The sequence below is a fragment of the Staphylococcus auricularis genome (assembly GCF_001500315.1).
GTDB classification, from domain to species: domain Bacteria; phylum Bacillota; class Bacilli; order Staphylococcales; family Staphylococcaceae; genus Staphylococcus; species Staphylococcus auricularis.
In genome coordinates this window covers 173014-230684 of record NZ_LLER01000009.1, presented here as the reverse complement: position 1 = coordinate 230684, position 57671 = coordinate 173014, and the positions used below count along the sequence as shown (strand labels likewise).

The following is a 57671-nucleotide window of genomic DNA, read 5'->3' as shown; positions in this document are numbered from 1 at the left end:
ATCCTTCATTTGTAAGTTCTGAATTTCATCAACGATATGGTCACGTAATGTATGTGCGACTTTACGTCGTGATTTTGAAAGTGCTTGGCCTTTTTCTAATACCGCTTTATGCAATCGGTCAATATCCTGACGTAATTCAGCTGTGCTTTCTTCATAATTTTCGATTTTATTGATTTCATTTTCCAATTTGCTTTGATAACTAATTAAGTCAGAGATATCTTTACCATATTTTCGTTTGAGATTATTAAGTAAATTCATTCTTGATTCAAGTTCATTGAGGTATTGTTCATCAAATTCTGTATTCGTTAATTCATCGTATAGTTGATGTTTCGCATCTTCTAATGTGTAGTAGAATTGATCAACTTGTTCCATCAAACCTTGATATTTTTCTGGGAGTATTTCATTGATTGTTTGTAATTCTTTACTCAATTCATATAATCTATCCGTAATCGCATGTTCATCTGTTAAAGTGAGATGCGCATTATTTAATGCTTGATTGAGATTTTCCGAATTCTGAATACGCTTGATATCGGTTTCTAATTGTTCAACTTCGCCTTCTTTTAATTGTGCTTCATTAATTTCTTCATATTGGAATTTCAACAAATCTAAACGTTGTAACAGGGCTTGGTCTGCATTTTCTAATTCGGCAAGCTCTGTTTTCTTACTTTGATATTGCTCAAATGTTTCTTTATAGTCATCTAAAAGTGATTGATACTGGCCTTCAGCATAATTATCTAATAGTTGTAAATGATATTTTTGCTTTAATAACGTTTGAGTTTCATGTTGACCATGGATATCTAACAGTTCTTGCATCACTCGACGTAAATCTTGCAGTGTCACAATTTGATTGTTGATACGACAAATGCTTTTACCTGAACTGAAGATTTCACGTTTTACGAGTAAGAAGTCTTCATCAATATCGATAGAAAGTTCCTCAAGTATTTCAATCGCGTCTTTACTGTCATCAATATCAAAGACACCCTCAATGACAGCTTTTTTCTCCCCATGGCGCACATAATCTGAAGAAGCGCGTACGCCGATTAATTGACCAATCGCATCGATAATAATAGATTTACCCGCACCTGTTTCACCACTTAAAACAGTTAATCCATCACCAAAATGAATTTCTAATTCTGCTATAATCGCAAACTGTCTAATAGATAAAGTTTGTAACATCAGTATCACTTCCTAATGGCTATAATAAATTAAATATACGTGCTTTAATTTGCTCTCCAGATTCTTTATCTCGACAAATAATAAGGCAAGTATCATCACCACAGATTGTACCTAAGACTTCTTCCCAATCTATTTGATCCAGGATCGCACCGATCGATTGCGCATTCCCTGGTAACGTTTTTAATACTAATAAATTATCAGTACCGTCAATATTTACAAATGAGTCCATTAAATAACGACCTAATTTTTCTAAAGGATGATATTTTCTATCATTAGGTAAACTATAAACATATTGTCCTGTTGGTGTGGGCACTTTGATGAGTTGTAACTCTTTAATATCTCGTGATACCGTTGCTTGAGTGACATTCAACTCATAATCATTTAAGCGCTTAACCAATTCATCTTGTGTTTCTATTTTTTCGTTGGAGATAATTTCTCTAATTTTAATGTGCCTTACTGATTTTTTTGCCATATTAACCCCTCCCAAAACAAGCGAATATTTATACAATGATTTTAGCATATCAATCATCATTCCACTACTAAAGCTGCTCGATAAAATAATGAACCAACTGCAGCACACCAACGCCATGGAACAATCAAATTCGTATAAAAGCACATTTTTAACATTTATATCTATACATCGTTGAATTCATTAATTTAAAATAAATACATACATCGATTGCCTAACTAAATGAGGGTGAACGACACCATGCGCATCATTCACCCATATTGTTAATGATTTCTTTGATTAAATATTTCTATGATTATTTCCAAATGCGTTGTATCATATTGCGAGTCGATTTGTCGCAGTGCTCCATACGCTTGTTCCATTTCTTCATTGAGTTTGTCTTTAGCACCCTGTTCTCCTAATAATGAAACATACGTACTCTTATTATTCTCTATGTCGCTACCTACTTTTTTACCTAGTTTTGCTTCGTCACCAAATACATCTAATAAATCATCTTTAATTTGAAACATCAGCCCGAGATGTTGCCCGTATTTTTCAAGTGCTTTCGCAGTAGCTTCACTAGGTTTAGCAATGTCGACTGCAGCCATTATAGCAAATTCGAGTAATGCACCTGTCTTCGCACGGTGAATCTGTTGCAATGTCGCTAAATCGATTTGTGTATTCTCACTTTCCATATCAAGCACTTGGCCGCCAACCATTCCAAGATGGCCACTGGCTTGAGATAAACGCTGAATGAGTTGTACTTTGATATCACTCGTTAATTGTTCATCAAAGCTTATCATTTCGAAAGCTTTTGTAAGTAATGCATCACCTGCAAGAATCGCTTTCCAATCACCATAAACCTTGTGATTGGTCAATTTACCTCTGCGGTAATCATCATTGTCCATAGCAGGTAAATCATCATGTATCAGTGAATATGTATGAATCATTTCTAAAGCGATTGCTGTGCGCATGCCTTGCTCACTGTTATGAGTGAGCATATCTAAAGTGACGAGAAGCAATAGAGGTCGTATACGCTTACCACCAGCTTCAAGGGAATAACGCATACTTTCTTCGAGGTTAGTATTGAGCGGTGAAGCAGGTACAGCGTTTGTTAAATCTGCTTCAATCTTTTGAACAAAATCATTCATCTGCTGATTCATCATTAGAAACTTCCTCTTCCTCATCTTCATTCTTAATCATTTCGTTTACTTTTTTCTCAGCGTTTTTCAATGTATCTTCACAGGATGCAGATAACTTCATTCCACGTTGATAAAGTTCTAAAGATTCTTCTAAGGAAACTGTTTCATTATCAAGTTTTTGAACAATATTTTCTAATTCAGACATCATTTCTTCAAAACTTTGATTTTCTTTATTCGTCATGATTACACCTTACTTTCTTAACTTCTGCATCTACTTGACCATCTTTCATCGTTAACTGAATTTGATCTTGTGCTTTTAAATCGTGCGTGCTTGTGATAACCTGATCCGCTTTGTTAACAATCGTATAACCGCGTAACATCGTTTGGGTTGGACTGAGTCGATCTAAGTTTTCAATGTTGTTTTTCAAACGTTGTCGATGTTGCGTAATGTTCTGACTCAACGTTTTGATTAGAAAATGCGCAGATTGTTGTGTTTGTTGTTGTTTACGTTCAATTTCTGCACTCACTTTTTTTAAGCTGAATTGTTGTTTAAGGAGTTTCAACTGTTGATGATGATCGTTAATGATCATTTTAATTTTTAACTGAAGTTGTTTTTCTAAATCATCTCGGCGTTGTATATGTTGATCATACAATAACGACGGGCTTTTGAACTTGTAATATGAGGATAAGTGTTCGAGATGTTTACGATGTTGCTGAAGTTGTTGCTTAACGTTACGTATGAGCACTAACTGAACTTGCTTCAACTGCTGTCTTAACTCAGTTTGATCCGGCGTAGCGATAACCGCAGCCTGCGTTGGTGTAGCTGCACGATAATCTGCGACAAAATCACTCAACGTAAAATCTGTCTCATGTCCGACAGAAGAGATGACCGGTGTTTGACAGTTGAAAATAGCATGAACGACAGCTTCTTCATTAAAGTTCCATAAGTCTTCGATGGAACCCCCGCCACGTCCTAAAATGATTGTATCTGCGTTCAGTGTATCTGCATACGCAAGTTTTTCAATAATATCATCTTTTGCCTGTTTTCCTTGTACAAGCGTACTTATTTTTTCGATTTGTACGAGAGGATAACGACTGCGAATGGTAGATTCAATATCTCTAATTGCTGCACCTGTTGAAGCAGTGAGGACAGCGATTTTGTTAGGATACTTAGGGATTGGCTTTTTGTAGCGTTGATCGAAGTAACCTTCTTGATTGAGTTTCTTTTTCAATGCTTCAAGTCGTTGATACAAATTACCAACACCATCAATATGCATTTTATTCACGTAAATTTGATAATTACCACGACGTTCATAAACAGAAACGCGTGCTTCTATGAGCACTTCGTCTCCCTCTTTGGGATCAAAATCCAATTTGGTTGCGTTCCCTTTGAACATCATAGCGTTAATGACGCTTTGATTATCTTTCACGTTAAAATATAAATGCCCACTAGAGTGTTTCTTAAAATTTGAAATTTCACCTTTCAGTAAAACAGATTGGAGATGGGGATCTTGATCAAATTTATATTTGATATATTTAGTTAATGCTGAAACACTTAAATAATCTGCCATCTTTTATCACTCTTTTATTTAATATTACTGAGCACACCATTAATAAATTTGTAGTGATCTTCATCACTGAATTGTTTTGCTAGTTCTACCGCTTCATTGATGATCACTTTATCAGGTGTCTCACTGTTCAATAACTCAAATGTTGCCATGCGCAAGATAATGCGATCTGATTTCAGTAATCTTTCTAATGTCCAATCTTTTAAATAAGGTTGGATTTTTTGATCTAAAACAGGTTCATGATCTTTAACACCAGTCACTAACCAATGAATAAAATCAAATTCTAAATCTGGATCATCATCTTTTATAAAACTAATTGCCTCTTCAATCGTTAAATCATTATCTTTTATTTCCAATTGAAAAAGAGTTTGAAATGCTTGTTTTCTTGATTCTTTTCGACTCATGATAAACCCCTTCAAATTTGAATTTCTAAGTTAAAATTTTAGATTAAGCAATATGTGTAATATGAATATTAATTTGTGCAGGCTCCACAGCGATCATTGTTGTCAGTGAGTTGAAAATAGAACGCTGTATCGCTTGTGCGGTTTTTGAAATATTCACATCATGCTCTAACACACAATAAACATCAATGTAGATGCCGTCATCTTTACTATATACTTTGACATCTTTACCGAGCTGTTTCGGATTAACACGCTCGAAGTTAGATTGTTTAAGCTCTTTAAAATGTCCCTGTAAACCTTTGACTTCTGCAGTTGCGATGCTCGCAATTACTGTAATGACTTCAGGCGCAATTTCTACTTTACCTAAGTGTGTATGTGAAGGTTGAGATACTTTCACCATGGACATACCTCCTATTCCATATCTTCATCCATTATGTTGTATTTTTCCAAGAATTTCGTGTTGTAATCGCCTCGATTAAAGACTTCATGGTTAAGTAAACGTAAGTGGAACGGAATAGTTGTATCAATACCTAATACTAAGTATTCACCTAAAGCACGAATACCCGTCTTAATCGCTTGTTCCCGCGTTGGTTCATGCACGATCAATTTACCGACCATAGAGTCGTAATAAGGAGGGATTGTATAATTAGTATAACATGCAGATTCAACGCGAACGCCAAAACCACCTGGAGCTAGGTATTGAGTAATCTTACCTGGTGAAGGCATAAAGTTTTTGTATGGATTTTCTGCATTGATACGAAATTCAATTGCATGTCCGTTCATGTTAATGTCTTCTTGTTTGAAAGGAAGTGGCTCTCCAGCTGCGATTTTTAATTGTAGTCGAACGAGGTCCACACCTGTAACCATCTCTGTTACTGGATGTTCAACTTGAATACGCGTGTTCATTTCCATGAAATAAAAATCATTCGTTTCTAAATCATATATAAATTCAACCGTACCGGCATTTTCATAGTTCACAGCTTGTGCAGCTCTGACTGCTGCTTGTCCCATTTCCTCACGTTTTTCATCCGTAAGTATTTGTGAAGGAGATTCCTCTACAAGCTTTTGCATACGGCGCTGAATCGTACAATCACGTTCACCTAAATGTACGACATTGCAAAATTTATCTCCCATAATTTGAATTTCAATGTGTCTGAAATTCTCGATATATTTTTCTAAGTAAAGGCCGCCATTACCAAAAGCAGTTTCTGCTTCTTTTTGAGTCATTTTAAAGCCGTTTTCTAGCTCTTTCTCATCTCTCGCAACACGGATTCCTTTACCGCCACCACCAGCAGTCGCTTTAATAATAACTGGATATCCAATGCGCTCCGCTATTGCTTTCGCATCATCAATTGATTCCATTAAACCGTCACTACCTGGTACAACGGGAACATCTGCTTTTTTCATTTCTTCTTTAGCTACGTCTTTGATACCCATTTTTTGGATTGACTCATAACTTGGTCCAATAAACTGTAATTGACATGCTTCACAGAGTTCAGCAAAATCGCCATTTTCAGCGAGGAAACCGTATCCTGGGTGTACGGCGTCACAACCTGTAGAGGTCGCTATCGAAAGGATATTTGGGATGTTCAAATATGAATCTTTAGACTGAGTAGGACCTACGCAATATGCTTCATCAGCAATTTGAGTATGTAGTGCGTCTTTGTCTCCTTCAGAATATATCGCAACGGTTTGTAATCCCAATTCGTGGCATGCGCGGATAACGCGTACTGCAATTTCTCCACGGTTTGCAATTAATATTTTATTCATTATTTCACCTTAAATAACGGTTGGCCATACTCAACCATTTGACCGTCTTCTACTAGGATTTCTGTAATTTCACCAGAGACTTCAGCTTGAATTTCATTAAATAATTTCATCGCTTCTAGGATACATACCGTTGAATCTTTGGAAACCGTGTCACCGACTTGAACGTACGCGCTTTCTTCAGGGGAAGGAGATTTATAAAATGTACCTACCATAGGAGCATTGATTGTTTGTAAATCATCGCTTGCTTCTGATTCTGATGTGTTTGATTGCGCTTCAGGTGCAGGGTTTTGTGCAGGTGCCTCTGCTTGTGGTGCTTGCGCTTGAGCAACTTGACCAGAAACTTGAGGTGTGATGATTTCAGTTTCTTTTTCCTTCTTAAGAACGACGCTGCCGCCTTTATCATCAATGTTGATTTCAGTTAAATTTGATTGATCTAAGATATCTATCAATTCTTTTATTTCTTTAAAATTCATAAATCCAGACTCCTTCAGAATAATTTCATCTATCTATTTTATTTTACTTGACTATAATATTCAATTCAAGCATACATATACGCGTCTTTAAGTCGATAAGTGCTGTAATGAAAAAAGCGGGAAAGAAATCTTAAATAATTAAGTAACAACGCGTTCCATTCAACAAGTTTACACATGCGCTTATTGAATGAGCTATGAAGCGTTTGGTGTGGAAAAATCATCTAATTAATCCTACTTATAAACGCTTGCTAAGCTCTCGATGTTGACTTAAGCTCTTACATTATCTTTTACAAATGTAAGCATTTAGATTCCATATTCCCGCTCCATGAAAAGATTTAGCCACACTGTTCAATTTACTTACGCAAATCAAACTGCGCTATCATATATTTGATCACAAGTGCTAAATCCATTCATGTGCCTTCATTTTATAATTTGAGTGAATTAAGATCTTGAGATATAACTACCATCACTTGTGTTAATGACAAGTACATCGCCTTCGTTGACGAATAGAGGTACGTTGAGTTCATATCCAGTTTCAACTGTTGCAGATTTAGTCGCACCTGTAGCTGTATTACCTTTGATACCTGGTTCAGTTTCTGTTACTTCTAACTCAACCGTTTTAGGTAATTCAATACCGATTGTTTCGCCTTCATAACTTTGAATTTGAACTTCCATGTTTGCTTTAAGGAATTTCAATTCGTCAGTTAATTGGTCAGCTGGTAATTCAGTTTGTTCGAATGTTTCATTATCCATGAACACATGCATATCACCATCGGCATATAAGTATTGCATACGACGATTTTCAATCATCGCTTGTTCTACTTTTTCACCAGCTCTGAATGTTTTTTCTTGAATTGCCCCAGTTCTTAAGTTTTTTAATTTAGAACGGACAAAGGCAGACCCTTTTCCTGGTTTTACGTGTTGGAAATCAATGACTTTCCAAATACCATTGTCTACAGAAATTGTTAAACCTGTTTTAAAATCATTAACCGAAATCATTCAGTTTTCCTCCTCAATTTTACGCTATATTATAAAATAATAAGGTCTTTTGTAGATTTAGTAAAGCGCTGACACCCATTTTCTGTGATGAGAATGTCATCTTCAATTCGAACGCCGCCTAAACCTTCAACATAAATGCCAGGTTCAATTGTAACACATTGATTGACATTTAATGTAGCATCACTATTTTTGGAAATGGTTGGGCCTTCATGAACATCAAGCCCTATACCGTGACCTAATGAGTGACCAAACGCATCACCATATCCTTTTTCAGCGATATAGTCTCGCGCTACAGCATCTAAATCTTTACCTGTGATGCCTGGTTTAGCAGCTTCAATTCCTTTTTTATTCGCTTCTAGTACAATGTTATAAATATCAACTAATTTTTGATCTGGTTGACCAACAGCGAATGTACGGGTCATATCTGAAGCATATCCTTTATAGTAAGCGCCAAAATCAAGTGTGACTAGATCACCATTTTCAATTGCTTTATCACTAGCCACACCGTGTGGTAACGCACCACGCTGACCAGAGGCAACGATCGTTGTGAAAGAAGTGCCTTCTGCACCGAGTTCAAGCATTTTACTTTCTAATTTTGCTTTCACTTGTTGTTCTGTCATACCCGCTTTAACGACTGTCAAAATATATTCGTAAGCTTCATCAGCAATATCAGCTGCTTGTTGAATGAGTTCAATTTCATCTTCATCTTTCACTTCTCTAATTTTCTCAATTAATCCAGAGATACTTTGAAGTGTATACTGGCCTTTATCGAGTTGTGTGAATTGATCGTAACTGATTAGATCCCCTTCAAAACCTACCTTTTCAGCATTAACTGATTCTAATTGCTGCACGATTGCGTCGATCAAATTACCTTGTTGATTAACGATTTCAAATTCTGTGGCTTCATTTGTGGCTTGTTCTATGTATCTGAAATCTGTTAATAAGTATTGTTCAGATGTTGTGATTACCAGGGCACCGCTAGTTCCTGAAAATTTTGATAAATAACGGCGATTATAATCTGATAACACCACAATTGCGTCTAGTTGTTCATCCTGTAAGTTATTTTTTAATGTCTGTAATCGAGTCATCCCCTCATCCTCCTATACAATAAATTTGTACAATCTTTATATATACATTAAAATGATAGCATAATTAACATATACATGAATAGTTAAAAAATTAGGAGTTAGGAAATGAAAAAGAAATTAGTGACAATCGTATCATTGTCCGTTTTGCTTGTGGGCTGTGGTAGTCAAGATTTAGGACCACTCGAAGATAAAACAACAAAGTTACGCGATGACAATCATCAACTAAAAATAGACATTCAGGAACTCAACCACTCTATCAATAATGAAAAAAGTAAGATAAACAGTCTAAAAAAAGATAAAGCAAATATGTCTAAAGCGAAAAGCAATAATAAAAAAGCGAAAAATTTAGAAGCGACATCAAATTATTATAGTGATATCAATCAAGCGATTAGTAAGTATAATCGTATCGAGGAAGAAATTTCTCAAAATAAAGGTAAAGAAAACATTAAGAAAAAATTAGATGATATTCAACGTGATATTGATGAAGCTTATGATAAATATACGGAAGATATCGACACCTCAGGTAAAACATCAGGCGAAGTGAAAGACAAAGCGAAAAGTATTAAAAAAATAAACAAAAAACTAAGTTCATCTCTCACAGATATTAGTGAAGGATATGCTTCAAAAGATAAAGATAAAATCAAAGATGGACAAAGTGATTTAGCGTCTATTAATTTAAATCAATAGCGCGTTTCAACCATGCTTGGGAGGGTTAACATGTTAAAAAAAGGGTTGTTCTACTTCATATTGATTGTAGCTGCCATCGGTTTAATTATGAATTTAGACCATTTTATTTTTGGCTTACTCAATATGTTCATTAGTTTAGTCATCATTGGGGTTATTCTGTACCTCATCTACTATTTCTTTTTCCTTACAGAAGATCAACGTAAATACAAAAAAGCAAAACGCAAATATAGAAAACAACATCGACGCCGCTAATATAAATATGAAAAGAGCCGGAATTGACTAGTAAAAAGTCTTCCGGCTAATTTTTTGCTCTTATTTTCTATAATTCCATTCGTCAGATTTAAATTTTTCAATCAACGTATTCACTTCATTTTGCTGTGCAGTGGTTAATTCTAATGGTGTAAATTCAAGATCAAGTGCTTTTTGGAAACCAGCTGCGAACGCTTCTTCCATCTCGTTGATTGTGATGTGTCTATCAGCTATATCGTTGATCGCGACTGCTTTATCCATAAATGACGTTTTCATTTTATCTCGTAAACGATCATGTTTAAATTTAAACATATCAAAGAGGTCATCAACATCTACGTCCTGTAACAAAGAACCATGTTGTAGTATGACGCCTTTTTGTCTCACTTGCGCACTTCCTGCAATTTTTCGGCCTTCTACCACAAGTTCATACCAACTCGGCGCATCAAAACACACGGCACTATGAGGTTGTTTCAACAGCTCTCGTTCTTCTTTCGTATGCGGAATCGCAAAATAAGCATCGAATCCTAAATGTTTAAACCCTTCTAATAGCCCTTCTGAGATGACTCGATATGCTGCAGTCACCGTCGAAGGCATACGTGGATGTGATTCAGGTACAATCACACTGTATGTTAATTCTTTATCGTGTAAGACGCCTCTACCGCCCGTCTGACGTCTTACTAATCCATATCCTTTTTCTTTTACTTTATCTACGTCAATATCACGATGAATGCGTTGGAAATAGCCAATAGATAATGTCGCTGGATCCCATGTGTAAAAACGGATCACAGGTGCTATTTCACCTCTTGAAACAAAATTAAGTAACGCTTCATCCATCGCCATGTTATAATATGGATCATTACTACCCGTATTGATAAAATTCCAAGTTTCAGTCATTTTAAAATCTCCCCACACTTTTGTCTCTACAAATCAAAAACAAATTAAGTGAATTTAATCACAAATAGTTGCATACCCCTAGAAGAATGACAGATATACTTTGATAAATTACGCTATCAGCCTTATAATATATAATATCGTTTAATTAGGGAGGATGCAAGATGAGTAGTTTGTGGATAATTGTTATATTATTAGTCATCGTCGTTGGATATATGATTTTCAACGCCATTATAAACAAAAGATCAGTTGAAGAATTAAATCAATATGAATTCCATCAAGGGATGAGAAAAGCCCAAGTAATAGATGTCAGAGAAAAAGTTGATTATGACTATGGACATATCAATGGTGCAAGAAATATCCCAATTACGATGTTTAAACAAAGATATCAAGGTTTAAGAAAAGACCAACCCGTTTATCTTTGTGATGCAAATGGTATAGCCAGTTACCGTGCTGCCCGTATTTTGAAGAAAAACGGTTATAAAGATATCTACATGTTAAAAGGCGGATATAAAAAATGGACTGGTAAAATTAAATCTAAAAAATAATATAATGAGCTATAAAGGCTGGAACATGATATTGTTCCAGCCTTTATTTTTGTGACCTCTTTTGCCCTATGATATATAAAAAGGACTAGCAAAGACATGGAATGCCTCTACTAGTCCGCTAGTGAATAAAACAGTGCTTAATATCTCAAGTGTTATGCAACGTATGAACAATCGTGCACATACGTATCAGATGCATTGTTTTAACTGTATACTATTTTTCAGATTTTAACCCTTCAAATTTTAATACAGGTTTACGTGCTGCTTTAGTTTCATCTAAACGATCAATGATAGTTGTATGTGGTGCTTCTAACACTTTATCAGGATCGTTTTCAGCTTCATCCGCGATTTGAAGCATAGTGTCGCAGAAATAATCTAATGTTTCTTTAGATTCAGTTTCTGTTGGTTCGATCATCATTGCTTCATCCACTATTAATGGAAAGTAGTTAGTTGGCGGATGAATACCAAAGTCTAATAAGCGTTTCGCAATATCCATTGTACGCACACCGTGTTCTTTTTGTTTAGAACCACTTAATACGAATTCGTGTTTACAGTATTGATCATATGGAATTTCGAAACGATCTTTCAAGCGTGCTTTAATATAGTTTGCATTAAGTACTGCTGATTCAGAAACTTCGCGTAAACCAACGTTACCCATAGAACGGATGTACGTATAAGCACGTAGGTAAATACCAAAGTTACCATAGAATGGTTTCACACGGCCGATAGAGTTTTCAATGTCGTTATCGTATTTGTAAGTATCATTTTCTTTAACGACCATTGGTTTTGGTAAGAAGCTAGCAAGTTCTTTTTTAACACCTACTGGACCAGCACCTGGACCACCGCCACCGTGTGGGCCTGTGAATGTTTTATGCAAGTTTAAGTGCACTGCATCGAATCCCATGTCACCAGGACGTACTTTATCCATAATCGCGTTTAAGTTTGCGCCATCGTAGTAAAGTAAGCCGCCTGCTTCGTGGACGATTTCACGAATATCCATGATATTTTTCTCGAAAATACCTAGTGTATTCGGATTAGTTAACATGATTGCTGCAGTATTTTCATTTACTACACGTTTTAAGTCTTCGATATCAACTTCACCGCGTTCATTTGATTTAACCGTAACGGCTTTAAATCCTGAGAATGCAGCTGAAGCTGGGTTAGTACCGTGTGCAGAGTCAGGTACGATAACTTCATCACGGTGACCTTCACCATTATGTTGATGGTAAGCTTTGAAAATCATTAATGAAGTCCATTCACCATGCGCACCTGCAGCTGGTTGTAATGTAATTTCATCCATACCAGTAATTTCTTTAAGTTCTTCTTGTAAGCTATAAATGATTTCAAGTGAACCTTGAACTTGTGATTCATCTTGTAATGGATGTGCTTCAGAAAATCCTGGAATACGTGCCACTTTTTCATTGATTTTAGGATTGTATTTCATCGTACAAGAACCAAGTGGATAGAAACCAGAATCTACACCAAAGTTTTTATTAGATAATTCAGTATAGTGACGTACTAAATCTAATTCTGCAACTTCTGGGAATTCTGCTTTTTTGCTTCTTACAAATTTAGAATCTAATAATTTGTCAACTGCGCCATTGTCGATTTCTCTTTTCGGTAAAGAATACGCAAATCTGCCTACTTTTGAGCGTTCGAAAATTAATGGACTAGATTTACTTACTACCATTAAGCTCACCTGCTTTCTCAACAAATGTATCAATTTCATCTTTAGTTCTCAATTCCGTAACTGCAACTAACATATGATTATCAAATTGTTCTGACACTTCGCTTAAATCAAAGCCACCGATCATACCTTCTTTGATTAATGCATCGTTAACTTCTTTGACAGGTTTATCAAATTTAACAACGAATTCATTAAATGAAGTACCGTTATCAACTTCGAAACCTGCTTCTTTAAATTGTGATTTTGCATAGTTTGCATTTTCGAAATTTTGAACTGCACTTTCGTAAACACCTTGTTTACCTAATGCAGACATACAAATTGAAGATGCTAAAGCGTTGAGTGCTTGGTTAGAACAAATATTAGAAGTCGCTTTTTCACGACGAATATGTTGTTCACGAGCTTGTAATGTTAATACGAAACCGCGATTTCCATCGTCATCTTCAGTTTGTCCAACTAATCTACCTGGAACTTTACGCATTAATTTTTTAGTTGTAGCAAAGAAACCACAGTGTGGACCACCGAATTGTGTTGGAATACCGAATGGTTGAGTATCGCCGACAACAATATCTGCACCAAAGCTACCTGGAGGAGTTAATAATCCAAGTGCTAATGGATTAGCATAAACGATGAATAATGCTTTTTTATCTTCAATAAATGAATGGATTTTTTCAAGATCTTCAATTGAGCCGTAGAAGTTAGGATATTGAACTGCTACTGCAGCTGTATCATCATCGACAGCTTCTTCTAATTTTTCAAGATCAGTAATTGTACCATCTAAGTCTACTTCTATTACTTCATAGTTGTCTCTCACTTTTGAGTAAGTGTCGAGTACTTGAAGTGCTTGGTAATGCACACCTTTAGATACTACAATTTTATTTTTCTTAGTTTGAGCAAATGCTAAGATACAAGCTTCTGCAAAACTTGTCATACCGTCGTACATAGATGAATTTGCTATATCCATGTCTGTTAACTCACAAATAAGTGTTTGGAATTCAAAGATTGCTTGTAATTCCCCTTGTGAAATTTCAGGTTGGTATGGTGTATAAGCAGTATAAAACTCAGAACGAGAAATCAATGAATCTACTAACGCAGGCGCATAATGATCATAAACACCAGCACCTAAGAAAGAAGCATGTGTTTCTTTTGTTACGTTTTTACTAGCAACTTGTGATAAGCGTCTGAATAAAGTGTTTTCTGCTTCACCATCTGCAATATCTAATTCTCTGTTAAGTAAAATATCTTTGGGTACATCTCCATACAATTCATCTATAGAATCTGCACCAATTGTTTGTAACATTTCTTCTCTGTCTTTATCGGTTAATGGAATATAACGATGACTCAAAATGTACACCCCTTTTCAATTATTTGCTAATTTGGTTTTTCTTAACAATTTTCCCTTTAACTTGTCTTTTTCTAACTTGAACTAGAATTTCTTTACCTAATTCAAATTCACTGCGTTTGATGATTGCTAAGGCGATAGATTTACCAGTTAATGGTGATTGAGTACCAGAAGTAACTTCACCAATTTCATTACCATCTAAATCTAATACTTTGTAACCAGTACGAGGAATACCTTTGTCAATCATTTCTAGACCAACTGTTCTGTATTCAGAACCATTTTCTTTTTGGTCTTTCAATACTGATTTACCGATGAAGTCGTCATCAATTAATGGTTTAGCAGCAAATGCAATACCACCTTCATATGGTGTGATTGATTCGCTTAAATCTTGACCATGTAATGGTAAACCTGCTTCTAAACGTAATGTATCACGAGCACCGAGACCACAAGGTGTCACATCATGTTCTAAAAGACCGTCCCAAATAGCTACAGTATCGTTTGAATCACAGTAAATTTCGAAACCATCTTCGCCAGTATATCCTGATTGTGAAAGAATGACTTTTTTATCAAAAATTGTTACATCTAATTTGAAATCAAATGGTTGCATTTCTGATACATCTACATCAACGAGTTCAGCAACTAAATCACGTGCTTTAGGTCCTTGTACTGCAAGTTGACCGTATTGATCTGAGACATTTGTTACTTCTGCGTCGAAATCGTCTGAATGAGATTTCATCCAATCAAAGTCTTTGTCTGTGTTTGCAGCGTTTACAACGAGTACATAGGTTTCGTCATCAAGTTGATAAGTGATTAAATCATCAATAACACCACCTTTTTCATTACATAGAGCGGTATATTGAGCTTTGCCTACAGCGACTTTACTTGTATCGTTAGAAAGTAAGTACTGTACTAATTTACTTGCTTCTGGTCCTTTAATTTGTACTTCACCCATATGGCTTACATCAAAAAGTCCAATGTTGTTACGAACGGCATTGTGTTCGTCTTTAATAGTTGTAAATTGAACAGGCATTGCCCATCCACCAAATTCTACGATTTTAGCGCCACTATCTACATATTTTTGATAAAGTGGTGTTTGCTTTAATTCACTAGACATTTAGAAACCCCCTAATTTTGTTTAAAATCAAAAGAGAGGATAGTATTTCTTCCCAGTTTCAATCACTCCAAGGAGCGTTACGACATCGTCCTTCTGCCTGAGAGTTTCGACGCTATGCCTTGCACCTTCGGCGATAGTTAAGAGATCAATGCATCGCTCAACTATGCTCTCCGATATCGATCATTCGCAATCTAACAATTGAAAAATTTCTTCACTTAAAACTTCAACTGTTTGAATACTATTCACCTTTTTGAATGCGATTTCATTATATCTTGAAACCCGTTTCGAATACAAGTTTTTTAATTCGACAAAAGATTTATTCTTGGCATTAGGTCTATTTTTATCATTTTTAATTCTTGAAAAAATTGTATCGAAATCACAATCAACCCAAATGACGCCTTTTGCGTTGCGTAATAACGCTAAAGAAGGTGCGTATTCTATAATGCCTCCACCGGTCGCTATGATGTCATAAGTAGACATTGTTTCCTGTAAGGCTTCGTACTCCAATTCGCGGAATGCTGCTTCTCCTTTATTTTCGAAAATTTCAGGAATGTTCTGTGACGTTTTATTAACAATATAATCGTCTAAATCGACAAAAGTAAGGGATTTTTGATTCGCAATATATTTTCCAAGGGTGCTTTTACCGGTACCCATAAAACCAACTAAAATAAGTGAGGGATTACTCATCTTGATTATTTCTATCTCCTTTTTTAATATGCGTTTCAATTTGTTTATCATAATAAGATTCTATATGATGTAGCGTTGTTAGTTTCAACGTATATTGTAGAGTATAAAATGAAATTAGCGAAAAATACAACATAACCATAGAGGCGATAAAAGGAGATATAAACGCATCTATTTTATAAGTAAATCGTTTTTGAATATGAACCACCTTTTTCTATAAGCGTCACTCTGATGACGATTAATTTACCATCTCGTGATACGTTAAACGCATTGATACGATTGAGTAGAGTAATGTTGCCATCGTTATTAACCATTTTAATGATTTTCTTATTTTTAAAAGTATACTTCACAGTATCTTTCTGCTTCTTGAACACTAAGGTGTGTCCCTTGTCTTTAATTTCTACTGTTTTATTATCCGCTTCGAGTAAATCAGCCGTTACATCTCTGGCAAAGAACGCTAAATCAATTTCTGCATGACTATTTAAACGTGTGTTAAAAAAGCAGTGCTCTGAATTAATGGTGGGACTATAGTGAGAATCAAGCTCGTTACGAAAAGAGCTAACAGTAATTCAATGTACGTAAAACCTGGAGATCTAAGGTTTTGTACAATACTTTTGATTTTGAGAGAGATGTTTGATGCAATAACGCTTATTGCTTTTGTAAACGTCGTATAAATCATAACGGATGCCTTTCTGTAACTCTTTTTCTGAATATCGATCTAACGAAGCTAACAAGATTCGCTTCATTTCGATATCATTTGTTTTAGCGTGAAACGTTTGATTCAGTTGTAAAATAAATGGTAGTAGCACAATACATATCAAAGCAATCATACTAAAGGAAATCAAAGCATCTAACAAGAATGATCCTGCCGCTTCAAACTTTTTCATAACGGAGTCTTCCTTTTTCAATATAAAAAATGATGCGATACTGTCGATCATGAAACGATAAGTACAAAGAACCAAATTGATTGATATGGCCCATTTTGTCAAAGCTAATATAGCGTACGTTAGTTTTAGGATTGATATGTCCTTTATTTAACGAAATAGGCGCTACTTTCTTCCCATCTTGTTGCTTGATTTGAATATGTCCTTTCCCTTTTAGAAACAGTAAAATAATCGTCTGCTCTTCTTTAATCGCTTTCGCTTTATAGTAATTAAATTGTGAAATTAACCGGTTAAGCGTGTATTCATCTGACGCATAGACCTCTTTCTGCCAAGGAGCAGACATTTGTATGATGAGAAGGATACTTATAATAGATAATACAAAGAGCATTTCAATATAGGTGAATGCGGGAACTTGCTTAAGTAGCATGCGCTTCCCCGTTTTGAATAGCAATCACGGCACCTGATTTACATCTCTTTTGATTTTCTTTAATAAAACCATCTTGCACTAAATCATCAATTGTATTCGGTTTTCTATCATGTTTTAGCGTATATGCTTCAATTTGACTGTTCACCATTTTCAGTTGTGCATCACAACCTTTAGCTTGTATGTTTTCAGATTGTTTCGCGATGTTCGGGATTATGAGGATGAGCAAAATACTAATAATCAATAATACAAGTAACATTTCGATCAACGTAAAAGCTTTTTGTCTGAGTTTTTTTATATTCAATTGAATCACCTAAGCGCATCAATACGCTTCCTTTCTAATTCGTTTTATATAATCATTTTTAGTGTCTGGGTGGGAACACTTCATCATTTAATCGTTTGCATCAAATCAAACATAGGTAACATAATTACGAGATAAAGTGAGCTAATTAAAAATGCAAGTAACGAAAATATAATCGGTTGTATAAATTTAATTTGTTTTAAAAGCTTACGCTCAATTTGTTCAATGACAATCGCGCTATATAGCTGTAATTCCACATCTAATTTTCCTTTCTTTTCACCCTGTTCAATAAACGATAATAATTCAGGCTGAAAGCACCCCACTTCTCTTAAAATATCCGACAACTGTAAGCCTTTTTCTGTGCCTAATTTAATCTGCGAAGCCAAATAAGTTAAGTAACGATCTTCAGTCTGTGATTCGTAAATATCAACAATATGACTGAGCGTAACGCCATTGTTATAAAACAACGCAAATTCAGAAGCGAGTCGATACGTTTTGAAAAATTTATAGTAACTGGCGATAAGTGGGAGCCGCTTCGCAAAGATAATCTTCTGGGGTGGTGACAATTTTTTATAATGCCAACGTAGTAGATAAAAAAGGAAAAGGATGAAAATAAATATGAAGCATATCGCAGAAGGAAGATGTACTATAAATTGTGTGAGGTAATGTTGTAACGGAGATAATTGAACATCCATCGTTTCATAGAGGTTTTGAAATTCGGGGATAATCGTTTGATTGAGGACGATTAACATCACTGAGAATATCGTGATGAGTACGATAGGATATTGAATCGTTTTAATTAATGATCGCTTTGCTTTGAGGTGTCGGGTCATAAAATTAATCGCATGAGGGATGCATTCTTGTAACTGGCTAAACAGTTCAGCAAAGTAGATTAACATGATAACAGTTCGAGGAAAGTTGAGGAGTTTAAGAACTTGATGACAGCTAGCGCCACTATTGAGTGCTTCTATAATGGCTTGGTTTTCCGAAGCATGGCGTAAGTCGATTTGAGTGAGCAAAAAAGAAAATGATTCTGTTAACGTAAAACCGTTAGCGAGTAAATCGCTCAATCGCCGTAACAATGCAATTTGTGATGCACTTGAGAGCACGCGCTTTCGTTTAAATTTGATATTATGTGTATTTATTCGCAACTTCTTCACAAATCACACCTGCTTTAGTTAATTCTTGAATCATATAAGACAATGTCTGATATTGCTTTGGTAAATGCTTCTCATGATCAAAGAAATAGTTAATATCATCCTTCTTCATAATCTCGCAAACAAGTCTTAATTCATCTTCATTGTCTTTAATTAAACGTTGATTACTGATACAAAGAATGGCTTGTTTCATTTCTTGTTCTGTGACACCCATTTCTTGCAATCTTAAAATCACGCCCTTACAATCTTCTGCATGTATCGTTGAGAGCACGAGATGGCCACTTAAACTTGCTTGTAATACCTGTTTTGCTATAGAGGCATCTCTGATTTCTCCTACAAGAATAATATCTGGATCGCAACGTAGAATGGCTTTTAAAGAGGATGCATAATCAATCCCTGCTTTCGTGTTGACTGATATTTGCGTAATGCCTTGTAAAAGACGCTCTACTGGGTCTTCAATCGCTATAATATTTAAATTCAGTTTGTCTTTTGCATAAGCTACCATTTGATACATCAGCGTACTTTTGCCTGAGCCTGTAGGACCACTAAATAGAATGAGACCTTATTTCTTATTCATATGGTGATATAAATCAGTCATGTCTTCGTTTTGTGTTTGTGATTGAAAGTATTGCGGAATGACACGAATCACACAGCTCTCAATTCCTAATGCTAATGGCAAGGTTGAGACTCGCAAGTAATATAGTGTTTGGTGTTTAAACAAATAACGGCCACTCTGCGCTTTATTATGTGTAGATACATCTAATCCAGCTAAGTATTTCATATACGTGAGTAATTTGATGTAGTTTTGACGTTGTATGATGTCATAGTCTACTAGATCCCCTTTAACACGAAACTTGATATGAGTCTCCGTACCTGCTGGAATAAAGTGGATGTCCGAAACCTTTTGTATGATTGCTTTTTTCATCAGTTGTTCGAATAATATCTTCAAAAAATCACCTCCTACATGTATACACGTGGGAGGTGACCTTTTTACTCTTATTAAGTTAATGATTTTGATACAAAACTGTGATTCGTTTATAACCTGAATCAATTAAAATAAAAATGGATTATCGTGTTCATTTTCAATCGTCGTACTTGGGCCATGACCAGGATATAGTGGTTTCGTTTCTTCTAAATTGAATATTTTATCCATGATAGAATCAATCAGAGTTTCGAAATCACCCTGATAAAGATCTGTTCGACCGATACCACCATTGAACAGTGTATCACCTACGACTGCAAAATCATCAAATACAAATGTCAAACTACCAGGGGAATGTCCTGGTGTGTGTAACACTTCAATATCAAAATTATCAATGGATAACCGCCCTTCTTCAAGCGATTGTGGTGTCACATGACTCGTTACACGAGGTAAACCGTACTGTTTAAATTTTTCAGAACCATTTTTATCTGCATCTGTTAAAAATTCAAATTCAATCGGTGACATATATACGGGCACATCATATGTATTTACAATGTCATCTAATGCCCCGATATGATCAAAATGTGCATGGGTCAACAAAATAGCCTTTAACGGCTTATTGATTTCATTAAGCCGTTCGATAATGCGCTGACTCTCATCTGAAGGATCAATTAAAATCACAGCTTCATCATTTTCCACAAAATAAGTATTTGTTGCGACTAACCCTAAAGTTAAATGTGATATTTGCATAACTCATCTCTCACTTTAATCTAAGTGTTTTTGTACAGAAGCCAATTTATCGTTCATTTTACGTGTTTTATCACGTCTGTCATCGATTCTGATATTGGTACATACGCGATCTAAACCTTTGTTGAATGGAAGTTCATGAATAGCTTGGATCACTTCGAATAAATCTTTTAAGTCACCTTCAATTAATGTGTTCATTGGTGTGAGTTGATAATCAATTTTACCTTCTTGTTTGAATGATTCTAATTTCGTTTGGATTTCTGCGATATATTTACTCACACTTGGGCCTTCAGTTCCTACTGGTATTACGACTACATCGACAATTGCCATTATTTAACGCCTTCCTTTTCTATAATATAAGTATAAATAAGTCCTGCCGCTCCTGTGATACCTGCATCATTACCGAGTTCTGCTTGTACAATTTCAGTACCTTCTTGAGCAGGTTTAAACGTGTAATGACGGTAAGTCGTTTTAATATTTTCAATCAATATCAAGCCTGCTGTAGACATGCCGCCTCCAAGCACGATGTATTTCGGATTACTCGTCACACTCACAATGCTACAGAGATAAGCAATGTAATTCGCTACACGTTCAGTGATGAAGATACAAAACGGGTCGCCTTCTTTTGCTGCATCGAACACTGCTTTGGCTGTAACCTGGTTATTTTTAATTAAATGAAGGATGGAAGATCTGAATGTTAATTTAGGATAATAGAAATGAACTAAATTAACGACACCTGTAGCAGATGCGACCGTCTCAATACATCCTGATTTACCACAGTTACATTGGAAACGTTGATCTATATCGACCAAAATATGGCCAAGTTCAGCGCCTGCACCGTTATGTCCATGGACAATTTCGCCATTAGAAATGACACCGCCACCTAAGCCAGTGCCGAGTGTAATGGCAACAACATCATCTGCACCTTGACCAGCGCCCTTATGTTTTTCTCCTAGTGCTGCGACATTCGCATCATTATCTACATAAATAGGACAGTCAATAAATTGTTTGAAAATGTCTCTTACATTGACTTTGTCATTCCAATATAGATTGACGGCTCCGTGAACGACACCCGTTTCAAAATCAACAGGACCTGGGACGCCAATACCGACGCCAATGACCTCTTCTACCGTATAGTTTAATGTATTCAATTTACTTTTAAAAGCTTCATAGATATCTTTCAATAATTTGACACCAGTTGGATCTGTTACATCTGTGTCGATAGACCATTTTTCAATGCGCTCTAATGCTTGATCAAAGATCCCTAATTTACAGGTTGTGCCACCGATATCGGCTGCTAAAATTATCTGCTTCATTCATCCATTCATCCTTCTTCGTTTAATTATCATTTTACTTTTTAAATATTGATCTTTCGTAATCAACTCATACTCATATAAATTATTTATTTCTTGTTCCATCATCTCGAGTCTATCTTGTTCATCTTTAAAATAAATAATAAATCCAAATTGTTTTAACAGTTGTTGTACATCATATAATGTTTCGATTTGTTGTCTCACTGATCATCCAGCTCGTTTTTCAAATTTTTATAAGCTTCGCTATTCGGATTAATCTCCACCGCTTTTTTAATATATTTTTTGGCCTTTTTTTCATCATCAAGTGAACGGTTGGCAATCGCTAATTGATAATTTAACAATCCGCTATTAGGAAAGTTTTTAAGACCACGTTCCCATTGGGCCATCGCTTCTGCTTTAGAGCTTTTTGTGGCTGTAATCATCCCTGCTAAATAGTAGGTCTCATCATCTGCATAGCCTTTATTAATTGTATGATCAACGATGTCTTGTGCTTCTTTATAATCTGTGTCATAAAGTTCATTTTTAATCATAGTGTTATAGATGTTCTCTTCATCAATCGTATAAATTCTTACAATCGCTAAAATTAATAATATCGCAGCCACAATGATGCTAATCCAAAAGATATTTCGATTCTTGTTGAAATAATATGGAATAATGACTGTAAAGATACCGCCGATAAAGCCACCTACGTGTGCCACAATATTAATATTAGGCATGAATAGTGATAATCCGATAAGTACGACTAATGCAATCAGTAATTCTCCAATCGCTTTTCGATTAAATTGTTTACTGAGGAAAATGATTGTTACAATCGCACCAATTAAACCAAAGATAGCGCCACTTGCGCCTGCTGATACCGTTGAGAGGTTGAACGATAATGACGCAAAGTTACCTACGATACCAGATATAAGGTATAGCACTAACATACGCCAGTGACCTATAAGAGATTCAACAATTTTACCAAATAAGAATAAACTCAACATATTCATTAAAAGATGTTCAAACCCAAAATGTAGGAACATGGAAGAAATTAGGCGATACCATTCACCATGAACAAAGTTAAAATGAACTAAACCACCTACATCCAGTAATTTAATATCTGAGAAATGATTTAAAAATAACACCATTGCTAACCATATCACTACATTGATCGCTATCAGTGCATAGGTAACAGGCGCAAATTTTAATAAATGTTTCTCTACTGGATTGTTATTAAGCATCCGCTTCTTATAGTGGTGTGTCGTCTTTTTATCATCATTTAATTTATTAATTTGTCGTGTGAAAAAGTTAGGCATGTTTTTAGCCATAGCTGCTTCATCATGAATCATATGAAATTTTAAATCAATCGGACGTTTTTCATCTAAATTATCATTGCTGAGTTCGTATTCAGTGAAAAGATAGTATTGATAAGTTTTAGGTGAAAACCCTAAATGTGTTTCTATATCCGCTTGATGTTCGATAAGTCGGCTTTTTAAAAAGCGTGTTTCTTGGCTTGTATTGACACCATATTTAAAAATGGCCACATCTTTTTTTAACTTATTCGCCAGCCAAACTTCTTGCTGTTCTTGGCTGAGATAGACAACTTGATAATCGTTGTAACTAACCCATAAGTATATACATTTCCAGTATTGCTTTTCAGTAATCATGTTGGCCTCCAATTATGTTGTAGCTATTATTAACTCATCAACTGGCTGATCATGAGATTCTACTTCAAAATCTGCCAATTGAAAATCATATACTAAGCTGATGGTATCAGGTTGATATTGTGTTAAAAATTTATCGTAAAAACCGCCACCATAGCCGATACGATAGCCCTCTTGATTAAACGCGACGCCTGGTACAATGACGAGATCAAGGTCATTTGAAATCGGTAAATCTGCTGTCGAGTGATTGATGCCTTTAGCATCTTTTCCAATCTGGTCGATATCCTCAACTTGTTTAAAAGACATCTCTTTTTTATCATAATCTGTTTCAGGTACGAAAACTGCTTTTTTATCGTCTAACATATGGGAAATGATGCGATATGTATTTACTTCGTGTGACATTGACAGCACGATGCCAATCCGGTCTGCGTTTTGATATTTGCTTGTTTCATATAACTGATTCGCTAAATATTGATCTGCATTTTGTTTGTCGTTGTCATTGAATGATTTCATTTTTGCAATTGTGTTTTTGCGCAATGTTTTTTTATCCAATATCCTCATCCCTTATCTGTGTACTTAACTCATTATAACGTTATTAAAAACCATTGTCATTAAACTATCATTTACTTTATTTCCTTTAATCATGTTTCTATCAAATTGTTGATATTTATAACTAACATATGCTTTAAAAGTTTAAAATTGAATAAATTAAAAGCTGGCAACTCATTGAAAGTTACCAGCTTAAATATCTATAAACTTGAATGAATTAAGTTGTTATTTGCGATCTTTTCCGAAATAGTAGTTGATGACGTCTCTACCTAAGTCACCGCCGTTTAACCATGGTTCAGGAACAGGTTGATTACTATACACGATTGAAAATGCCAGCTGTGGATTATCTTGTGGTGCATATCCAATATAAGTTGAATTAACTCGTGGTTTACCGTCTTGGAAGACTTCTGCTGTACCTGTTTTACCTGCTGAAGGTACTTTCGTGTTATGGAAACTTTGGTAACCCGTACCATCTTTTTCGTTAAATACCATGTCAAAACCTTGTTGAACTTGGTTAATTTCTTCTTCAGAATTATTTACTTTATTCAACACCGTACCTTTAATGTTTTGCTTAATCGGACCAAGACCATCTTCATTAGTTGCTTTTCTTATTTCTGAACCAATGTGTGGTTGAATACGTGTACCATCATTCGCAATGGTAGAGATGTATTGCGCAAGTTGCATAGTAGTATAGGTATCATACTGACCAATGGCTAAGTCTAGATAATTACCCCCATTAGTTGTTAATGGCTCAATTTGACCGATGGTTTCATTTGGAAGATCGATACCTGTTTTCACACCTAAACCAACTTGATTTAAACCTTTACGTAGTTTTTGGCCTGCTTCAACGACATCCGTTGGCAAGTTCATATTTGGAGTATACGGTTGACCTGCAATGTTTAATGCCGTTTTGAACATGTAAACGTTAGATGAATGCATAAGTGCTTCTTTATCGTTGATTGTCACTCTACCATGTTGGTTAAAGTAAGAACGTTTAGTCAAACCACCACTGAAGTGTAATGGTGAGTCGACCATTGTTTCGCCCACATGAATTGCATCATTTTGATAGCCCGCTAATAACGTACCACCTTTAACAGATGATCCTGCTGCGAATTGTTGAGTAAACGTACCAATATCGTTATCAGTCATGCTACCGTCTTTATCGATTTGTTTACCGGCAATAGCGAGGATGTCACCGTTACGTGGATCTGTGACGACGATGAGTGCATTATCCATATCTCTCGCGCCTTCGCTACGTAATTTTTTAATTTGTTTTTCGAGATATTCTTCTGTTTTTTGTTGAAGATCCATATCAATTGTGAGTACTAAGTCATTGCCGCGTGAACCTTTATTCACAACTTCTGAGTCGATGACGTCACCTGATTTATCTGTCGTATATCTCATTTCTTTTTTCTTACCTTTTAGAATGCTTTCATATTGATATTCTAGGTAAGATTTTCCGACACGGTCATTTCTAGAATAACCTTCAGATAAATATTTCTGCGTTAACTCTTTAGGAAGACCTTCATTTGATGTCGATACATCACCGAAGATACCTCTTAAGCTATCGCCATATGGATATTTTCTATCCCAGTCCATCGTTGTATTCACACCTGGTAGACTAGATAGTTTTTGTGAAACTGCAGCGTATTCTTCATCGCTCACATCTTCATTTTTTATCATTTGAGGATTTAATGTAGACCCTGCCATCATTTCTTTATAAATGGCGAGCACTTCTAAATCATGATCTGAAAAAGAATTGAGTTGTTTGTCGGTTATTTTTTCACGTTGCGCTTCATCATATTGTTCTTGTGAAATACTACCTGCTTCTAATAAACTGCGCTCTTTTGACATCATTTTCTGTGCTTGATCTGGATGTTTTTGAATCCAAAAGTCTTGTTTATCACGTTCTGTGATTTTATCTGTATCCATTGATATCAATTTAGATAATTTTTCTGCAGTATCGAGTATTTCATCTTGAGACGTTTTTTTACCTCTTGTATACGTAATCGCTTTTTTAGATGCGTTATCTACAAGTATTTTGCCGTTTCGGTCTAAGATTCTTCCTCGTGGGACAGATTCATTTACCGTGATATTTTCACTGTTTTTGATTTCCTGTTTATAATGAGACCCTTGTGCAATTTGTAAATAACCTAATCTAAGGATAACAATTGCAAAGATCAATACTACAATGCCGAAGATAAAACTGATCCTCTTATTCATTGTATTTCTTAGTTTTTCATCATTTGTTTTTTCCTTAAGTCTTTTTAACAACACAACCTACCTCTATTCAAACGTTCTATCTACAAATGATATACGAAAATCCGTGATTTTTCTATTATTTTAATTCAAAAAAAAGACGACCTATATCAATAGGCCGTCAAAAAGAGTCGAATTATTGAGCTGCTTGATATAATTCGTCAACTTTTTCCCAGTTTACAACGTTCCAGAAGTTTTCGATATATTCTGGACGTTTGTTTTGATATTTAAGGTAATAAGCGTGTTCCCAAACGTCAATACCTAAAATAGGTGTTTTACCTTCTGTAATTGGGTTATCTTGGTTAGGTGTAGTAGTGATTTCTAATTTACCTTCAGCATTTACAACGAGCCAACCCCAGCCTGAACCAAAGCGAGCTGCTGCAGCGTCAGCAAATTCTTTTTTGAAATCGTCTAAAGAACCCCATTGTTCTTTAATTTTATCTACGACTGTACCTTTTTCTTCAGAGTTAGGAGTTAATAATTCCCAGAATAATGAGTGATTTAAGTGTCCACCACCATTATTTCGTACAGCTGTTTGAATATCTTCAGGTACGCTATCTAAATTAGCAACAATTTCTTCGATAGATTTATTTTCTAAATCTGTACCTTCAACTGCTGAATTTAATTTAGTTACATATGTGTTGTGGTGTTTGTCATGGTGGATTTCCATAGTTTCTTTATCAATATACGGTTCTAACGCATCGAAATCATAAGGTAAGTTTGGTAATTCAAAAGCCATAAATAATCATCCTCCTAAGTGTAATTACACTAAGCATAGCAATAAATTCATTTATCAACAATCTTAATGCTTACTGTATCAATCATATATTATAGATGTTTACTATCTTTGATCCATTCTAAGTATATCTCAAATATTAGGTTTTTAAACATAGTTAAGTTAGAAATTTAATAATTCTTACTTAAAAGCTAGGTTTAGTTAGATATACATAACAAATGAACGGATAAATCACCTATCGTTGACTTCATTTCAGCAAGATTGAAATACTATATTCGTATAAGAAGGAACATTAAACGGTTTGTTTTTCTTTCTGACATTTTTCGCATACACCGTAAACTTCTAATTTATGTGTATGGATAGAAACGTTCGGTAAATTAGACTGTATTTCATCAATTGGACAGAACTCAATGACTTTAGTATCTCCGCATACTTCACAAATAAAGTGATGATGGTGATGTTCTGAACAAGCAATTCTAAATTTCATTTCTCCATCCAATTCTGTACTTTCTATAATGCCTAGATCTTTAAATAAATGTAAATTACGATAAATCGTATCAAATGAGATACCTGGATAGTTTTTATCCATTTTCTGTTGGATATATTTTGCATTAATATATTTATCTTCTGAAACAAAGATATCTATCATATCACGGCGTTTGTTTGTATATTTATGACCGTGTTCTTTAAGTATTTGTATTGCATTATCTGTTTTCATTATTAACAGCCCCTTTTTTAACTTTAACCTTCAGTTTCTGAAGTACCATCGTTAAAATTAATATGAATACGAGTATCATGACGATGACACCACCCGGAGAAATATCTAGATAAAAGGCTAAGAACAATCCTGAAATCACGGATACTTCACCAAGTATGATACTCAGTATAATCAATTGCTTAAATCCTTTTGTAATTCGCATCGCAATTGCAATAGGTAACGTGATTAATGCACTCACTAATAAGATACCTATGACGCGCATAGATGCTGAGATGACCATAGCGACGATCGCAATGAAAAGAAATTGAATCCATTTTGGTAATCCAATGACTTTGCTATATTCATCATCGAAAGATAGGACGAACAATTCTTTGTATAATGATAAGATAAAAATCGTTACTATAATTACTATAATAATGATTGTAATCATATCACTCAAACTTACTGCACTGATTGAACCAAAAAGTAATCCTACAATCTCTTGGTTAAAACCGTCTGCGAGTGATATGAATATGGCACTTAAAGCTACCCCTGAACTCATGATAATAGGTATCGCAATTTCTTGATAATTACTAAATGTGGTACGTAACTTCTCAATGAGTAACGCACCGACGATCGCAAATAACACCCCAAACCACATCGGGTTAATGAGTGCCGCTGTCGGTATAATCGTGATTAAGAACATACCAAATGAAATACCACCGAGCGTGACGTGACTTAGCGCATCAGCGATTAAAGATAACCGTCTGACGACAATAAAGGCACCAATAAATGGCGCAATGAAACCGATGAGTATCCCACTAATGAGTGAATACCTCATGAAGTCGAAATTTAATAATGCATCAATCATTCAGAACAACACTCCCTATCATGTTGGTGATCCACAAATTGAATTGGATGACCATAAATCTTAGAAATTTCAACTTCGTCTAATGATTTAAACTCATCTGTCGTACCGTGGAAGTGCAAGTGTCGATTTAAGCATGCGACTTCTGTTGCTGTATCTGCTACGACACCAATATCATGTGTCACGAGAATGATAGTAACTCCTTCTCGTTTTAATCGCTCTAGTGTTTCATAGAAGGCATTCACGTGTTTCGCATCGATACCGCTCGTGGGTTCATCTAAAATGAGTACAGTTGGGTCACTGACTAACGCGCGTGCGATTAACACACGTTGTTGTTGTCCACCTGACAGTTCGGCGATATTGCGATCAATAAGATGTTCTATGTTGAGTCGATGTAATACATCTTTCACTTTTTGTACATCATTTTTATTAAACCATTGAAATAAACGTTTTCTTTTAGTTAAGCCGCTCAACACAATTTCTTTTACACTTGCAGGGAATCCTGCTTTAAAAGAAAGTGCTTTTTGTGACACATAGCTAATTTTTAGCATCGTCTGTTTGCCGTTATACCGTTTGCCGTCAACGTACATTTCTCCACGTTGCATCGGTAACAGACCTAAAATAATTTTTAATAATGTAGATTTTCCAGCTCCGTTAGGTCCAACGATCGCCAAAAATTCTCCTCTGTTAATTTTAATGTTAATATTTTCCAACACTTGTTTATTGTCGAAAAAATAATCTATATTTTTTAATTCAAAGACTGGCGTTGACATTTTTTCACCTCGCTATTAACTATAATATGCATTGAAATGATTGTAAATAGTAATGTTTACGATGCACTTCCGCTTACTAACAAGATTAATAATTGTACTCTCCATAGCAGAATGAGTGCAACACTGATGTTATTCGTAGTTATATCGCACCTAACAAACTATCATTTTCAATCGGAATAATAGAAAAAGTTGAAGATAAAAAAGTACAGAAGCTCAACTTGACCGCTTCTGTACAAGACCTCATTTTATTGATTTAAAATTTTCGTTTTTAAATCTGGATCGAATGTTTCAGATTTAAGCATCTCTATTTCAAATTGATATGGTGGTTTTTTATTTTTCTTATCTTCGCCCACATAAGGTGTTTCTAAAATTTTTGGAATATCTTTAAACGCATCGTGATGCACTACATAGTTCAATGCATCGAATCCAATATGACCAAATCCAATATTTTCGTGGCGGTCTTTATGCGCACCAATATCATTTTTACTATCGTTTACGTGGACCACTTTAATGCGATCGATACCAATAATTTTATCGAATTCATTAAGCACGCCATCGAAGTCGTCTCTGATTTGATAACCTGCATCATGAGTATGACACGTATCAAAGCAAATGGACAAGCGCTCATTATGTTCAACACCGTCGATGATTCTCGCAAGCTCTTCAAAATTTCGACCTACTTCTGAACCTTTGCCTGCCATCGTTTCAAGTGCAATTCTTACATCGTTTTCTTGAGTCAACACTTCATTGAGTCCTTCAATGATTTTTTTAATACCTTCATCAGCACCCGCTCCCACATGAGAGCCTGGGTGTAACACGATGTCTTTTGCACCTAACGCTTGTGTTCTTTCGATTTCGTTTTGTAAAAACTCAACGCCCAAGTCAAATACATGTGGTTTTTGTGTATTCGCGATATTGATAATGTAAGGTGCATGCACAATGATATTTGATAACCCGTAAGATTCCATAAGTTCATGACCTTTTTCAATATTCAAATCTTCAATCGCTTTACGTCTCGTATTTTGAGGCGCACCTGTATAAATCATAAATGTAGATTCGCCAAATTTATGTGCTTCTTCAGCTGAACCTGCGAGCATTTTTTTACCATTCATAGACACGTGTGAGCCTATTAACATGAGATTCACCTAACCTTTATTTTTGTTATTTCTTTTTGAACGTTTACTATATTGTCTACGTTCTTGGCGTTTTGCTTCTTCTAGTTGACGTTTAAATTTCTTCTTATAACCAGGTTTAACTTTTTTATTGTTGCGTTTCACTTTGTATTTTACCTGATTCGTCACTACATCATCTTTCTTCTGACGTTTATGTCTTGTATTGTGCGCTTTCACTGGTTTAAGCTCACCATTTTTAATATCTACTGTTTCAAAATGATAGCCTCTATCTTCTATCAATGAAATTGCGTCCTCTTCATCTGGACTGTAGAGCGTGATCGCAACACCATGATATTGACCACGACCTGTTCTACCAACACGATGTGTAAAGAAATCAATATCATTCGGTACATCAAAGTTAATAACGTGACTCACGCCCTCTATATCTATACCACGAGAGGCTAAGTCACTCGCGATGACGTATTGAAAATCGAGATTGCGAATACGTTTCATCTGTTGCTTACGTTCACGCGGTGTTAAACCACCGTGTATCATACCGTATTTAATACCATACCCATCTAATTCTTCTGCTAAATCGTCAGCGTTATCCCTACTATTACAAAAGATAATACATAAATAAGGATTCAATATATCGATAAGTTTAAGTGTTTTTCTAACTTTGGCTTCACCTTTAGTTGGAATTAAATAAAACTCGATATTTTTCTTGTTTTGAGACTGACTGTCTATTTTAACATACTCCGGTTGTTCTAAATATTTATTCAAGAAAGGATGTAAGGATTTCGGAATCGTTGCACTGAACACTGCGATACGAGCCTCACTATCGAGTCTTGCAGCGATTAAATCAACATCCTCTATTAAACCGAGATCAATCATTAAATCCGCTTCATCAATGACAAGATACGAAGCTAGATGCACATGTAAATCCCCATGTTTTGCTAAGTCATTAATACGTGTCGGTGTCCCAATAATTAAATGGGGTTGATTTTTAGCACGTTGTTTATCTTTTTCGATATCAGTACCGCCGATAAACAATTTAACACTCACACCTGATTTAAACTGAGCAAGATGACTTGCTGTATTAAATAATTGTTGTGCTAACTCACGTGTGGGCGCCACTACAATCGCTTGAGGTTCATTTGTATCAGTATTGATGTGGTGGATAAGCGGTAGTAAAAATGCATGAGATTTACCCGTTCCTGTTTGAGATTGACCGATTAAATTAACCTGCTTTAGCATTTTGGGAATGACACGGGATTGGATTTCTGTTGGTTTAGAAAAGTTGAGGTCTTTGACTGCCTCTATTAAGCTCGGCTCTAAGTTAAAGTTTTCAAAAGGATGTTTAGCCATCTTTGTCCTCCTATGAATTTTGATTGGTTCCGATGAACACTACATCATGTATGTGCTTCTTTTAATAATAGTTAAAAGGATCTGTATTTTGCTCTGAAGCATGGATATCGAATGAAATATCTGTCTCAGATAACCATTGTTTTAACAACTCAACGAGTCCTTCTCTCATCACATGTTCACTATAGTGATTAATATCTAGTAAATTGATACCCGCTGTTTTCGCATCGAGTGCCTCATGATGCTTAATATCTCCTGTTAAAAAGATATCTGCGCCTTGTGCTGCAGCCATATATTCGTTTCCAATACCTGCACCACCAATTAACGCAACTGTTTTAATCTTAGCCGATAAATCACCAATAAATCTGACGCTCGGCATATCTAACTGAGTCTTCACGTGATCGATAAATGTTTCTATATCAAGTGCATGTTCTAATTCTCCAATCATTCCCAGACCTAAATTAGCAGTTTGAACAACTGGAATAAAGTCAAATACCGGTTCTTCATATGGATGATGTTGAAGGATGAGTTGCTGCACTTTAGTACGTTCACCTTTATCGATCATAAACTCTAACTTAACCTCGTTGACATATTCAATTTCATTAAGTTGACCAATAGTTGGATTTGCATCATCTACAGGTTTAAATTGACCTTGTCCCTCAGCTTCAAAAAAGCAATAGTGATAATTACCTGTTCTCGCAAGTCCAGCTTGATCTAATTGTTGTTTAAATGTCTCTACATCATCTTTAGGTATATAAACATACACTTTATAATAATTGGTATCCTCTGGATCGAGAATTTGTTGCTGTTGTAATCCTAAACGATCTGCGAGCATCGCATTCACACCGTGAGGGTATACATCTAAATTCGTATGTAATGCGATGACATTGATATCATTTTGAATGAGTTTGCGAATGATTGCCCCATAACCATCATTTTGAGTAATGTTTTTTATGCCTTTAAAAATAAGTGGATGATGGCAAATGATGGTATTCACACCTGCTGAAATTGCTTCCTCGACAATTGCTTTCGTACAATCTAAAGCTGTCAATATGCCATTCACTTCAGCACTTTCATCTCCTATAATGAGACCTACATTATCCCACTCTTCCGCGGTTGCTAAAGGCACGTGTTGATCAATCACGGTCATAAGTTCACTGATTTTCATCTCTAATCACCTCGTCGATTAACGTTAACTGATGGTTTATTTGTTGCAGTCTTTCTGCATGCTTAGTTGGATCTAAATTTTGTTTAATCTTAAGTAGTGCCTGTTGTTCATGTTCCCATTTTTTATAAAATAAATCCGTTTTCTCTTTTATTAAATAAGGCCCAAACGTCGCTTCTATCTCTGATAACGTCACCGGAGTCGTAGCATAATCAGCCACCACTATTTCATAAATGTGACCTTTCTCCTCTAAGATTTCTTCTGCAATGATACGATAACTTAATTGTTTTAGACAGTATCGTAACGTCTTAGTTTTGATGTTGCTTTGTAACACAAGTCTCGGTTGATGCTCTAATTTCGCTTGGCCTTCAGTTAATATTTTAGCAATTAATGGTCCACCCATGCCACAAATCGTAATTGTCGATACATGGTCTTCTGGCTGAATGACAGATAATCCATCTCCTAGTCTAACATCAATCGCATGATCAGCTTGATAATCAGCAACATTTTGCTTAGATGAATTGTAAGGACCTTCAATCACTTCACCTGCTATCGCACGTTGTATGAGGTTTTGTTCTAAAGCATAAAGTGGAAGATAAGCATGATCTGAGCCAATATCAGCAAGCATATCTCCTTTGATATACTGACTCACCTGCTTTAAACGTTGGTTTAACGGTATCATAGGTGTACACCTTCCCGAATAAAATTGATGATATATCACAAAAAAAGAGACTGGGACAATGGCGTTTTTAATCCACTCTATCACACATCAATAAGAATATTCCCCCTTATTATCAGTGGTTATGAGCGAATCACTTATCATAAAGCACGATCACTTCAATGCTTTATGAGGCAAACGATAAATGCCCCAATCTCTATAGGATTAATCCATAAAGTCTTTTAGACGTTTACTTCTGCTAGGGTGTCTTAATTTTCTTAGTGCTTTCGCTTCGATTTGACGAATACGTTCTCTAGTGACACCGAATACTTTACCTACTTCTTCTAAAGTGCGTGTACGTCCATCGTCTAATCCAAAACGTAGACGTAAGACATTTTCCTCGCGGTCTGTTAACGTATCTAATACATCTTCTAATTGTTCTTTTAACAGTTCATATGCTGCATGGTCTGAAGGACTTTGCGCTTCTTGATCTTCAATAAAGTCACCAAGGTGGCTGTCGTCTTCTTCACCAATTGGCGTTTCTAATGAAACTGGTTCTTGTGCTATTTTCAAGATTTCTCGTACTTTTTCAGGTGGTAAATCCATTTCTTCACCGATTTCTTCTGGTGCTGGATCACGACCTAAATCTTGAAGTAATTGTCTTTGAATACGAATTAATTTATTGATCGTTTCAACCATGTGTACCGGAATACGGATCGTTCTGGCTTGGTCTGCAATCGCTCTTGTAATCGCTTGACGAATCCACCAGGTAGCGTAAGTAGAGAATTTGAATCCTTTACTGAAGTCAAATTTTTCTACTGCTTTAATTAAGCCCATATTCCCTTCTTGAATTAAGTCTAAGAATAACATGCCGCGACCCACGTATCTTTTTGCGATACTGACGACTAAACGAAGGTTGGCTTCAGCTAAACGTGATTTAGCAATTTCATCACCTTGCTCAATGCGTTTCGCAAGTTCAATTTCTTCTTGGGCACTCAATAAGTTGACGCGTCCAATTTCTTTAAGATACATCCGGACAGGGTCATTAATTTTGACGCCTGGAGGAGCGCTCAAATCGTTAGGGTTTAACGACTCGTCTGTATCGTTATTATCTTTTTGATTGACTAACTTAATCTCATTATCATTAAGTTGGTCGAAGAATTCATCCATTTGGTCACTGTCCATTTCAAAGTGTTGCAGTTTCTCAGAAATTTCTTCATGACTTAATTGACCTTCTTTTTTACCTTTTTCCAATAATTGTTTTTTAACATCTTCCATTGTTAAAGTTGGATCTATGGTTTGTTTTTTTACTTTGACTTTACTTTCAGACATGAATAGGCCTCCCGCGTTTAATATCACTTTTATACCAACTTTAAATGTTTAGAATTCATCTCATTCTACATTTAAAAAAGTAACATAACTGTTAATAATCCCGTTATTCTCTGATGTCTCCCAATCTATACAATGTAAAACTCAATTGTTTCTACTTTTATTTCGATTAACAATTTGTTCCAAGTAATATTTTTGAAGTTCTACATCACCTAATCGAGTGGCTTCTCTTAATTTATGATTGAGCGATTCTATTGATTCTTCTTTGCGTTGCTTGGATAACGTGTTAATATAATCATCAATTTCATTTTCATAAGGTTCTGCATTGATTGTATAGTTATCCAATGCAATTAAAGTTTCTTTCAATTCATTAGACTCTACATATTGTAAACCGTCACTTATGTTGAAATAATCATTTTCTCCATAAAAACGGTGTAAAAAATTAAATATACTTTTAAAATGTTCATTTGTAAAGTCTTCTGCTTCAATCGAACGATAATAATCTAAGAACAGATCTTTATCATTCATAAAGTGTTTCAACAAGGCTCTCTCAGCCTTTTCAGCAGTTGATAAATGACTAAAAATCGTAGGAGTATCATTGATATTGCTGTATTCAGCTTGATAATTTGATGTACTCCCCACACTATTATTTAGACTATCAAAGCTAACTTTAAACAATTCAGCGACTTCTTGCAATACTTTTTTGCGTAGAATTGGCGACTGCATATAGGAAATATCTTGTGTTGTTTCTTTTAAATATTTTTCATATGCTAAATCATTATGATTTATTTCATCCTGATGTAACTTCACTTTATACAGTACAAATGCCCGCTTTTCATGTTCGACAAAATGTTGAAACGCTTCTTGTCCGTGCTTCATGATATACTCATCTGGGTCCATGCCTTGAGGTAATTCAACGACAAATACATTAAGTCCTTGTTGTAATAACGCTTGACCTGTTTTAAGCGTCGCTTCTTTCCCTGCATAGTCCCCATCAAACATCAATGTAACGTTCGATGTTAATTTTTTTAAAAATGTCATGTGTTCTTGGGATAATTGCGTCCCCATACTTGCGATGACTTGTTTAAGGCCCGCTTCATCCGCTTTAATTACATCCATAAAGCCTTCAAGGATGATGACTTCATCCGCTTGACGAATAGGCTTTCTTGCACGATCTACATTATACAATAACCGTCGTTTTTGGAAAATAGGCGATTCTGGACTGTTCAAATATTTAGGTTCTTGATCTGTGTAGGTCCTTCCTGAATATCCCACTGTCCGACCTTGTGCATTTGTAAGTGGAAAAATGATGCGATCTCTAAATCTATCGTAATAACTGAAGTTCTCTTCATTTCGTGAAAGCAAACCTGCTTCATAAGCAAGTTCGATATCGTACCCTTTTTTCTGCAAAAAATCATGACAAAATTGTGCATTATTAGGTGCATACCCGATTTTTCGCGATTCAATGGTCTCAGTTGAAAAACCTCTATCCTTTAGATACGATAATGCAGCTTCTCCTTCTACCGTTTTTAAAAGCGCATAGTGGTAGTAGGATTGCATCAATTCATGCATTTCAATCATCTGCAAATCTTCAGAGGCAATTTTCGTCGAGCCATCTGAGGTTTGTTGTGACGGGACGTTGACTTCGATATTGACTCTTTCCCCAAGGTTCCGAACAGCTTCTGTAAAGGAAATACCTTCAATTTCTTGTAAAAATTGAAAGACATTGCCGCCTCTTTTACAACCAAAGCAGTGACAGATTTGTTTATCTTCCGAAACTGTAAAGGAAGGTGTCTTTTCATCATGAAAAGGACACAACCCAATGTAATTGCGCCCTCTTTTCTCTAATTTCACGTATTCACTTACTAAATCCAGGATATCCGTCTTATCTTTTATCTCATTGATCACAGATTGTTCTATTCGCAAAGTATATCACCTGTTAAACCTTAGTTTTATTATTATAATATTTTTTAAACGTTTTGAGAATAGTTCTGCTCAATAATTCGAATGATATCGTTTGCAGTTTCTTCAATGGCTTTATCTGACACATCGATGACAGGACAATCAAGCTTGTCCACTAGGTCTTGGAAATACTCAATTTCTTCTTTGATGCGCTGCTCTGTTGCATAGCGTGCATTATCTCCGAGTCCAAGCTGTTTTAATCGTTCTCTTCGAATGCGATTGAGTTTTTCATCGCTGATGCGTAGTGCGATGATTTTACGCGGATCCGTAGAAAACAATTTATCCGGTGGTGTCACTTCAGGCACAATCGGAATGTTCATCACTTTATAACTTTCTTTATGTGCTAAATATTGTGACAGTGGTGTTTTAGATGTACGAGAAACCCCTAATAACACAATATCTGCTTTACTTAATCCTTTTGGATCTTTGCCGTCATCATATTTAACAGCAAATTCAATCGCTTCTATTTTTTTGAAATATGCTTCGTCTAAGCGATGGACAAGACCGGGTTCATAATAAGGTTCTTCATTTATCTCTTCGCGGAAAATATTCATGAGAGGCCCCATAATATCCACAGATTTAATTTGTTTCTCTTTGATTTTCGCTTCCATATATTTTCTAATTTCAGGTTTAACTAATGTATAAACAATCACTGCATGATTATCTACCGCAATTTGAATCACCTCATCCACATTTTCGAGTGATTCAATGTAAGGATAGCGACTGATATCTGGTTCACAATGATTCGGATTAAATTGTGAGATACCTGCACGTGCCACCAATTCAGCAGTTTCGCCAACCGAATCGGATGCGACGATAATTTTAACTTTTTTCATGAATTTACCCTCCAGTTATTCTTTAAATAGTGAGACAAAAATTTTGGTGATTGTTGTTTTTGAAATTCTGCCTTTAACTTCAAATTGGCCATTATCTTTTTCTTGAACAATAGGAAGAGAATCATTTTCTTTTTCAATCATTAAATTAGCTGCATAAATGACACGATCTTCTGCGAATACATAATTAATATTTGGCATTCTACTCATAATGACTGAGACGGGCATCGTATGGATGTCTTCTCCTACCATTGAAGAGCGCAGTAAATCTTTTCTGGAACATACGCCTACAAAATCTCCATCATGGTTAATGACAAACAGTGTACTCACATCTTCTAAGAACAATGTACAAATTGCATCATAAACACTCATATCGCTCTTAACAACAACTGGATGTGACGCATAATCTTTAACTATGTATTGTTTGAGTTCATCAGCGAATAACTTATGACGCGTTTGACCGGTATAATAATAACCTACACGAGGTCTCGCTTCTAATATCCCTGACATCGTTAAAATAGCGAGATCTGGTCGTAATGTCGCGCGTGTAAGGCTCAATTGATCTGCAATATGTTCCCCAGTAATTGGCCCATTTGTTTTTACAATTTCGATAATGCGCTGTTGTCTTTGACTGAGTTCGATAGGTCTTCACCCCTTTACCTTTCAAAATTATTATACATTGATTTCTAATTAGCTACAAATACATACAATTACTTGCGATTATCATTCAATTAAATTACAATGAGTTATGTAGCGAGTTAAGGATAGTGAAAGCTTAACAATTCAAATTGGCATTAAATGAATGAAATATAAAAGCGAGTGTCTACACTAAATTGGGTGGAACCGCGGGTTAAAAAAGCATATAAACGTATTACATACGATTTATAAATTAACTCGTCCCAAGCTGTTGAATCATACACATGTTTCGATAGCTTGGGGCGTATTTTTATGTGAAAAGGAGTGCTTTAATCATGGAAAAAGATATGGATACAATTGTACAACTTGCCAAACATAGAGGTTTTGTCTTTCCAGGTAGTGACATCTACGGTGGTCTTTCAAACACTTGGGACTATGGTCCACTTGGCGTTGAATTAAAAAATAATATTAAAAAAGCTTGGTGGCAAAAATTTATTACACAATCCCCTTATAACGTGGGTATCGATGCTGCGATTTTAATGAACCCTAAAACTTGGGAAGCATCTGGTCATATCGGTAACTTTAACGATCCAATGATCGACAATAAAGACAGTAAAATTCGTTACCGTGCTGATAAATTAATTGAAGATTACATGGCGAACGAAAAAGGTGATGAAAACTTTGTCGCTGATGGCCTTAGCTTTGATGAAATGAAACGCATCATCGACGAAGAAGGCATTGTATGTCCAGTCAGTGGTACTGCGAATTGGACTGATATTCGACAATTCAACCTTATGTTCAAAACATTCCAAGGGGTTACTGAAGACTCTACAAACGAACTCTTCTTACGTCCTGAAACAGCACAAGGTATCTTCGTAAACTATAAAAACGTGCAACGTACAATGCGTAAAAAATTACCATTCGGTATTGGTCAAATCGGTAAATCATTCCGTAATGAAATCACTCCAGGTAACTTCATTTTCAGAACACGTGAATTCGAACAAATGGAACTTGAATTCTTCTGTAAACCTGGTGATGAAATCGAATGGCAAAATTACTGGAAAAACTACGCAAGCCAATGGTTAAAAGATTTAGGCTTACAAGAAGATAACACACGTTTACGTGATCATGATGAAGAAGAACTTTCTCACTATTCAAATGCAACAACAGATATCGAATACCGCTTCCCATTCGGTTGGGGCGAACTTTGGGGTATCGCAAGTCGTACAGACTATGACTTAAAACAACACATGGAACACTCTGGTGAAGACTTCAATTACCACGATCCAGAAACAAATGAAAAATACTTACCATACTGTATCGAACCTTCACTTGGTGCTGATCGTGTAACACTTGCTTTCTTATGTGATGCTTATGACGAAGAAGGTGTAGAAGGCAGTAAAGAAGCGCGTACTGTATTACACTTCCACCCTGCATTAGCACCTTATAAAGCAGCCGTGCTACCATTAAGTAAAAAACTTTCTAGTGAAGCAATCAAAGTGTTCGAACAATTGAGTCCTAAATTCTCAATCGACTTTGACGAATCTCAATCTATCGGTAAACGTTACCGTCGTCAAGATGAAATCGGAACACCTTACTGTATTACATTTGACTTTGATTCATTAGATGATAATCAAGTCACTGTTCGTGACAGAGATACGATGGAACAAACACGTATGCCAATCTCTGATTTAGAAGATTTCTTAGCTGAAAGAGTTAAATTCTAATCAGTTTAAGCGAACAATCAAAAGCAGCAGTTAGCTCCCATGCTAACTGCTGCTTTTTTATATTATATATGACTGTTTAATCCTCATCTTTTGAGTTTTGTTCGATTCTGCGGAGTTGATTGATTAGTTTTTGACTTCTGAAGTAAACACCTGCATATTCGCGATATAACATGATGAGTAATTCAGACATTTCTTCTACTATTGTTTGATGGATATTTAATGAGTTCATCTTATCAATCGGTAAGTGCTGAAGTACATTCAACAAGTACAATGTTTTATTGGAAATACGTAACGCATGCGGATCTTGATCGAGTGCTTCAAATGAAATCGCACCATCATATCTAAAACTGTAACCGCATAGTTGAGATTGATCGGTATTTCCTGTCACACTACAGTGATTAAACTGTGCGTTAAAACCAAAGCGTGTCATACATTTGAGTAAAATCACTACAGACATGAGTTGCGCAGATGTACCTTGATTGATTTTATCTAAAGCGAAAGACACAAGATCGTAACAGTATTGTGATACGGCATCTCCTTCTAGTGCTTTATCGACCACTTCTACACATAAACTCGCATAACTATTTTCATAGATATCTAACCGAAGTTCATAATTCAAATTGATGACATCGATAGAGTTTAACGTCCCCATGCCTTTCCATTTATTATAAATAAACAAGCCATATACAAACATCTGTGTACTGGCTTGTAATCCACTTCTACTTTTTTTCGCCCTTCTTACCATTAAAGGAACTTTCGCACCATGTTCATTTAGAATGGTGATGATTTTATCTGATTCGCCGTAATCTACAGATTTAATTATAATGCCTTTTTGTTTCATTAACACTGTAGCTCACCGCTTTCTCATCAATCTTGGTCTTCAATATAACCCATTTGGCGAATGAAGTTTACTTTGTTACGCCAATCTTTTTGAACTTTCACCCAGAGTTCTAAATAAACTTTAGAGCCTAAGAGATTTTCAATATCATGTCTTGCGCGTTTACCTACTTCTTTCAGTTTTTTACCGCCTTTACCAATGACAATCCCTTTTTGAGAATCACGTTCAACATAGATGGTTGCTTCAATACGTACATGATCTTCATCTTTTTTAATCATACGATCGACATTGACCCCAATCGCATGGGGAATTTCTTCACTTGTTAAATGTAAGATTTTTTCTCTGATCAATTCACTCACTACAAACTGTTCAGGGTGATCAGAGACTTGATCTTCTGGATAGTATTGAGGGCCTTCAGGTAGATAAGATTTAAGCACCTCAATAAAATGATCTACGTTATGGCCTTCTAATGCAGACATCGGTACCATCTCAGTAAATGACATGTAAGATTGATACTGTTCAATTCTTGGCATTAATTCATCTGGATGGACTAAGTCAATTTTATTTAAAACAAGAAATACCGGTGTTTTCACATCTTTTAACATGTCCATAATGTACTCATCACCGCGACCAATTTCTTCATTAACATTGACCATAAACATAATCGCATCGATTTCAGATAATGTATTTTTTGCGACACGCATCATGTAGTCGCCTAATTTGTGTTTAGGTTTATGAATACCCGGTGTATCAAGGAAGATAATTTGAGCATCATCTTGTGTCATGACACCTTGAATTTTATTACGGGTAGTTTGTGCTTTATCAGACATGATCGCTATTTTGTGTCCGATCACTCTGTTGACAAATGTTGATTTACCTACATTCGGTCTCCCAATAATTGAGACAAATCCTGATTTATATTCACTCATTCATTTAAATCCTTTCCTGAAAATCCTAATGGTAATAATTCTGCTACTGTCATTTCTATCATTTTACCTTCTTGATTCGTCATATAAACGGGCATGTCATCATCACAAAGTTCTTTTAACACTTGTCTACATGCACCACATGGTGAAGAAGGTTCCTCTGCATCTACCGTAATAGTAATAGATTCAAAATCTCCTGGTCGATAACCATCTGAAATAGCGGCAACTAAACTAGAGCGTTCTGCACAAATCGCCATAGGATAGGCAGCATTTTCCACATTAGCACCATAATAACTCCGACCATCTTTCGTGCGTAAATAAGCCCCGACTTTAAAATGACTATACGGTGCATATGCATTGGATTATGTTTCACGCACCGCTTCAAAATATTCTTTTTGATAGCTCATGTTCTTATCCTCACTTTGTTCATTTCACATTCAATTCACTAAGGTTCAATAAAATATATGGGGTATAAAAATAATTAATCCAATCACTAACGCGATGAGCGCTGTGATAAGTACACTTGCAGCAGCTACATCTTTCGCATGCTTAGCCAACGCGTGATAATCTGAAGTCACGAGATCCACCACATATTCTAACGCGGTATTCATCGCTTCAAATGCGCTTACTAATCCAATCGCAATAATAATAAACATCCATTCTATCGCTGTCAGCTGGAAAATGAATCCACATACTACGACGATGAGTGCAATGAGCACATGAATCAGAAACTTGTAATCTTTCTTAAATAACGCATATAACCCTTCAAACGCATATCTAAAACGTCTCATGATCTTAATCACGTGTGAGGCCATACGCGTTCAAGATCGTATCTTGACGGCCAAACATTTCTTTCTCATCAGCTTCATTCATATGGTCATAGCCTAATAAATGTAAAAAGCCATGAAGTGCTAAAAATCCAAGTTCCCTTTCGAATGAATGTCCATATTCACTCGCTTGTTCTTCCGCAACATCCGTACAAATAATAATATCACCTAATACACGTGGCATGTCTAGACCGCTAATTTCCGGTTCATCTTCTTCTAACGCAAAAGAAATCACATCAGTCACTTTATCTTTATCGCGATACATGTGATTTATCTGTTGGATTTCATCTTTATCTACAAACGTAATTGAAAGCTCTGTATCTTCTTCAATAGATTCTTGTTGTTTCGCAAACGTTAATAAGTCTTCGATTTGGTCACACCAGCTTTGGTCGACGCGTTCTGTTTGATCGCTGAAATCTATGGTAAACATTTATTCCACTCCTTCGTATCTTTCTATGATTTTACTAACTAGTGGATGTCTAACAACATCAGTTTGGTCTAACTTAATGACACTAATGCCTTTTACGGAGTGAAGTTTTTTAACCGCTTCCTTAAGTCCACTTTTAACACCTTTAGGTAAATCGATTTGTGTTTGGTCACCGGTTACGACCATTTTTGACCCAAAGCCAAGACGTGTTAAAAACATTTTCATTTGCGCATGTGTAGTATTTTGCGCTTCGTCTAAAATGACAAAGGCATCATCTAATGTTCTACCTCTCATGTAAGCTAGCGGTGCAATTTCAATAATGCCACGCTCTATAAACCGTTCAGTTTGTTCGCGGCCTAATACAGTATTTAAACCATCGTATAAAGGTCTTAAATAAGGATCGACTTTTTCTTTTAAGTCCCCTGGAAGGAAACCTAATGATTCACCTGCTTCTACAGCTGGTCGTGTGAGTACGATCCGTTTTACATTTCCTTTACGCAGTTGTTTGGCTGCGTAGACAACAGCTAAGAATGTTTTACCTGTTCCTGCTGGTCCGAGTCCGAATGCTAAATCATTTCTTTTCATAGCGTTGATGTATAGACGTTGTCCCATCGTTTTTGCACGAATCGTCTTACCAAACGCATCTTTCGTGATTTCTTCTTCATATAAATCTAAAAGATGTTGAATCGTATTATTCTGTGCCATTTTAATGGCTGCTTCAACATCTTTCAACGTTATTGTTACGCCTTGTTCAATCACTTTTAAGAGATTTTTTAATACGGATTCAGCTTTTTCTACTTGCTCTACTTGTTGACCTTTAACGGCAATTTCCTGGCCGCGAGCATGTACTATAACATCAAATTCTTCTTCAATTGCTTTAATATGTTCATCATTGTTACCAATTAAAGCTTGGGCTTCATTGATGTCATCGATTTGAATAATTCCAGGCATATAGGCGCTCCTTTGCTATTAGATTCGTTCATCTATATTTTATCTTATTAGAATTGAACTTACAAAATAAAAACTCCACAGAGGGAGGTTCTACAGGCTTTAGGGGAAAATTTAAATCGTATTTCTATAAATAATTTCTACTGAACTTAACCAGTTACTGTGTACGTTAACAATTCATTAATGAGAGCATCGGTGCGCCATCTGTGGCATATCTCTAAATATATTGATGTTAGCCAAAGATAAATGAGTGAAAAGCTATTTTAGCCAGAAAAAAAGTGGAAAGACGATCACATTTATATCAAATGCTCGTCATTTCCACTCTTAATTACGTTCCTCATAGTCTGCGAAGCTATCTATCATATAGACTAAGATAACTGTTTCGGTTTATCTAAAATTTCTGACCAGATGACGCCGTTAATGACTTCATCATCACTAAATCTCAAATCGTTGTCTGCTGTAATGGGTTTTTGAGCCTGACTCGCAAAGAGATTTTTCAGACGCATACGTTTCGCCCTCTCATACAAGTACTTATCATTAATAATATGTTCTGCACGTTTTTGCAGTTGTTGAACTTGTTTTTCCCGCGCTCTATCATACTCAGTACGCACATTAGTGATATCCGCCGAAATCGTATTTTTCAACTCATCTCTTAATGCTTGATCTTTAGCTTCTTGCGACTGTTGTTGTCGTTCAGCATCTTGTGGCTCTTCACTTGTTGTAGGTTGCGCTGCTTCTTCGATGCGTCTTACTTTTTCAGCTTGTACGCGTTTAGGCTCAAATTGTCTTGTTTGTGAAGGTGTGGGTTCTTGACGTGTTGTTGTTTGTTCATCTTCATCGTCGTCTTCATCGACCCAATCTTCTAATTCCTTAAATGTTTCTTCGACACGTTCCATAAAGGACTTTTTCGGTTTGTTAGATTCAGCTCTAGGTTGTTCTTTGGGTTTACTCGGATCTCCTTTTTTATGATCATTATTCGTAAACGTACTGATCAAGGATCCAACAATCGCGATGATAAAGATTATTAGACCAATATTCATTTAATCACCCCTAATTATTGTTCTGGTGATTCGTCGTCTTCTTGTTTTGTTTTATCATTGATAGCGTTTCTCATACCTGTGTCTGCTTCTACATTTTTAAGATTATAGTAATCTTTCACACCGATATTACCTGAACGTAATGCTTCTGACATCGCAAGTGGTACTTCTGCTTCTGCTTCAACCACTTTGGCACGCATTTCTTGTACACGTGCTTTCATTTCTTGTTCGCTAGCAACAGCCATTGCTCTACGTTCTTCGGCTTTAGCTTGTGCAATATTTTTATCAGCAATTGCTTGTTCTGTTTGTAGATCGGCACCGATGTTTTTACTGATGTCTACGTCGGCGATATCAATAGACAGAATTTCAAATGCAGTACCTGAATCTAAACCTTTACTTAATACGGTTTTAGAAATGTTATCAGGATTTTCTAAGACTTGTGTGTGGTGTTCACTTGAACCGATTGTTGATACGATACCTTCACCGACACGTGCAATGATTGTTTCTTCACCAGCACCACCGACTAAGCGAGCGATATTAGCACGAACTGTAATACGCGCTTTCGCTTTCACTTCGATACCGTTCATGGCCACACCAGCGATAAATGGTGTTTCAATGACTTTCGGGTTTACAGACATTTGAACCGCTTCTAACACGTCACGACCTGCTAAGTCGATTGCTGCACCACGTTCAAATGGTAAGTTGATATCTGCACGTTGCGCTGCGATATTTGCATCTACAACGCGATCTACATTACCACCAGCTAGATAGTGAGATTCTAATTGGTTCGTAGTGAGGTTAAGTCCTGCTTTATGTGCTTTGATTAATGGTGCGATAACTTTACGTGGAGAGACTCTACGTAATCTCATACCAATTAATGTACCAATACCGACTTTAACACCTGCAGCTATTGCTGAAATCCATAAGCCAATAGGTACAAATGAGAATAAAATAATTAAAGCTATAATAACTATTACAACTAAAATACCGATTGAAATTAATCCAGACATATTGTTACTCCTTTGTTATTCCTTTTCTCTGACAACGACCCGTGTACCTTCAACCTGTAATACAGTTACTGTTTTATTGCGTAAAATAAACTCACCGTCTGATACAGCGTCGATGCGTTCGCCGTCTATACTGATGATGCCGGCAGGTCGTAAATCAGTTAAAGTTTTTGCTGTTTTATTCACTAAATCAGAGCGATTATCATGAGAAGTATATCCAGCTTCTGCATTGGTTGAATCTTTTAATATTACTTTATCTAAAAATGGAATTGAACGATTAAATATTTTCACTAAAATCACCCATTCTATGATTGCCAAAATTAATGCAATGACTACATTGACGATCATCACTAATAAACTATCACCCAGCATCATGATACTTAAGACGACAAGGCCCATACCAATGATGCCCATAACTGCTCCAACCACGAAGAGTTCTATGATAATAAATATAACACCGATGACAAATAAAATAACAGAGACTAAATTGACCTCACCTTTAATAAGGAATCCTAAAAAGAATATCAATAATAATAGCGCAGCCACAATACCGGCCATATTAATACGTCTTGAATATAATTGATATAGGAAACCTAAAAAGATAATGATGGTAAAGACTAAAGAAACGATAGGATTTACGATAAAATCAGCTATACGTTGATACCATTCGATTCCATCAGCAAAGTTAAGTAATAAGATGTTTTGTATACCACTCAGCAAATTCACACTCTCACCTCGCTCTCTCCTTAATTATACATGAAACCCCTTTAGGATTATAGGTTTTTTAATATAAAAATATTAATTGAAAAGTTAACCATAGTTGAGTTATTTTAGTTAAAAATTTTCAAAAATAACGTTGTAATCTATCTACATACTCTAACACATGGTGAGCGTTAAAGTCCGTAAATCAGTTTATTTAAATGATGTATATATGTAACAAACAAATTAAAAGATAACGAATAACTTACATTAAAAAATTGTTGATACAAAATAAAAAAGCCCTAGCTCTCTAGCTAAGACTTTTCTCTCATTTATAATTAATGTTGGGTTGAGGGAGTCAACGAACAATAATTATTTGAATTTACGTTTACGTGCAGCTTCTGATTTCTTTTTACGTCTTACACTTGGTTTTTCGTAAAATTCGCGTTTACGGACTTCTTGAATTGTACCGCTTTTAGAAACTGAACGTTTGAAGCGACGTAACGCATCTTCAAGTGATTCGTTTTTACGGACTACTGTTTTAGACATCTGTATTTCCCTCCCTCCAAATATCAACGAAACTTTATAATCATTACATAGTATTAAACTATGTATCTGTTAGTATAATATAATTGCCTATTGCGGTCAATCAGTAAAATTTACATTTTTAATATTTGCAAACAGCATCAATTATAGACGTTGTGATACATCTCATCTCAATGAGATAGTTCTTGTTCATAGCTAATTGCACTCAACGCATAAAGCGGTGCAGTTTCTGCTCTCAAGATACGCGGACCTAACCCAATGGTAGTACCTTCATTTTCAAAGAGAGCGACTTCATCTTCAGTTAAACCACCTTCAGGTCCGAATATAATTAACACGCGATCTTCAGGTTGAAACTGAGCGACCAAAGAACGAAATTGATGCGTTTCTCCATCTTTTGCAGCATCTTCATACGCAAGTAATACATGATCAAATTGATCAATATCTTCATAGACAGCCTTCAAACTCTCTTTATATGTCACTTCAGGTATCTTCAAACGATAACTTTGTTCGGCAGCTTCTTTAATGATTTTTTGCCAGCGTTCTAGCTTTTTAGCTACCTTATTTTGTGTGAGTTTCACTACGGAACGCGTCATTTGTGTAGCGATAAAATGAGACGCGCCAAGCTCTGTCGCTTTTTGAATCAACCATTCATATTTATCTGCTTTGATCAAACCACTACATACTGTGATATGTTGTGGCAACTCACTATCAATCGTCATATCTTCTGTTAACTTGATTTCGATCTGATCTGAATCAATCTTTGTGATTTCACAGCGATACACTTGTTGATCGTTAAATGTAACTATGATTTCGTTACCTACATCGTTACGCATGACATTAACGATGTGATGCACATCCTCTTTACTTGTGATAAAAAAACGCTGACTTGGATCAGCGTTTTGGTCTATAAAATATCTTTGCACGTTCAGTCGCTCACTTTCTGTCCAACGATACATACCCAATCATTTTGATGTTCCGTTGAAATGATTTTAAAACCAACACGCTCCATGTGTTCGATAATGGATTCGTATTTAGATTCTATAATGCCTGAGGTAATAAAATAACCCGCTTCATTTACTACATCATAAGCATCTTCAATCATTTCATCAATAATATGCGCTAAGATGTTCGCTATTACGACATCAAAATGACCGGTTTCTTCTGTAAGTAAATCACTTGGCACTGCTTCAATTTGATCGACACAATTATTTTTTCTGAAATTATCCTGTGCGACCTTCACAGCCATTTCATCTAAATCTAACGCTTTGATGCGTTCTACGCCAAGCAGGTGACAAGCAATACTGAGAATACCAGAACCTGTGCCAACATCAATTACAGCATCTGACGGTTTGACGTAACGTTCGATCGCTTTTAAACACATACTTGTCGTCGGATGATCTCCTGTGCCAAATGCCATACCAGGATCAAGTTCGATACAAAGTTCGTCTTCGTTCTCTTTTTGATAACTTTCCCAGCTAGGAACAATCGTAAAGCGCTCAGAAGCACGAAATGGATGAAAATAGTTTTTCCATTCGTTCTCCCAGTCTTGTTCTTCCAGTGTTTGTTCCTCAACCTTAAGCAAGTTTTGATCCATTTGTTCGATTTCATTTAAATTGTCTAACAATTGCTGTTTAAATGCTGCTGTATATTTCATTTCATTGAAATAGGCTTTGATACGAACCCCTTCATCGGGATAGTCGTCACGATTAAGTTCAAAGACTTCTCCGTAGCGATCTTCAAAGTCTTGTTCTAAATCTGTAGAATCTTCTATGACAACCCCATTAGAGCCTAATTCTTCTAACATATCTGCAACAATCGCAGACACTTCATGATTAACTGTAATTGAAAGTTCGACCCAGTTCATTTATTTTATTCTCCTTTAAAGAAACGTTTCGCTTTGTCTTTAAAATTAGATGATTGTTCTTTAATTGATTCACCACTAATATCAGCGAATTCACGCAATAATTCTTTTTGACGGTCGTTGAGTTTCGTAGGTGTGTTTACTTTAATATTAACAAAGATGTCACCATAGCCGTAGCCATGTACATTTTTTACACCTTTTTCTTTCAATCTGAATTGTTTAGCAGTTTGTGTACCTGCTGGAATGGTTAACATGACGCTACCTTTAAGTGTAGGTACTTTAACTTCATCACCTAAAGCAGCTTGTGCAAAGCTAACGTTCAAGTCATAGAATAAATCGTCGCCATCACGTTCAAATTTGTCAGAAGGTTTAACTCTGAATACGACATATAAGTCACCTTGAGGGCCACCATTTTCACCAGGCGCACCTTCACCGGCTAATCTGATTTGTTGATCATTGTTTATACCTTCAGGCACTTTCACGTTAATTTTGACATTTTTGTTTTCTGTACCTTTACCATGGCATGTTGGACATGGTTCTTCAAATTCTTCACCTGTACCATCACATACTGGACAAACTTTTTGAGTTCTTACACGTCCTAAGATGGTATTTTGTTCGACTGTTGTATGGCCTGATCCGTTACAGTAATGACATGTTTTTTTCTTAGTACCCGGTTTAGCACCGTTACCATTACATGTATGACATTTCACATCTTTACGGATTGTGATATCTTTTTTAGCACCAAATACCGCTTCATCAAATGTGATTGTCATGTTGTATTGTAAGTCGTCACCTTTACGTGGCGCATTAGGATCACTTGAGCGACCGTCACCGAAGAATGAACTGAAGATATCTTCAAAGCCGCCGCCAAATCCGCTAAAGTCTTGGCCACCGAAACCTTGACCGCCAAAGCCACCTTGTGGGCCATCATGACCGAATTGGTCGTAATTTGCACGTTTATCTGGGTCACTGAGAACTTCATATGCTTCAGATATTTCTTTGAATTTTTCGTCGGCGCCTTCTTCTTTATTTATATCTGGGTGGTATTTTTTAGATAATTTACGATAAGCCTTTTTAATTTCATCTTTGGATGCGTCTTTACTTACACCTAAGACTTCATAATAATCTCGTTTGTTGGCCACTGTCTATCTCTCCTTTTCCATTTTTAAAATAAACACTACATAAAAAGGAAAAAGAGGCTGGGACATGTGATAGTCCTAGCCCCTTAAAATCTTTCAGCCTTAATTGGACAGTTGATTGTTGGAATCATCACGAATGTACAATGACTGATTCCACATCATTATGCCTAGCGTGAGCGCGACGCCGTTATGCACTCGCAACATCGTTGTACGCACACGCTCTAAATGGCTAAGCAAATGTGTCGTTTTATTTGATGAGTTGTTTGTTCATCTCAAATTATTTATTGTCTTTGTCGTCATCATTCACTTCAGTGAAGTCAGCATCTTCGACATTGCTGTCGTTGCTTTGGCTGCTGTCATCACCTTGTGATTGTTGAGCTTGTTGCGCTTGTTGGTAAACTTTAGCAGATAAGTCTTGAACTACTTTTTCAAGATCTTCTTTTTTAGCTTTGATGTCATCTAAGTCTTGACCTTCAAGTGCTGATTTAAGCGCATCTTTTTTCTCTTCAGCATTAGATTTGTCATCTTCACTGATGTTGTCGCCTAAATCGTTGATTGTTTTTTCAACTTGGAATACTAAGCTATCTGCTTCGTTACGTAAGTCACTTTCTTGACGACGTTTTTCATCGGCTTCCGCATTTTCTTCTGCGTCTTTAACCATACGATCAATTTCATCATCTGATAATGAAGAGCTTGATTGGATAGTGATGTTTTGTTCTTTGTTTGTACCTAAATCTTTAGCAGTAACGTTTACGATACCGTTTTTATCGATGTCGAAAGTAACTTCGATTTGAGGTACACCACGTGGAGCTGGTGGAATATCAGTTAATTGGAATCTACCAAGTGTTTTGTTGTCATTAGCCATTGGACGTTCACCTTGTAATACGTGAATATCTACGGCTGGTTGGTTATCTGCTGCTGTTGAGTAAACCTGTGATTTAGAAGTTGGGATAGTTGTATTACGTTCGATTAACGTATTCATACGTCCACCCATGATTTCGATACCTAATGAAAGTGGTGTTACGTCAAGTAATACAACGTCTTTAACGTCACCAGTGATAACCCCACCTTGGATTGCTGCACCCATTGCAACAACTTCGTCTGGGTTTACACCTTTATGAGGGTCTTTACCAGTTTCTTTTTTAACTGCATCTTGTACTGCTGGGATTCTTGTAGAACCACCAACTAAGATCACTTCGTCAATGTCTGAGCTTGAAAGACCAGCATCTTTAAGTGCTTGACGTGTAGGTTCCATTGTTTTTTGGATTAATGAATCTGATAACTCTTCGAATTTAGAACGAGTTAAGTTCACTTCTAAGTGTAATGGGCCATTTTCACCAGCTGAGATGAATGGTAATGAAACTTGAGTTTGAGATACGCCTGATAAGTCTTTTTTAGCTTTTTCAGCAGCGTCTTTAAGACGTTGTAATGCCATTTTATCTTGTGATAAATCTACGCCGTTTTCTTTTTGGAATTCTGATACAAGATAATCAATGATCACTTGGTCAAAGTCGTCACCACCAAGTTTGTTGTCACCTGCAGTTGAAAGTACTTCGAATACACCGTCACCTAATTCAAGGATTGAAACGTCGAAAGTACCGCCACCTAAGTCAAATACAAGTACTTTTTGATCTTGTTCAGTTTTGTCTAAACCGTAAGCTAATGCTGCAGCTGTTGGTTCGTTGATAATACGTTCAACTTCTAATCCAGCGATTTTACCAGCATCTTTAGTTGCTTGACGTTCACCATCGTTGAAGTAAGCTGGAACTGTGATAACTGCTTTTTCTACTTTTTCACCTAAATAATCTTCAGCAGTTTTTTTAAGGTTTTGTAAGATCATTGCTGAGATTTCTTGAGGTGCATATTTTTTACCTTCGATATCAACTTTATAATCTGTACCCATATGACGTTTGATTGATTGTACAGTGTTTGGGTTTGTGATTGCTTGACGTTTTGCAACCTCACCTACTTGTGTTTCATCATTTTTGAAAGCTACAACAGATGGTGTTGTTCTTGCGCCTTCAGGGTTTTGGATAACTTTTGGATCGTCACCTTCTAATACTGCAACACAAGAATTTGTTGTACCTAAGTCAATACCTATTACTTTACTCATAACTAATTTCCTCCTAAATAAAATGTTGTTGATTAATATTTAATGTTGTTATGAAAATCTATTGGTTTACCTTAACCATAGAAGGTCTTAACACGCGTTCTTTCAATTTATATCCTTTTTGTAATTCTTGAGTGATTTGACCACTTTCATATTCTGAGTTGTCATCTTGCATCACTGCTTGATGGAAGTTTGGATCAAATTGTTGACCTTCTGTTTCAATGACTTCTAAGCCATTATCTTTCAACGCTTTCAATAGACTATCGTAAACCATTTGAACACCTTTTTGAAGTGAATTAAATTGTTCAGTGTCACCTTCAATTTGTAAGGCACGTTCAATGTTGTCTATGGTTGGTAAAATATCTGTAAGCACGCTTTGTGCTTGGTATGTTTTCATTGTTTGATTTTCTTTTTGGATTCTTCGTTTATAATTATCAAACTCTGCATAGAGTCTTAAATATTTTTCTTCATTTTCTTTTACTTCATCTTTTAATTGTTGAATTTCTTCATCTTTCGGATCTACATCTTCTTGTTCATTTTCATCTTGTAAATCGTCATTTTGATTATCTTCATTTGTTTCAGAAGCTGTATCTTCTGTGTCTTTAGTCTGTTCAGAAGTCGTTGCTTCTTCTGTGTTAGCAGTTTGTTCAGTTTCTTCAACTGATTCAGCTTCTGTTTGTTGTTCATCAGTTTGATTGTTTACTGATTCGTTTGTTTCTGCCATGTTCTGCCCTCCAATACTCATTTCAATCACCAAATTGCATTCAGTAATTGAATTACATTCTGATAGTGCATTGCTGTTGGTCCGATGACTGCAATCTTACCTTTAAGTTGGCTGTTGATGTGATATTCACTCGTCACAATTGCAATATCACTCATAATGGGATCGATCTCATGACCTATTTTTACATTAATAGGTGATGCATTCGCTGTATCTAGTAATTGAGTCACACGATTTGATTCGATATACTGTAAAATCGGTTGAATCGACGAAACGTTGGACTCATTTAATGCGTTGATCAGCTTAACCTTTCCGCCCATATAAATGCCATTACTTTGATCATCGATATGAATCTGAATTGTGTTTATCATATCTTTGATAAACTCTTTTTCAGTGAGTGAATCTGCAAAAGAATTCAAGTCAAATTCAAACTGACTATGATTCCATTCGCTACATTTTGCAGTGACAAAATTAGCTATTTTAGTCAACTGCTCAGAGGTTAACTTCATTTTGGAAGTTAAATACAAATGTTCAACATGACCAGATTTAAATACGACAATCATAATAACTAAGTAAGAACTTGCACGGACCAAGTGGATATTATCAATGATATCTTCACTATGATCTGGACGCATAACCAATGTTGTATATTGAGATGCGACGGATAATTCTCGTGCAAACTCACTTAACGCTGATGCAATGTTGAAGTTGTTTTCAACGAGCAACGATTTCAAGCGTTGTGTTTTGCTTTGTTGATGATGAGATGTTTCTTCCAATAGGTTATCTACATAGTATCTGAACCCTAGTTCAGAGGGCATGCGTCCTGAAGAAGTGTGCGCTTTTGAAATGAGTTGTTTATCTTCTAACACTTTCATCTCATTCCGGATGGTCGCTGTACTTACTCCAAGATGATGACGTTCTATTAAAGTCTTTGATCCTACTGGCTGATCTAAATCCACATAATCTTCAACAATCGCATTTAGTATGCGTAATTGTCTATCAGTAATCATGTTTTCACCTCATTAGCACTCTCTTGTTTCGAGTGCTAATTATAATATAACAAGTTGGTCAAAGTAAGTCAATGTTAAAGCATCCGTTTTTCAAAACTTTTTATACGCTAAGTAAAAATGCCTCAAACACTTCGTTTCCAATCACTTTTCCGCGTTCAGTCATAGAGATAAAGTCACCTTGTTTCACCAACAATCCTCGTTGGATGAGGTCATTAATCGTTTGACCATATACGTTATCGATTGGTTCATCAAATTTTTCGTGGAAGCGTTGAATGCTAACTCCTCGGTTCATTCTTAATCCTAAAAACATTTCCTCTTCCATTTGTTCATCTCTTGTTGGAAAAGTAGAGTGCAATAATGGTCGTTCGTTTTGTTCAATTTTTTTAATGTAATGATTGACCGGATTTACATTCGTGTACCGTTCACCATCCACGTAACCACTCGCACCTGCACCAAAGCCATAGTAACCTTCGTTTTTCCAATATACTTTATTATGTTCAGATTCATGTCCTACTTTCGCAAAGTTAGAAATTTCATATTGATGCATGTCACTTTCTTCCATACGGTGCATTAAATGAGTGTACATCGCTTCACCTAAGTCTTCTGAAAGTAGTTTAAGTTTTCCTTTACGATATAAGTTATAGAATTGTGTTTTCGGTTCAAGGATAAGGCCATAACTCGAAATATGATCAATATCCATAGACAGTGCCAATTCCAAGCTCTCTTTGAAATCGTCTAAAGATTGTTTAGGAAGGTCATACATTAAATCTAAACTGATTGAAGGGATGCACACTTGTCGTGCATGATCAACAGCTTGATAGATATCCGCTGTGCGATGCGTACGCCCTAAAATATCCAATAGTTCTTGTTTAAAGGTTTGAACACCCATAGATAAACGATTCACACCATATTCATGAAGAAGTTGAACTTTTTCTAGCGTCAGTTCATCAGGGTTTGCCTCAAAGCTGAATTCACCTTCAATAGTAAAAATGCGTGTGATCGCTTGAAGTAACTTCTCTAACTGGTCATAACTTAAAGCGGTCGGTGTGCCCCCGCCAACGAATAACGTTTCTAATGTTCTAACTTCACTTTGTTCCATTTCTTTAATCAAACAATCTAAGTATTCATCTACAGGCTGATTATGAATGAAATACTTATTAAAATCACAATATGTACAGATACGCACACAAAATGGAATGTGTATATAAGCACTTCTCACTTGCATAAGCTCACCCCTTTTCATATTCCTCGTGCTCACTCACAAAAATAAGGAGCGGAATGGAAATCGCTATCAGATTTCTAACTTCCGCCCCATGTCAACCGTTCTTATCAAAATTAAATGTCATACTTTTTCTATTATATAACTGGATTACATCAGAAATTTTAAATTAAGAAACACTTAGGTTTAAGAATCATCATCCATTTTAAGTACAGCTAAGAAAGCGTCTTGTGGAATTTCAACATTTCCGACTGCTTTCATTTTCGCTTTACCAGCTTTTTGTTTTTCTAATAATTTCCGTTTACGGGTAATGTCACCGCCATAACATTTAGACAACACGTTTTTACCCATTGATTTAATGTTCGTACGAGCGACAATTTTTTGTCCTACTGCGGCTTGGACAGGTACCTCGAATTGTTGTCGTGGTATAAGGGTTTTTAGTTTTTCAACGAGTGCACGGCCACGTTCATATGCGAATGTTTTGTGCACAATGAAACTCAACGCGTCGACTTTATCACCATTTAATAGAATATCCATTTTCACGAGATCACTTTCTTTATTTTCAATGAACTCGTAATCAAATGACGCATAGCCTTTCGTATTCGATTTCAACTGATCGAAGAAATCAAAGACGACTTCAGAGAGTGGCATTTCATAAATAATATTGACGCGGATATCATCGAGATAATCCATATTAATAAATTGACCACGACGACGTTGACATAGTTCCATCACAGCGCCTACATAGTCATTTGGTACCATCATCGTCGCTCTGACATAAGGTTCATAAATCGTTTCGATACGATCACGTTCAGGCATTTGTGCAGGATTGTCTACTGTCACTTCTTCTCCTGTTTTTAAGAAACATTGATAGATAACAGATGGTGCAGTCGCAATCAGTTCAATACCAAATTCGCGTTCAATACGCTCTTGAATGATTTCCATATGCAACATACCTAAGAAACCAGTTCTGAAACCAAAGCCAAGCGCTTGTGAGGATTCGGGTTCGAATTCGAGTGAGGAATCGTTTAATTGTAATTTTTCTAACGCTTCACGTAAATCGTTATAATCTTTGTTATCGATTGGGAACAGTCCGCAATACACCATTGGATTCATTTTTTTATATCCTGATAATGGTTTATCGGCAGGACGTTCCGCATGGGTAATCGTATCACCAACACGTGAATCATCTACATTCTTAATGCTTGCGATGATATAACCTACGTCACCGACTGTTAGTTCTTCAATCGGTAATTGTTTTGGTGTGTTAATCCCAACTTCAGTCACTTCAAATTCTTTTCCAGTCGCCATCATTTTGATGCGGTCGCCTGCTTTTACGACACCTTCTACGACACGTATAGAAGAAATGACACCGCGATAAGAATCGTATTCTGAGTCGAAGATGAGCGCTTTTAATGGCGCTTCTGGATCCCCTTCAGGTGGAGGCACAACTTCTACTAATTTTTCTAAAATTTCTTCGATACCTATATTGGACTTCGCACTAGCGAGGACAACATCATCTTGATCTAATCCGATGACGTCTTCAATTTCTTGTTTCACTCTCTCAGGTTCAGCTGCAGGTAGATCAATTTTATTGACTACAGGTAGCAATTCTAAATCGTTATCTAAAGCTAAGTAAACGTTCGCTAACGTTTGTGCTTCTATCCCTTGTGCCGCATCTACAACTAAAATGGCTCCTTCACATGCAGCTAATGAACGTGAAACTTCGTATGTAAAGTCGACATGTCCCGGTGTGTCGATGAGATGGAAGGTATATGTTTCGCCATCTTTCGCTTCATAGTTCAAACGTACTGCATTTAATTTAATTGTAATACCACGTTCTCTTTCTAAATCCATAGAATCTAATAATTGATCCTGCATGTCTCTCTCTTCTACAGATTTAGTATTTTCGAGAATACGATCAGCTAAAGTTGATTTACCGTGATCGATGTGAGCAATTATAGAAAAGTTTCTTATATTTTCACGTCGCTTTAAACGTTCTTGTTTATCCATATTCAATCATTCTCACTTTCGT

61 protein-coding genes, 2 pseudogenes and 1 riboswitch (1 of these 64 running past the window's edge) are annotated in these 57671 nt (G+C 36.0%); of the genes and pseudogenes, 4 read left to right on the top strand and 59 right to left on the bottom strand.

Annotation, left to right across the window (positions count from 1 at the left end):
• The 11 genes from recN to APS80_RS05665 form a co-directional block, all read right to left on the bottom strand.
• Window positions 1-1176: the 5' portion of a DNA repair protein RecN gene (gene recN, locus APS80_RS05715; RefSeq protein ID WP_059107314.1), read on the bottom strand. 498 nt of this gene lie to the left of the window's left edge; the window shows 1176 of its 1674 coding nt (coding positions 1-1176); the start codon lies at window positions 1174-1176; the stop codon falls past the left edge of the window.
• 19 nt (window positions 1177-1195) lie between these two features.
• Window positions 1196-1648, bottom strand: coding sequence for a transcriptional regulator AhrC/ArgR (gene ahrC / locus APS80_RS05710; RefSeq protein ID WP_059107313.1), 453 nt, complete (start codon window positions 1646-1648; stop codon window positions 1196-1198).
• Window positions 1649-1908: 260 nt separating this feature from the next.
• Window positions 1909-2790, bottom strand: coding sequence for a polyprenyl synthetase family protein (locus APS80_RS05705; RefSeq protein ID WP_059107312.1), 882 nt, complete (start codon window positions 2788-2790; stop codon window positions 1909-1911).
• Window positions 2768-3007, bottom strand: coding sequence for an exodeoxyribonuclease VII small subunit (locus tag APS80_RS05700; protein WP_059107311.1), 240 nt, complete (start codon window positions 3005-3007; stop codon window positions 2768-2770). Before APS80_RS05700 ends, APS80_RS05705 begins: the two co-directional genes overlap by 23 nt.
• Window positions 2997-4337, bottom strand: a complete 1341-nt coding sequence (xseA, locus tag APS80_RS05695; RefSeq protein ID WP_059107310.1) for an exodeoxyribonuclease VII large subunit — start codon at window positions 4335-4337, stop codon at window positions 2997-2999. Before xseA ends, APS80_RS05700 begins: the two co-directional genes overlap by 11 nt.
• A gap of 14 nt (window positions 4338-4351) precedes the next feature.
• Complete coding sequence (nusB, locus tag APS80_RS05690; RefSeq protein ID WP_059107309.1) at window positions 4352-4738, bottom strand: transcription antitermination factor NusB; 387 nt, start codon at window positions 4736-4738, stop codon at window positions 4352-4354.
• A 43-nt stretch (window positions 4739-4781) separates the two neighbouring features.
• On the bottom strand, window positions 4782-5135 hold the full coding sequence (locus APS80_RS05685; protein ID WP_059107308.1) for an Asp23/Gls24 family envelope stress response protein: 354 nt from the start codon (window positions 5133-5135) through the stop codon (window positions 4782-4784).
• Window positions 5136-5146: 11 nt separating this feature from the next.
• Window positions 5147-6505 (bottom strand): acetyl-CoA carboxylase biotin carboxylase subunit, encoded by a 1359-nt coding sequence (gene accC, locus APS80_RS05680; RefSeq protein ID WP_059107307.1) that lies wholly within the window; start codon window positions 6503-6505, stop codon window positions 5147-5149.
• Complete coding sequence (gene accB, locus APS80_RS05675; protein WP_059107306.1) at window positions 6505-6978, bottom strand: acetyl-CoA carboxylase biotin carboxyl carrier protein; 474 nt, start codon at window positions 6976-6978, stop codon at window positions 6505-6507. The genes accC and accB overlap by 1 nt, the downstream gene beginning before the upstream one ends.
• Window positions 6979-7419: 441 nt before the next feature.
• Window positions 7420-7977 (bottom strand): elongation factor P, encoded by a 558-nt coding sequence (gene efp / locus APS80_RS05670; RefSeq protein WP_059107305.1) that lies wholly within the window; start codon window positions 7975-7977, stop codon window positions 7420-7422.
• A gap of 29 nt (window positions 7978-8006) precedes the next feature.
• Window positions 8007-9065 carry a M24 family metallopeptidase gene (locus APS80_RS05665; protein ID WP_059107304.1) on the bottom strand — a complete coding sequence of 353 codons (1059 nt, stop codon included), beginning with the start codon at window positions 9063-9065 and terminating at the stop codon, window positions 8007-8009.
• A gap of 105 nt (window positions 9066-9170) precedes the next feature.
• On the opposite strand from APS80_RS05665, the gene APS80_RS05660 reads away from it, so the two are divergent.
• Together APS80_RS05660 and APS80_RS05655 are read left to right on the top strand one after the other, a co-directional pair.
• On the top strand, window positions 9171-9752 hold the full coding sequence (locus tag APS80_RS05660; protein WP_059107303.1) for a hypothetical protein: 582 nt from the start codon (window positions 9171-9173) through the stop codon (window positions 9750-9752).
• Between the two features lie 30 nt (window positions 9753-9782).
• The gene (locus APS80_RS05655; RefSeq protein ID WP_059107302.1) at window positions 9783-10004 is read left to right on the top strand and encodes an SA1362 family protein; all 222 of its coding nucleotides are present in this window, start codon (window positions 9783-9785) and stop codon (window positions 10002-10004) included.
• 60 nt (window positions 10005-10064) lie between these two features.
• Here APS80_RS05655 and APS80_RS05650 read toward each other — a convergent pair whose 3' ends face one another.
• The gene (locus APS80_RS05650) at window positions 10065-10895 is read right to left on the bottom strand and encodes a lipoate--protein ligase family protein (RefSeq protein ID WP_059107301.1); all 831 of its coding nucleotides are present in this window, start codon (window positions 10893-10895) and stop codon (window positions 10065-10067) included.
• A gap of 161 nt (window positions 10896-11056) precedes the next feature.
• Here APS80_RS05650 and APS80_RS05645 point away from each other — a divergent pair, with 161 nt between their 5' ends.
• On the top strand, window positions 11057-11440 hold the full coding sequence (locus APS80_RS05645) for a rhodanese-like domain-containing protein (RefSeq protein WP_059107300.1): 384 nt from the start codon (window positions 11057-11059) through the stop codon (window positions 11438-11440).
• A 211-nt stretch (window positions 11441-11651) separates the two neighbouring features.
• Here the strand turns inward: APS80_RS05645 and gcvPB are convergent, their stop codons facing one another.
• The 29 genes and pseudogenes from gcvPB to ccpN all read right to left on the bottom strand — a co-directional run bounded on the left by gcvPB (window position 11652) and on the right by ccpN (window position 38600).
• Window positions 11652-13127: an aminomethyl-transferring glycine dehydrogenase subunit GcvPB gene (gcvPB, locus tag APS80_RS05640; RefSeq protein ID WP_059107299.1), complete on the bottom strand. Its 1476-nt coding sequence runs from the start codon at window positions 13125-13127 to the stop codon at window positions 11652-11654.
• Window positions 13114-14466 (bottom strand): aminomethyl-transferring glycine dehydrogenase subunit GcvPA, encoded by a 1353-nt coding sequence (gcvPA, locus tag APS80_RS05635; RefSeq protein WP_059107298.1) that lies wholly within the window; start codon window positions 14464-14466, stop codon window positions 13114-13116. Before gcvPA ends, gcvPB begins: the two co-directional genes overlap by 14 nt.
• A gap of 19 nt (window positions 14467-14485) precedes the next feature.
• Complete coding sequence (gcvT, locus tag APS80_RS05630; protein WP_059107297.1) at window positions 14486-15577, bottom strand: glycine cleavage system aminomethyltransferase GcvT; 1092 nt, start codon at window positions 15575-15577, stop codon at window positions 14486-14488.
• A gap of 75 nt (window positions 15578-15652) precedes the next feature.
• Window positions 15653-15761: riboswitch (glycine riboswitch) on the bottom strand.
• Entirely contained in the window at window positions 15758-16315 is a 558-nt protein-coding gene (locus APS80_RS05625; protein WP_373364595.1) for a shikimate kinase, read from the bottom strand. (Overlaps the previous riboswitch by 4 nt.)
• A 122-nt stretch (window positions 16316-16437) precedes the next feature.
• On the bottom strand, window positions 16438-16779 hold the full coding sequence (locus tag APS80_RS10600) for a ComGF family competence protein (RefSeq protein WP_258026033.1): 342 nt from the start codon (window positions 16777-16779) through the stop codon (window positions 16438-16440).
• A 75-nt stretch (window positions 16780-16854) separates the two neighbouring features.
• Window positions 16855-17148, bottom strand: a complete 294-nt coding sequence (locus APS80_RS05615) for a hypothetical protein (protein WP_059107294.1) — start codon at window positions 17146-17148, stop codon at window positions 16855-16857.
• On the bottom strand, window positions 17135-17572 hold the full coding sequence (gene comGD / locus APS80_RS05610) for a competence type IV pilus minor pilin ComGD (protein ID WP_059107293.1): 438 nt from the start codon (window positions 17570-17572) through the stop codon (window positions 17135-17137). The genes APS80_RS05615 and comGD overlap by 14 nt, the downstream gene beginning before the upstream one ends.
• A complete protein-coding gene (gene comGC, locus APS80_RS05605) occupies window positions 17562-17873 on the bottom strand; it encodes a competence type IV pilus major pilin ComGC (RefSeq protein WP_267952013.1) in 312 nt (103 codons plus the stop codon). Before comGC ends, comGD begins: the two co-directional genes overlap by 11 nt.
• Before the next feature lie 83 nt (window positions 17874-17956).
• Complete coding sequence (comGB, locus tag APS80_RS05600; protein WP_059107292.1) at window positions 17957-19030, bottom strand: competence type IV pilus assembly protein ComGB; 1074 nt, start codon at window positions 19028-19030, stop codon at window positions 17957-17959.
• Window positions 19002-19976: pseudogene (comGA, locus tag APS80_RS05595) on the bottom strand (competence type IV pilus ATPase ComGA). The gene comGB and the pseudogene comGA overlap by 29 nt, the downstream one beginning before the upstream one ends.
• 102 nt (window positions 19977-20078) lie before the next feature.
• Window positions 20079-20699, bottom strand: a complete 621-nt coding sequence (locus APS80_RS05590; RefSeq protein ID WP_059107291.1) for an MBL fold metallo-hydrolase — start codon at window positions 20697-20699, stop codon at window positions 20079-20081.
• A gap of 15 nt (window positions 20700-20714) precedes the next feature.
• Window positions 20715-21026: an MTH1187 family thiamine-binding protein gene (locus tag APS80_RS05585; protein ID WP_059107290.1), complete on the bottom strand. Its 312-nt coding sequence runs from the start codon at window positions 21024-21026 to the stop codon at window positions 20715-20717.
• Window positions 21026-22012: an ROK family glucokinase gene (locus APS80_RS05580; protein ID WP_059107289.1), complete on the bottom strand. Its 987-nt coding sequence runs from the start codon at window positions 22010-22012 to the stop codon at window positions 21026-21028. The genes APS80_RS05585 and APS80_RS05580 overlap by 1 nt, the downstream gene beginning before the upstream one ends.
• Window positions 22013-22213 carry a YqgQ family protein gene (locus APS80_RS05575; protein WP_059107288.1) on the bottom strand — a complete coding sequence of 67 codons (201 nt, stop codon included), beginning with the start codon at window positions 22211-22213 and terminating at the stop codon, window positions 22013-22015. It lies immediately after the preceding gene.
• A complete protein-coding gene (locus APS80_RS05570; protein ID WP_059107287.1) occupies window positions 22210-23655 on the bottom strand; it encodes a rhomboid family intramembrane serine protease in 1446 nt (481 codons plus the stop codon). The genes APS80_RS05575 and APS80_RS05570 overlap by 4 nt, the downstream gene beginning before the upstream one ends.
• 12 nt (window positions 23656-23667) lie before the next feature.
• Entirely contained in the window at window positions 23668-24204 is a 537-nt protein-coding gene (locus APS80_RS05565) for a 5-formyltetrahydrofolate cyclo-ligase (RefSeq protein ID WP_059107286.1), read from the bottom strand.
• Between the two features lie 222 nt (window positions 24205-24426).
• Window positions 24427-26475 carry a peptidoglycan D,D-transpeptidase FtsI family protein gene (locus tag APS80_RS05560; RefSeq protein ID WP_059107331.1) on the bottom strand — a complete coding sequence of 683 codons (2049 nt, stop codon included), beginning with the start codon at window positions 26473-26475 and terminating at the stop codon, window positions 24427-24429.
• A 121-nt stretch (window positions 26476-26596) separates the two neighbouring features.
• Window positions 26597-27199: a superoxide dismutase gene (locus tag APS80_RS05555; protein WP_059107285.1), complete on the bottom strand. Its 603-nt coding sequence runs from the start codon at window positions 27197-27199 to the stop codon at window positions 26597-26599.
• A 289-nt stretch (window positions 27200-27488) separates the two neighbouring features.
• Entirely contained in the window at window positions 27489-27914 is a 426-nt protein-coding gene (locus APS80_RS05550; protein ID WP_059107284.1) for a Fur family transcriptional regulator, read from the bottom strand.
• Window positions 27901-28764 carry a metal ABC transporter permease gene (locus APS80_RS05545; RefSeq protein WP_059107283.1) on the bottom strand — a complete coding sequence of 288 codons (864 nt, stop codon included), beginning with the start codon at window positions 28762-28764 and terminating at the stop codon, window positions 27901-27903. Before APS80_RS05545 ends, APS80_RS05550 begins: the two co-directional genes overlap by 14 nt.
• Window positions 28761-29534: a metal ABC transporter ATP-binding protein gene (locus APS80_RS05540; RefSeq protein WP_059107282.1), complete on the bottom strand. Its 774-nt coding sequence runs from the start codon at window positions 29532-29534 to the stop codon at window positions 28761-28763. The genes APS80_RS05545 and APS80_RS05540 overlap by 4 nt, the downstream gene beginning before the upstream one ends.
• A 245-nt stretch (window positions 29535-29779) precedes the next feature.
• Complete coding sequence (locus APS80_RS05535) at window positions 29780-30670, bottom strand: deoxyribonuclease IV (RefSeq protein ID WP_059107281.1); 891 nt, start codon at window positions 30668-30670, stop codon at window positions 29780-29782.
• Between the two features lie 9 nt (window positions 30671-30679).
• Window positions 30680-32014: a DEAD/DEAH box helicase gene (locus tag APS80_RS05530; protein ID WP_059107280.1), complete on the bottom strand. Its 1335-nt coding sequence runs from the start codon at window positions 32012-32014 to the stop codon at window positions 30680-30682.
• A gap of 61 nt (window positions 32015-32075) precedes the next feature.
• Entirely contained in the window at window positions 32076-33179 is a 1104-nt protein-coding gene (locus APS80_RS05525; protein ID WP_059107279.1) for a Nif3-like dinuclear metal center hexameric protein, read from the bottom strand.
• Window positions 33166-33858 (bottom strand): tRNA (adenine(22)-N(1))-methyltransferase, encoded by a 693-nt coding sequence (locus APS80_RS05520; protein WP_059107278.1) that lies wholly within the window; start codon window positions 33856-33858, stop codon window positions 33166-33168. The genes APS80_RS05525 and APS80_RS05520 overlap by 14 nt, the downstream gene beginning before the upstream one ends.
• Window positions 33859-34059: 201 nt before the next feature.
• Window positions 34060-35166, bottom strand: coding sequence for an RNA polymerase sigma factor RpoD (gene rpoD, locus APS80_RS05515; protein WP_059107277.1), 1107 nt, complete (start codon window positions 35164-35166; stop codon window positions 34060-34062).
• A gap of 141 nt (window positions 35167-35307) precedes the next feature.
• Entirely contained in the window at window positions 35308-37089 is a 1782-nt protein-coding gene (gene dnaG, locus APS80_RS05510; RefSeq protein WP_059107276.1) for a DNA primase, read from the bottom strand.
• A 44-nt stretch (window positions 37090-37133) separates the two neighbouring features.
• On the bottom strand, window positions 37134-37961 hold the full coding sequence (locus APS80_RS05505) for a pyruvate, water dikinase regulatory protein (RefSeq protein ID WP_059107275.1): 828 nt from the start codon (window positions 37959-37961) through the stop codon (window positions 37134-37136).
• Between the two features lie 15 nt (window positions 37962-37976).
• Window positions 37977-38600, bottom strand: coding sequence for a transcriptional regulator CcpN (gene ccpN, locus APS80_RS05500; RefSeq protein ID WP_083498172.1), 624 nt, complete (start codon window positions 38598-38600; stop codon window positions 37977-37979).
• A 329-nt stretch (window positions 38601-38929) separates the two neighbouring features.
• Here ccpN and APS80_RS05495 point away from each other — a divergent pair, with 329 nt between their 5' ends.
• The gene (locus APS80_RS05495; protein ID WP_059107273.1) at window positions 38930-40321 is read left to right on the top strand and encodes a glycine--tRNA ligase; all 1392 of its coding nucleotides are present in this window, start codon (window positions 38930-38932) and stop codon (window positions 40319-40321) included.
• A 76-nt stretch (window positions 40322-40397) separates the two neighbouring features.
• Here the strand turns inward: APS80_RS05495 and recO are convergent, their stop codons facing one another.
• The 18 genes and pseudogenes from recO to lepA form a co-directional block, all read right to left on the bottom strand.
• Complete coding sequence (gene recO, locus APS80_RS05490) at window positions 40398-41168, bottom strand: DNA repair protein RecO (RefSeq protein WP_059107272.1); 771 nt, start codon at window positions 41166-41168, stop codon at window positions 40398-40400.
• A gap of 20 nt (window positions 41169-41188) precedes the next feature.
• Window positions 41189-42088 (bottom strand): GTPase Era, encoded by a 900-nt coding sequence (era, locus tag APS80_RS05485; RefSeq protein WP_059107271.1) that lies wholly within the window; start codon window positions 42086-42088, stop codon window positions 41189-41191.
• Window positions 42085-42492 (bottom strand): annotated as a pseudogene (cdd, locus tag APS80_RS05480) (cytidine deaminase). Before cdd ends, era begins: the two are co-directional and overlap by 4 nt.
• A 45-nt stretch (window positions 42493-42537) precedes the next feature.
• Window positions 42538-42876, bottom strand: coding sequence for a diacylglycerol kinase family protein (locus tag APS80_RS05475; RefSeq protein ID WP_059107270.1), 339 nt, complete (start codon window positions 42874-42876; stop codon window positions 42538-42540).
• A gap of 4 nt (window positions 42877-42880) precedes the next feature.
• Window positions 42881-43342, bottom strand: a complete 462-nt coding sequence (gene ybeY, locus APS80_RS05470; RefSeq protein WP_059107269.1) for an rRNA maturation RNase YbeY — start codon at window positions 43340-43342, stop codon at window positions 42881-42883.
• Window positions 43343-44290, bottom strand: a complete 948-nt coding sequence (locus APS80_RS05465) for a PhoH family protein (protein WP_059107268.1) — start codon at window positions 44288-44290, stop codon at window positions 43343-43345.
• A 365-nt stretch (window positions 44291-44655) separates the two neighbouring features.
• Complete coding sequence (locus APS80_RS05460; RefSeq protein WP_059107267.1) at window positions 44656-45327, bottom strand: hypothetical protein; 672 nt, start codon at window positions 45325-45327, stop codon at window positions 44656-44658.
• Between the two features lie 14 nt (window positions 45328-45341).
• On the bottom strand, window positions 45342-46334 hold the full coding sequence (gene floA, locus APS80_RS05455; RefSeq protein WP_059107266.1) for a flotillin-like protein FloA: 993 nt from the start codon (window positions 46332-46334) through the stop codon (window positions 45342-45344).
• A gap of 15 nt (window positions 46335-46349) precedes the next feature.
• Entirely contained in the window at window positions 46350-47030 is a 681-nt protein-coding gene (locus APS80_RS05450; RefSeq protein WP_103170829.1) for an NfeD family protein, read from the bottom strand.
• 372 nt (window positions 47031-47402) lie between these two features.
• Window positions 47403-47579 carry a 30S ribosomal protein S21 gene (gene rpsU / locus APS80_RS05445; protein WP_002449867.1) on the bottom strand — a complete coding sequence of 59 codons (177 nt, stop codon included), beginning with the start codon at window positions 47577-47579 and terminating at the stop codon, window positions 47403-47405.
• A gap of 167 nt (window positions 47580-47746) precedes the next feature.
• Window positions 47747-48499 carry a 16S rRNA (uracil(1498)-N(3))-methyltransferase gene (locus tag APS80_RS05440; protein ID WP_059107265.1) on the bottom strand — a complete coding sequence of 251 codons (753 nt, stop codon included), beginning with the start codon at window positions 48497-48499 and terminating at the stop codon, window positions 47747-47749.
• Window positions 48500-48501: 2 nt separating this feature from the next.
• Complete coding sequence (gene prmA / locus APS80_RS05435) at window positions 48502-49440, bottom strand: 50S ribosomal protein L11 methyltransferase (protein ID WP_059107264.1); 939 nt, start codon at window positions 49438-49440, stop codon at window positions 48502-48504.
• Window positions 49441-49445: 5 nt separating this feature from the next.
• Window positions 49446-50579: a molecular chaperone DnaJ gene (gene dnaJ, locus APS80_RS05430; RefSeq protein WP_059107263.1), complete on the bottom strand. Its 1134-nt coding sequence runs from the start codon at window positions 50577-50579 to the stop codon at window positions 49446-49448.
• Window positions 50580-50853: 274 nt separating this feature from the next.
• Window positions 50854-52689, bottom strand: coding sequence for a molecular chaperone DnaK (dnaK, locus tag APS80_RS05425; RefSeq protein WP_059107262.1), 1836 nt, complete (start codon window positions 52687-52689; stop codon window positions 50854-50856).
• A gap of 58 nt (window positions 52690-52747) precedes the next feature.
• On the bottom strand, window positions 52748-53410 hold the full coding sequence (gene grpE / locus APS80_RS05420; protein ID WP_059107261.1) for a nucleotide exchange factor GrpE: 663 nt from the start codon (window positions 53408-53410) through the stop codon (window positions 52748-52750).
• A 26-nt stretch (window positions 53411-53436) separates the two neighbouring features.
• A complete protein-coding gene (gene hrcA / locus APS80_RS05415; RefSeq protein ID WP_059107260.1) occupies window positions 53437-54417 on the bottom strand; it encodes a heat-inducible transcriptional repressor HrcA in 981 nt (326 codons plus the stop codon).
• Between the two features lie 100 nt (window positions 54418-54517).
• On the bottom strand, window positions 54518-55642 hold the full coding sequence (hemW, locus tag APS80_RS05410; protein ID WP_059107259.1) for a radical SAM family heme chaperone HemW: 1125 nt from the start codon (window positions 55640-55642) through the stop codon (window positions 54518-54520).
• Window positions 55643-55822: 180 nt separating this feature from the next.
• Window positions 55823-57649: a translation elongation factor 4 gene (gene lepA, locus APS80_RS05405; RefSeq protein WP_059107258.1), complete on the bottom strand. Its 1827-nt coding sequence runs from the start codon at window positions 57647-57649 to the stop codon at window positions 55823-55825.
• Window positions 57650-57671: the final 22 nt, after the last annotated feature.

Bases quoted from the DNA above. Each gene is read 5' to 3' on its own strand.
- APS80_RS05650 (WP_059107301.1), bottom strand. From the start codon at position 10,895: ATGACTGAAACTTGGAATTTTATCAATACGGGTAGTAATGATCCATAT.
- APS80_RS05685 (WP_059107308.1), bottom strand. From the start codon at position 5,135: ATGGTGAAAGTATCTCAACCTTCACATACACACTTAGGTAAAGTAGAA.
- APS80_RS05520 (WP_059107278.1), bottom strand. From the start codon at position 33,858: ATGATACCGTTAAACCAACGTTTAAAGCAGGTGAGTCAGTATATCAAA.
- APS80_RS05580 (WP_059107289.1), bottom strand. From the start codon at position 22,012: ATGAAGCAGATAATTTTAGCAGCCGATATCGGTGGCACAACCTGTAAA.
- prmA (WP_059107264.1), bottom strand. From the start codon at position 49,440: ATGAACTGGGTCGAACTTTCAATTACAGTTAATCATGAAGTGTCTGCG.
- APS80_RS05625 (WP_373364595.1), bottom strand. From the start codon at position 16,315: ATGATAAACAAATTGAAACGCATATTAAAAAAGGAGATAGAAATAATC.
- APS80_RS05700 (WP_059107311.1), bottom strand. From the start codon at position 3,007: ATGACGAATAAAGAAAATCAAAGTTTTGAAGAAATGATGTCTGAATTA.
- APS80_RS05555 (WP_059107285.1), bottom strand. From the start codon at position 27,199: ATGGCTTTTGAATTACCAAACTTACCTTATGATTTCGATGCGTTAGAA.
- hrcA (WP_059107260.1), bottom strand. From the start codon at position 54,417: ATGATTACTGATAGACAATTACGCATACTAAATGCGATTGTTGAAGAT.
- APS80_RS05525 (WP_059107279.1), bottom strand. From the start codon at position 33,179: ATGAAAATCAGTGAACTTATGACCGTGATTGATCAACACGTGCCTTTA.
- APS80_RS05705 (WP_059107312.1), bottom strand. From the start codon at position 2,790: ATGATGAATCAGCAGATGAATGATTTTGTTCAAAAGATTGAAGCAGAT.
- APS80_RS05665 (WP_059107304.1), bottom strand. From the start codon at position 9,065: ATGACTCGATTACAGACATTAAAAAATAACTTACAGGATGAACAACTA.
- APS80_RS05530 (WP_059107280.1), bottom strand. From the start codon at position 32,014: ATGGCTAAACATCCTTTTGAAAACTTTAACTTAGAGCCGAGCTTAATA.
- gcvPB (WP_059107299.1), bottom strand. From the start codon at position 13,127: ATGGTAGTAAGTAAATCTAGTCCATTAATTTTCGAACGCTCAAAAGTA.
- APS80_RS05505 (WP_059107275.1), bottom strand. From the start codon at position 37,961: ATGAAAAAAGTTAAAATTATCGTCGCATCCGATTCGGTTGGCGAAACT.
- APS80_RS05585 (WP_059107290.1), bottom strand. From the start codon at position 21,026: ATGGCAATTGTCGATGTAGTCGTAATACCAGTAGGAACTGAAGGCCCA.
- ybeY (WP_059107269.1), bottom strand. From the start codon at position 43,342: ATGTTTACCATAGATTTCAGCGATCAAACAGAACGCGTCGACCAAAGC.
- APS80_RS05645 (WP_059107300.1), top strand. From the start codon at position 11,057: ATGAGTAGTTTGTGGATAATTGTTATATTATTAGTCATCGTCGTTGGA.
- APS80_RS05460 (WP_059107267.1), bottom strand. From the start codon at position 45,327: ATGAATATTGGTCTAATAATCTTTATCATCGCGATTGTTGGATCCTTG.
- APS80_RS05545 (WP_059107283.1), bottom strand. From the start codon at position 28,764: ATGATTGATGCATTATTAAATTTCGACTTCATGAGGTATTCACTCATT.
- APS80_RS05540 (WP_059107282.1), bottom strand. From the start codon at position 29,534: ATGTCAACGCCAGTCTTTGAATTAAAAAATATAGATTATTTTTTCGAC.
- gcvT (WP_059107297.1), bottom strand. From the start codon at position 15,577: ATGTCTAGTGAATTAAAGCAAACACCACTTTATCAAAAATATGTAGAT.
- floA (WP_059107266.1), bottom strand. From the start codon at position 46,334: ATGTCTGGATTAATTTCAATCGGTATTTTAGTTGTAATAGTTATTATA.
- rpsU (WP_002449867.1), bottom strand. From the start codon at position 47,579: ATGTCTAAAACAGTAGTCCGTAAAAACGAATCACTTGAAGATGCGTTA.
- ahrC (WP_059107313.1), bottom strand. From the start codon at position 1,648: ATGGCAAAAAAATCAGTAAGGCACATTAAAATTAGAGAAATTATCTCC.
- APS80_RS05550 (WP_059107284.1), bottom strand. From the start codon at position 27,914: ATGAAAACAGATAATGCAATACAAATACTTAAAGAACACGGTCATAAA.
- rpoD (WP_059107277.1), bottom strand. From the start codon at position 35,166: ATGTCTGAAAGTAAAGTCAAAGTAAAAAAACAAACCATAGATCCAACT.
- grpE (WP_059107261.1), bottom strand. From the start codon at position 53,410: ATGGCAGAAACAAACGAATCAGTAAACAATCAAACTGATGAACAACAA.
- dnaK (WP_059107262.1), bottom strand. From the start codon at position 52,689: ATGAGTAAAGTAATAGGTATTGACTTAGGTACAACAAATTCTTGTGTT.
- hemW (WP_059107259.1), bottom strand. From the start codon at position 55,642: ATGCAAGTGAGAAGTGCTTATATACACATTCCATTTTGTGTGCGTATC.
- APS80_RS05535 (WP_059107281.1), bottom strand. From the start codon at position 30,670: ATGTTAATAGGCTCACACGTGTCTATGAATGGTAAAAAAATGCTCGCA.
- APS80_RS05590 (WP_059107291.1), bottom strand. From the start codon at position 20,699: ATGCAAATATCACATTTAACTTTAGGGTTAGTCGCAACAAATACTTAT.
- accB (WP_059107306.1), bottom strand. From the start codon at position 6,978: ATGAATTTTAAAGAAATAAAAGAATTGATAGATATCTTAGATCAATCA.
- APS80_RS05655 (WP_059107302.1), top strand. From the start codon at position 9,783: ATGTTAAAAAAAGGGTTGTTCTACTTCATATTGATTGTAGCTGCCATC.
- APS80_RS05475 (WP_059107270.1), bottom strand. From the start codon at position 42,876: ATGAGACGTTTTAGATATGCGTTTGAAGGGTTATATGCGTTATTTAAG.
- APS80_RS05570 (WP_059107287.1), bottom strand. From the start codon at position 23,655: ATGATTACTGAAAAGCAATACTGGAAATGTATATACTTATGGGTTAGT.
- era (WP_059107271.1), bottom strand. From the start codon at position 42,088: ATGAGTGAATATAAATCAGGATTTGTCTCAATTATTGGGAGACCGAAT.
- nusB (WP_059107309.1), bottom strand. From the start codon at position 4,738: ATGAGTCGAAAAGAATCAAGAAAACAAGCATTTCAAACTCTTTTTCAA.
- comGD (WP_059107293.1), bottom strand. From the start codon at position 17,572: ATGCTACTTAAGCAAGTTCCCGCATTCACCTATATTGAAATGCTCTTT.
- accC (WP_059107307.1), bottom strand. From the start codon at position 6,505: ATGAATAAAATATTAATTGCAAACCGTGGAGAAATTGCAGTACGCGTT.
- APS80_RS05615 (WP_059107294.1), bottom strand. From the start codon at position 17,148: ATGAAAAAGTTTGAAGCGGCAGGATCATTCTTGTTAGATGCTTTGATT.
- lepA (WP_059107258.1), bottom strand. From the start codon at position 57,649: ATGGATAAACAAGAACGTTTAAAGCGACGTGAAAATATAAGAAACTTT.
- xseA (WP_059107310.1), bottom strand. From the start codon at position 4,337: ATGGCAGATTATTTAAGTGTTTCAGCATTAACTAAATATATCAAATAT.
- efp (WP_059107305.1), bottom strand. From the start codon at position 7,977: ATGATTTCGGTTAATGATTTTAAAACAGGTTTAACAATTTCTGTAGAC.
- APS80_RS05465 (WP_059107268.1), bottom strand. From the start codon at position 44,290: ATGCCTGGAATTATTCAAATCGATGACATCAATGAAGCCCAAGCTTTA.
- APS80_RS05660 (WP_059107303.1), top strand. From the start codon at position 9,171: ATGAAAAAGAAATTAGTGACAATCGTATCATTGTCCGTTTTGCTTGTG.
- APS80_RS05495 (WP_059107273.1), top strand. From the start codon at position 38,930: ATGGAAAAAGATATGGATACAATTGTACAACTTGCCAAACATAGAGGT.